Here is a 56,940-nt window from a genome sequence, read left to right as displayed (position 1 = left end):
CGTGCGCCCCATGCGCAGGCGCGAGCGCGATGGCCGACGCCGCGCGCGATGCGCCGTACGCCCGGCGCGCCCACCTGCTGCCAGGTGGGCCCGGATAGGAGCGAAGGAATCGGGGCTGACCAGACCTGCCTCCACCAGTCCCCAGAGGGCCTCGCGAACCTCCTCAGGCGTACCGCTCAGCTGCGGTTGAATATCGGAGATGAGGTAACTGCCGCCGCCCTGTAAAGCCTCCAGCAGCTGGGTCTGCAGCATGGACACGCCAGCCTCCTCCGCAGAAACCTGCGGGGCGAGCTGCGCGGCATAGTCCGCCGGCAGCAGCATGATCCAGGGGTCGTTGGAACCGGCCTTGCCCGCGCCCACGATGAGAACCTCGCCGCTGGCGGTGAGCTCATCGAGCATCGTCGGCGAATAATCCCCTACGCGCGCAGGCAAGATGAGACTCTCCCAAGCCGAGGCCGGCAGGCGCACGCCGGCCAGCTGCTCAATGACGGCGAAGACGCCGTCCACCCCGCGCAGCACAGGGCGCCGGCCCACGGGGGCCACCTGCTGCCAATCCGGGAGGAAGCGCCCGAAGGCTGCAGGCGAGACCGGCTGCGTGGCCGCCCGGGCTGCCGCCAGCGAGCGCGAGCGGATGACCTTGAGAACTTCAGCCGCGCAATACTCCTGCTCCTCCACGCCTTGCCGGTAGTGCCCCGCCAGGATGGAGTCCAGACCGTTGAGCGTCGAGTGCGCCACCGCAGCCGACAGGCCAAAGGCCTCCTGCACATCGCGCGCCACAAAGGGCCCGCGCGTGCGCGCCCAGCGACTGACCAGCTGATCCACGGCATCGGTAATCGTGGCCTGCTGGGCGGGGATACCGGGCGGGACGGGGATGCCCAGGCCGTCGCGAAGCAGCGGCGCATCGAGCGCTTGCGCCACGTGCTCGCGGCCGTTGATGCGCACCCGCATTATGCGCGCACCAAGCGCATCGAGCGCGCTCAATGGCACCGTGGCGTGCGCAGCAAACTCCTCGACCGGGATGGGGCCCAGCACGCGCAAAAGGTCCGCGACCTCCTCCGTCGTGCGTGCCTGACGTTCTGGAGTGGTGCGCTGCAGCTGGGCATGAACCTCGGCGATGATGGAGCCGTCGAGAAGCTCGCGCAGCTCCACCGTGCCCAAAAGCTTCGCCAACAGCGCCGGGTCTAGCGCCAGGGCCGCCGCGCGCTTTTCCGCCAGCGGCGAGTCCCCCTCGTACATGAACGCGCCGGTGTAGTTAAACAGCAGCGAGGACGCAAAGGGCGAAGGCTGCTCCGTGGTGACCTCCGCTATCCGAATGCGGCGGTGCGCCAGCTCCCGCATGACCTCCGTCAGCGCCGGCAGGTCGTAGACATCCTGCACGCACTCGCGCACGGTCTCCAGGATGATGGGGAACGAGGGGTAGTTGCGGGCGACGTCGAGAAGCTGCTCCGCGCGCTGGCGCTGCTGCCACAAGGGCGCGCGCTTGCCCGGGTTACGCCGCGGCAGAAGCAGCGCTCGCGCCGCGCACTCCCGGAAACGAGAAGCAAAGAGCGCGGAGTTTCCCACCTGCTCGGTGACGATGTCGGCGATCTCATCGGCGTCGAAAAGAAACAGCGAAGCATCCGGGTCCGCCTCCCCCTGCGGCAGGCGCAGCACGATGCCATCATCGCCCGCCACGGCCTGCGCATCCATCCCGGTGCGCTCCGCCACGCGCTGTCCCACCGCCAGCGCCCACGCCGCATTCACCGGCCGACCAAACGGGGTGTGCAGCAGCACGCGCCAATCCCCCGGCTCATCCGTGAAGCGCTCTAGCAGCAGCGTCTTCTCATCCGGGATGAGCCCGGTGGCCTCGTTCTGTTCCTGCAGGTAGGCGGAGATATTACGCCGCGCGTTCTCGTCAGCGTCGCGCACGATAGACGCATCCGCGTGCGCCTCACGCCGGAATGCGCCCAGCGCCTTGCCTAACTCATAGGGCCGCCCAGCTTGGTCACCGTTCCAGAAGGGCAAACGCCCCGTATGCCCCGGCGCGGGTGTCACCAGCACCTGGTCGCGCGTGATCTCCTCCACGCGCCAGCTTGTCGCACCGAGGGTGAAGATATCCCCCACCCGGGTTTCATAGACCATTTCCTCATCGAGCTCGCCCACGCGGCGCGGCGCGGAACCGGCCTCACCAGTTCCCACGAGGAAGACGCCGAACATGCCGCGGTCCGGGATGGTGCCGCCGTTGGTCACCGCCACGCGCTGCGCGCCGGGGCGCGGGGTAAGTACGCCCGTCACGCGGTCATAAACCACCCGCGGCTTCAGCTCCGCAAAATCCGTCGAAGGATACACACCACTGACCAAGTCCAGCACGGAGTCGAAGACCTCGCGCGCCAAATCCTTATAGGGCCAGGCGCGGCGCACGGTGTCATACCATTCGTCGGCCTCGAGTCCCTCGCTCGTGCCCGCGCTTGCCGACGCCACCACCGCCGCCACCGTCTGCTGTGCCAAGACATCCAACGGGTTGCGCGGTGCGTGCATCTCCTCGATGAGGCCCTCCTCCATGCGGGCGACGGTGAGTGCTGATTGCACGAGGTCCGCGCGGTGCTTGGGATAGAAGGAGCCGTGAGAGACCGCGCCGACGGAGTGCCCGGCGCGGCCCACGCGCTGCAGTCCGGAGGCCACCGAGGGTGGGGATTCCACCTGCACCACCAGCTCCACCGCTCCCATGTCGATGCCCAACTCCAGGGAGCTCGTGGCCACCACGGCCTTGAGCGTGCCCTCCTTGAGCATCGTCTCCGTCAGCGCGCGCTCATCCTTGGACACCGAACCGTGGTGCGCCCGGGCGATGACGGCAGGTGCCTTCCCGGCAACGTCCACCTGCTTCATCAGCTGGGCCGGGTCGCGCCGGGTGGCTGGGCTTAAGGACTCTGGGTCATGTTCCTGGGCATAGAGCTCGTTGAGGCGGCTAGTGAGCCGCTCGGCGGTGCGACGGGAATTGACAAAGACGAGCGTGGAGCGGTGCGCCATGATTTCGGCGTAGAGCTCTTCCTCGATGAAAGGCCAGATGGATTTCGCCGTGGGCAGGGCGGAGTCGCCTGACCCGCGTTGCACGCGCAACGCGTCTTGAGGGCCTTCGGTGATGCCAAGGGGGTCGTCGACAGTCGCTTCCCCAATGGGGGATCCCTGCTCCGGGGTGGGCAGGTCCGACATGTCCTCGACCGGCACGTGGACGTCGAGCTGCCAGCGCTTCTTCGCGGGCGGGGCGATGATGTCCACGGGACGGTCGCCGCCCAAGAAGTTCGCGACAGCACTCAGCGGCCGCACCGTGGCGGAGAGCCCAATGCGCTGAAACTCCCCGGCGATGAGCGCGAGGCGTTCCAAAGTCAGGGCCAGGTGCACGCCGCGCTTGGTGCCGGCCAGGGCGTGGATCTCATCGATGATGACGGTATCCACGGTCTTCAGAATGCCCGCAGCCTTGGAAGTGAGCATGAGGTAGGCCGATTCCGGCGTGGTGATGAGGATGTCCGGGGGCTTGCGCACTTGACGGGCACGCTCGGCTTGCGGGGTATCGCCGGAGCGGACTCCCACAGTGATATCCGGCACGTCGAGACCTAGGCGCTCAGCGGTGCGGGCAATGCCGTTGAGCGGGGCGCGCAGGTTATTCTCTACATCCACGCCCAGAGCCTTCAGTGGCGAGATATACAGCACTCGCACACCGTCATGAGCTCCCTCGCGGGAGGGCTCAGTACTCAGCGGCAGGGCGGTCTGGCCTTCGCGCTCCACCAAAGAATTCAGCGCCCACAAAAATGCCGCGAGCGTCTTACCGGAACCGGTTGGTGCTACAACCAGTGCGTTCGCGCCGCCGGAAATCGCCTCCCACGCCTGCTCTTGGACCGGGGTGGGGGCAGCAAATACGTCGGCGAACCAGCCAGCAACCTGCGGGCGGAACTTCGCCAGAACGTTTTTGGACATGCCCTACTGTATCGCGCGCGCTAATCTGGTCACTATGACCGTTGAGATTTCTGATTCCCGTCTAACCAACTCCCTCGCCGATGGCTGTGGCGAGATCCTCAAAGGCGTGCGCAACGGTGGCCTGCTGCGCGGCTTGGCGCTGGGTGATGCCGGCGATGAAGCCGCTCAGGAATGGATCGCCCGCGTCCTTGAGCAGCACCGCCCGCAGGATGGCGTCCTGTCGGAAGAGGCTGCCGATGACTTGAGCCGCTTGAAGAAGGAACGCGTCTGGATCATTGACCCGCTCGACGGCACCAAGGAGTTCGCCACCGGCCGCCAGGACTGGGCCGTTCACATCGCGCTGGTCGAAAACGGCACCCCTACCCACGCGGCAGTCGGCATGCCAGACATGGGCGTGACCTTTAAGTCTTCCGACGTGCGCGCGGTGACCGGCCCGCTGTCCAAGAAATTCGTGGTTTCCCGCAACCGCCCGCCGAAGGTGGCGGATTACGTCGCGGAGAAGATGGGCTTTGAGACGGTCGGCGCGGGCTCCGCAGGCGCGAAGGCCATCCACGTGCTGTTGGGTGACTATGACGGTTATATCCACGCCGGCGGTCAGTACGAGTGGGACCAGGCCGCCCCGGTGGGCGTGGCCTTGGCCGCGGGCCTGCACTGCTCGCGCCTGGACGGCTCCCCCATCAAGTTCAACAATGAGGACACCTTCATTCCGGATCTTTTAATCTGCCGCCCCGAGCTAGCAGACGAGATTCTGGAGCACGCCGCCGCCTACGCGGAGGCCAACGGCGGGTACTAGGTTTCTTGTGTGGTGTTCCCCTCCTACGCAGCGCCGCTAAGTCAAAGTCCCAACTCGTCTGCAAGACGAGCAACCATTCGAGCATGAAACTCGTGGTAGTCATTTAGTGTGTCTTTGCCGAGGTAACCGAAAACCTCGGCATTAATCACGCCAATTATCTGTATCCACGCCTCAAGCGCCTTTTCCATGACGTCAGCGGGAAGTTCCACATCAAGCTCATCAGATGCCGCCGCAAGGTCTTGCGAGAGCTGAGAGGAACGCGGTTCTAACTCTTTAACCGAGGTCTCAGTTAACAAAACGGCTAGTCGCCGACTAACTTTTGTACCCGCACCCGTTGTTTCTGAGGCGGGCGCTTCGTATCCAATGATGGGCGTGCCGTAAATAAGCGCCCACCTTTGAGGAAATTTCAAAGCCCACATCCTCATAGCGGCCACAAGGCTCACGAATTTAGCTCGCGTCCCAGTGGCCGCACCCACTCCTTGGGCAACGGCGCCATCGAGCGCTTCAAACGCATCGATAATCAGCATCGTTAATAGGTGGGCCCTGTCGGGCACATAGCGGTAGATACCCGAAGAAACTATCCCCAAATCACGAGCAATTGCACGCAGATTCAAGGCTTCTGGGCCACCTGCATCAAGCTGCTTTCGTCCGAGCTCAACAATGCGCGACATCGTCTCTTCGCGAGCACGCGCTCTTGGTGTCATCGACATATGAAAACTATATCAACACAAAAGAGAGCACTGCTCTTGACGGTAGCCGAGTGCACCTATAGCCTTAGAGAGCACCAGTCACTAATAAGAGTGGAGGACACTCAATGCACTTTCTCATCACCGGCGCGGGCCCCGTTGGCCGTGCACTATCACGTGAACTCGCAAAAAGAGGGCACACATGCACAATCATGACGCGGCGACAGCCCCAATTCGCCACCAGTGAAAACGTTGATTTCAAGAAGGGCGACGCAACATACAGTGACGCCTACCCAGACCAGATCGACGGCATTGCCCACTGCATCCACGCCCCATATGACGCACAAAAGTGGCGCGACCTACTCATTCCAGCTGAAGAAACCGTGCTGAAGGTAGCCACCCAACTAGGCATCCCCGTCGTCTTCCCCGAATCGATGTATGGGTTCGACCAGACTTACGAGGTGATTTCGCCTGATACTCCCCTCACCCGATCTCGCAATGGAAAACCCGGTGTTCGAGCGACCCTAATCGAGAACCGCTTAGCCTCCCCCTCGCGCACTACCTCGGTAATCGCGGCCGATCTGTACGGACCAGATGCCGGCCCCGGATGCGTCTACCATCAGCTCATCATTGGGAAGAAGCGTCCCCTTGCTCTTTTTAACGCACACGCTAAACACTCGGTCACGTATCTTCCAGACTTTGCACGAGCGTTGGCAGACGCACTTTTAGATGATTCGACACCCCCAATAATTTCCACACCTTGCGCTCCCGCTCTGACTCAAGCTGAGTTTGCTCGACGTGCCGGATGCCAACACTCCCCCATCACTATTCACCCATGGATGCTGAAAGTAGCTGGCGTTGCCAGCACGGGCCTCCGAGGACTGAAAGAAATGAGATACCTGTGGGACCGTCCCTCAATTCTTACCGGCGCCACGTCCTCATGGCAGGCGACCCCAACCGACGAGGCTCTAGAGGTTATTTATCAAGCCCAGCTGTCGAAATAACAAATCTCATCACCAGTACCCCTACCGCTCTACCTAAGATTTCTCCAACGTTCTACACTTGGACATCATGAGTGACACTCCCACCGCTTCTTCAGCCCTCACAACACCATATGAGGACCTCCTGCGCCGCGTCCTGGAAGAAGGCGCTCCCAAAGGCGACCGCACTGGTACCGGTACCCTCTCCCTGTTCGGTGCCCAACTTCGTTATAACTTGGCGGAGTCTTTTCCCCTGCTGACCACCAAGAAGGTCTACTTCCACGGCGTGATTGGTGAGCTGCTGTGGTTCTTGCGCGGCGAATCCAACGTGACGTGGCTGCAGGAGAACAAGGTCCGCATCTGGAACGAGTGGGCCGATGAGGACGGTGAGTTGGGCCCTGTCTACGGCGTGCAATGGCGCTCCTGGCCCACGCCGGATGGCCAGCACATCGACCAAATTCAGGCCGCCCTGGACACGCTCAAGAACAACCCGGATTCCCGCCGCAACCTGGTCTCCGCGTGGAATGTCTCTGAGCTGGACAAGATGGCGCTCATGCCCTGCCACCTGCTGTTCCAGCTCTACGTCGCTGACGGTGCACTCTCCATGCAGGTCTACCAACGCTCCGCGGACATGTTCTTGGGCGTTCCTTTCAACTTGGCCTCCTATGCCGCGCTGACCCACATGTTTGCACAGCAAGCAGGCCTGAAGGTGGGCGAGCTCATCTGGACCGGCGGCGATTGCCACATCTACAACGACCACATCGAACAGGTCAAGGAGCAGCTTTCTCGCGAGCCCCGTGCATACCCGCAGCTCAAGCTCCACAAGGTGCAGGACATGTTCTCCTATGACTTCGATGATTTTGAGGTCATCGGCTACGACCCTCACCCCACCATCAAGGCGCAGGTGTCCGTTTAATGCTGGGCGCAATCTGGGCCCAGTCCCTTGACGGCATCATTGGTGACGGCGTGGTCATGCCCTGGCACGTGCCGGAGGATCTCAAGCACTTCAAGGAAGTGACCATGGGCGCGCCCGTCATCATGGGCCGCAAGACATGGGAATCCCTCAACCCCAAGTTCCGCCCGCTGCCGGGCCGGGAGAACATCGTGCTGTCCAGCCGCGAGCCCGACGAGTGGTCTGCGGGCGCCACCGTGGTGGATAGCATCGACGCCGCACTCGAAACCGCGCCCGGCGACGCCTGGATCATCGGCGGTGGCCAACTTTATAGCTCCGCCCTCGACCGCGTGGATACAATCGAGCTCACCCTCATGGGTGTACAAGTCGGCGATGCCTACGGCGCAGATGCCGTACTCGCCCCGAGCGTTCCGGAAGAATTCAGCCTATCTGCCGATAGTGACTGGCTGACCTCCGAATCAGGCCACCTCACCATTCCCGGCCAGCCCCCGAGCGAGCTGCCCATGAAATACCGATTCCTCACCTACGACAGAAAGGCTGCTGCATAATGGCAACTACCCCCGAAACCACTGAGCACGTCACCATCTTCTTCGCTGACTGGTGCCCGTTCTGTGTAAAGCTGATCAAAAACCTGGACCGCACCGAAACCCCATATGAGCTCGTCGATGTCGAAGGTGAGAACACCGACGACATCAACGCCTGGATTGAATCCGTCAACGACGGCAATCGCATCGTTCCAACCGTCCTCTACTCCGACGGCACTCACGCCACCAACCCTTCCGCCAGCGAGGTTCGCGCCAAGTACGCGGAGCTGGCCGGCGAGTAGACCCAAGGCGACGCATTTACCGCCGCCTAAAGCAGGGCTGCTAATCTTACTTAGGTGCGCAACGCACCCCCGCCCCAGTAGCTCAGGGGATAGAGCACGGCTCTCCTAAAGCCGGTGTCGGAAGTTCGAATCTTCTCTGGGGCACGCTGTGAAGTCTCGAGACATCGTTCCGGTCGGTGTCTCGAGATTTTTAGTTGCCCCGACTGGGGTTGAGTTCGTTGTCTTTCTAGTTGTAGTAGATCTTTTCTTCGGTGAGTGTGTAGGCGGCGATTTGTGCCCCAGTGATGGCTATTTTGACGTCGACGTGGTTGTCGATGCAGACCATGGTGATTGGTTCCCCGCCCCATCTGCGTCCGATGTAGAGGCGGCGTAGTTTGCCTCCCCATCGCAGGGTTGTCTTGCCGTTGGTGCCGATTTTGTCGGTACTTAGTCGGTAGTCGTGGTCTGGTTTGATGTCTACTTATCTGCATTCACCCCCATTAAGGGTGAATCTTCAGATCAAAACTTGAAATGTTTTATAAACAGTATTACCTAACTTAGGTAAGCCTTACCTTTCCTGCTGTTCATAAATCGAGGTTTACTATGACCCAACAGTCCTCTACGCCCGCACGGAGTGCAAGCTCATCCAGTGGGTCGACGGCACGTTTAAACACCAGAGATCTCATCAACGCTGGCATCTTTGCTGCACTTTACTTTGTAATCACCTTTGTAAGCGGAATGATTGGATTCGCAGGACCACAATTCATGTTTATTGGATGGTTCATCGCGGCAATCGCAAACGGAATCGTGCTAGCGCTTTATGCCGCCCGCACGCCCAAAATGGGTGCTTTCACCCTCGTCGGTGGTATTAACGGACTAGCATTCATGCTCACCGGACACTACTTCTGGACCCTGCTGGGAAGCATAATTCTAGGGTTTATCGCGGATTTGATTATTACAAAAAGCCACCTCAGTATTGCCAAATCCTTCCCTATTTCCTACAGCGTCTTCTGTGTCTGGATTTCTATGCCTTTTATCCCGCTAATTCTGGATACGGACTCCTACTACGTCGATATCGCAGACCAAATGGGTCAAGAATATGCCGATGCCATGTCGGATATCTTCCAGCCATGGACCATTGGAGTACTGGCCATTTGTGCGCTCATCGTCGGCTTTATCGGAGGAAAGGTCGGAGTTCGCGTCAGCCGCAAACACTTTGAAAGCGCTGGTCTCCTGTGAGCCTGCAAAAACAGGGCGTGCTTCATCGATCTTCGATCGATCCACGGACCGTGCTGCTTTCTGTTCTAGTAATCAATGCGGTAGCTCTCAGCCACGGCCACCTACCGACACTGCTGATTTCTATCGCTTTCAGCTCCATCGCACTAGCTACAGTAAAACCACACTATGGTCTTATTTGCCTGTTCGCTTTTGCATTATCCTATCTAGGGTACTGGGGCCTATTACAGCTTCCTGGCTCCACATTTTTCGCTTTTTCAGCGGCAATTTTTTCGTGGCTAAGCCGTTTTGTCATCAGCATGTCCATCGGCACATTCGGCTTGCTCACTCTCACACCATCCACGTTGACCTCAGCACTGCGGGACCTGCGTTTACCAGGCTGGGCCACCATTCCACCGGCGGTATTCCTGCGCGTTTTGCCGATCATCGTGGCAGAAGCCAAAGCCATCCGCGATGCCATGGTCCTTCGGGGTCTCCAGCCTGGAGTAAAAAGCTGGATCACACAGCCCACACAATCGTCCGCGATGTTGATCATCCCCTTATTAGGTGCCGTCGTCCGCGCTGGTGATGAGCTCGCTGCCTCTGCTCTTGTCCGGGGATTGGGAGGACCCGCACGCCCAACCACCACCGCCGATCTTTCCTTCAAGCTTGTCGATGCAACTGCACTAGCTGGGTTGGGCCTCGTTGTTGCCTCTGTCTGGCTTCCCACGGAGGTCCACTTATGAACGAACGCAGTATCGCAACCAGTGTAGACGCCCACAACGTTTCTTTTACATATCCATTGGGAGCTCGGCCAGGCATTCAAGGTGTATCTGATGTGTCTTTTTCTGTCTCTCCAGGACAGTGTCTACTGATTACCGGTGATTCCGGATCGGGAAAGTCCACGGTACTCAAGTTGATCAACGGACTCATCCCCCATTTCAATCCAGGAGAGCTACTAGGCACCATCACTATTATAAAGGATGACCAGGCTTTTACCCCTGCGGAAGAACCGCTGTCCCGAGCCATCGAGTTCAGCGCCTCAGTATTCCAGAATCCAAGGACACAATTTTTCACTGAAAGCGTCAATGCAGAATTGGCCTTCGGGCTAGAAAACCTTGGTGTAGATCCCAAAGAAATTGAGTCGAGGATTCAATCAGCGGTCGAGCTACTAGGCATTAACGATCTTCGGGGCCGGCGATTCAAAGAATTATCCGGTGGGCAGTTACAAACCATGGCATGCGCATGCGCGCTTGTGTCCCCGGGCAGTCTCGTGCTTCTCGATGAACCCACGTCCAATCTCTCTATGGAAAGCATCGATATTCTTGCACGCGTGCTACACCGCTTGAAGGAATTAGGCACAACGATCATTATCGCTGATCACCGTCTCTTTTTCTTAAAAGATATCGCTGACCAAGTTATTTACTTGACTCAGGGAAAAATAACGCGGAGTTTCCGCGCTCAGGAGTTTTATGCCTTAGACGAACCCGAACGCAAACAATTGGGGCTACGCAGCTTACACCATGTTCCCCTGCCCGCGAGCGTGCCGGTACCACCCACGCTCGAAAACGCCGATCCCCAGCGGAGCGGACTCGAGCTAAGCAACATCTGTTTTTCTTATGGCGCACATGAGGTATTAAACATTGACCACGCATTTTTCCCCAGCGGCGAAGTCACCGCCTTAATCGGGCCCAACGGCGCTGGAAAAACCACCCTCGCCAGGATCATTTGTGGTCTTGCTTCTCCCAAACGCGGCGGTAGTCTCCGTTTGAACAGCAAACGAGTCGGAGCGGCTGCCCGCAGACGTGCCGCGTACATGGTGATGCAAGATGTTGGCCGCCAATTATTCGCAGCCACCACCGAAGAAGAAGTCACGCTCGGACTGGCAAAGAAGAAGCGGGACCACATCGATGTCAATGAGATTCTCCATCGCCTCGATCTGGCAGGAATGGCCCAACGGCATCCGCAGTCTCTGTCCGGTGGGCAACGGCAACGCTTAGCCATAGCTTCAGCCCAAGCCGAGCAAGCAGCGATCTACATCTTCGATGAACCTACCTCTGGCGTGGGCTGGCGCCAACTGCAATCCATCTCTGCGCTACTTCGATCTCTTGCAGCAAGCGGAGCAGTGGTCATCGTCATCACCCATGACCACGAATTCATCCAAGAATCAGTCACCAGAATCATCGATATGACTGACATCAACAAGAATTGAGAAAGAAATGTCTGAACTAAAACAAAGTTCCACAGAATCAAGCGGAACCCACGCACCAGAATCACACGGTGCGTCACCGGAAGAAGAGGCTCGCGCAAAACTAAAAGCCGGCCAGGTCGCTCTAAAAAAACTACTGGCCCCAGTGCAAACAACCATCTACTTCGCACAGTTTCTCGCGCTTATATCCTCGGTACTCGCCGTAGCACCCTACGTCGCGTTGGTGGCACTGGGAAATGCTCTAATCGACGGCAATACTGATGACGTCGCGTCCATTGTGAAATGGCTACTTGCTGCATTTTTGGGCCAGCTATTCTTCTATTTCCTTGCCCTTGCAATCACCCACTTCGCTGATGCAAAGCTGGTGGGGATTAACCGGCGCCGAATTATTACCGCTATTGCGAAAGCACCACTCTCGTGGTTTAGCCAGACTAATTCCGGCAAAGTCCGCAAAGCCGTCGAGGACGATACGTTAACTCTGCACACCCTGACAGCCCATGCTCCTGTAGAGAAGGTCGCCGCGATCTTTACGCCCCTCGCGCTTCTGGTTTATGCCTTTATCTTGGATTGGCGCCTTGGTCTACTTTCTATTGCCACTGTGCCCATTTTCCTAGCAATCCAAGCATATTCAATGAAAGATATGGGCACAAAAACTGCGGAAATGGATAATTATCTGGGTGAGGTCTCTGCGACTGCGGTGGAGTTCTCCGAAGGTATTTCCGTCGTCAAGGCTTTCGGCACCGTTGGCAAAGCCCACGCTCGATATCGCGAAGCTGCCCAAAAATTCGCGGAATTCTATTACGAGTGGGTACGTCCGCTTCTGCGTGTTTCCGCAATCTCAGAGTCTGTGGTGGCGGTTCCTGTCCTCATCCTTATCAATCTAGGAGTGGGTTCCCTGCTGATAGCTGGTGGCTATGTCACGGTCGCTGAAGTCATCGCAACAACGTTAATTGCGCTGGTGCTCCCGGGCACGATTCAAACCGTCGGCCAAATGATGTGGTCTTACCAGCTCGCTGGCAATGCGGCGTTGCGCCTTGATGAAGTCATGACAATTTCCCATGTGAAAGAAGGCCAAAAGAGCCTCGACGCCAATAGTCAAGACATGGAGGTGGAGTTCCATAAGGTCAGCTTTAGCTACGCCCCAGACACACCAGTCCTCCAAGACTTTTCTGCGCAACTAAATGCAGGCACTGTCACGGCATTGATTGGCCCCTCCGGGTCTGGCAAATCCACAGCAGCAACGATGTTGGCGCGTTTCCAGGATCCAGATTCGGGCACAATCACTATCAACAACGTGGATATCCGTGATCTCACTTTCGACAGTTTGTACCGCACTGTGGCTTTCGTCTTACAAGATCCTCACTTACTGCGTATGAGTATTCGGGAAAACATTCGCCTTGCACGCCCAGAAGCCCGCGATGAAGAGATCTGGCAAGCCGCAGAGGCTGCGCACATAGCTGCTGATATTCGCGCTTTACCGGCTGGGCTCGACACCGTTGTTGGTGAGGACACCTCTTTATCCGGTGGACAACAGCAACGCATTTCTATTGCCCGGGCAATCATTACCAATGCCCCAATCTTGATCCTAGATGAAGCTACTGCGGCAACTGATCCTGACTGCGAAGCAGAAATTCAAGCAGCTCTAGCCACACTCGTCAGAGGCAAGACCGTCTTAGTCATCGCCCACAAGCCGGAGTCCATCCAAGGAGCAGACCAAATAATCTGCCTCAAGCCTATGAAGGATAATTCTCATGTCTAATGCCACTACGCCTGTTAGTTCGCGTCTTCGTGATCCGCTACTCACTCGCAGTGTCAAAAAGCTGCAAAGTCCTGTAGGCCATAAGCTCAATAAAAGGTATGCTTGTCTATCGCTTATCGTTGGCGTGCTTGATGGCCTCGCCGTTCTCACGCTCGTGCCACTTACAAAGGCACTCGATGGGGATACGACGATCGCACCATGGATGTGGACGCTTTTGGCAATTGCGCTCGTAGCTTTTGCGCTACGATTTTTCGCAACCATGGCCTCTTACCACACGGCCTTGGATTTCATCCGAGCCGCGCACACGACTGTGGGCGATAAATTAGCAACGCTACCGCTCGGCTGGTTCGTACCGGCTAATACCGGCGGCCTATCTCGCCTCGTTTCAGATCGCTTTATGGTGGCGGCCGAGACCATTGCGCATATTCAAGGAACGATATACCGCGATAGCGCGGCACTTGTCACCTTGTTAGTAGGAGCGTGTTTCTGGAACCCGAAGCTGGGCTTGGTCCTTCTTATCATCGCACCATTGGCGCTCGTGGTGATGCAGTTGGCTGCATGGATTCGTGAGAAAGCATCGAACCGCGCACTGGGGCCGAGTAAAGAGCTCTCCCAGCGCATCGTAGAATTTGCTAACCGTCAACCAGCCCTGCGCGCGGCAGGACAATCACAAGTTTTTGCGCCACTAGAGCAAGCGCTAGAAATCGACCATAAAGCACGAATACGCGAGCTATGGGTATCCACATTAGCTTTGCTACTCAACGGCATAGTAGTGCAGATCTTCATTGTGGCTCTCATTATGGTCTCCGCGGATCTTGCCGTTGAAGGCGCCCTATCGCCACTAGAAACAATTGCGATCATCGGAATCAGCTTGAGGTTTACCCGCACGCTTGAGCAGCTGGGTTCTTCTTTCGTCGGTTTAGATGCCGGCCGTATCGCGCTCACAGAAACTGAGCTCATCACCGATGCCCCCTCCCTACCGGAACCCACTACTCCGCGCCCAGGCGATGGTTCGGGAAGTGTAGAGCTGCGTAATGTCACGTTTGGATACGGCGATAAACCAGTATTGGTAGATATCGCTTTCCATGCTCGACCAGGCACCGTTACCGCCATTGTCGGTCCTTCTGGCTCCGGAAAGACCACAATTGCGCGCCTTATTTCGCGATTCTGGGATGTAGATTCCGGGGCGGTGATGGTTGACGGCGTAGATATCCGCGAGCTTGGAACCGAACAGTTAATGTCCAGACTGTCCATGGTTTTTCAGGATGTCTACCTCTTCGACGACTCGTTAATCGCTAATATCCGCGTTGGTCGTCCCGACGCCTCCGATGAGGAAGTCTTCCGCGCAGCTGATCTTTCAGGCGTGAATTCTATTGCCAACCGCCTAGGGTGGCATACTCCTGTTGGTGAAGGCGGGCGGCTTCTATCCGGTGGTGAACGCCAGCGTGTATCTGTAGCTCGCGCGCTTCTCAAGCAAGCGCCGATTGTACTCTTTGATGAGGCGACCTCCGCGCTCGATGCAGAAAATGAGGCAAACATTCTTGCTGCGATGGACGAGCTACGGGAGCAATCTACTTTTATTGTCATCGCCCATAAGCTGGATACAATCAAATCTGCTGATCAAATCGTAGTCTTGGATGAACACGGGCAAGTCAGCCAGCTAGGCACGCATTCTGAGCTTTCCGATGTCCCCGGTATCTACCGTCACTTCTGGCAGCAACGCAAAGCAGCACGCGGGTGGAGAATCAGTTCGGGACGCGATTAACGCGGGCACCGAGATCGGCGTTGTTTGCGGGGGCACCCTTCTCCGCCGCAGCACGGAGCACCCTAAGTGCACCGACAAAGCTCGAAGCGAAGAATGCAGTAGCGGCTACGAGCGACCACTGCGCGGCGTTGGCCATGCCTTCGCTTAAGGCCCACACCACTGCCCCAGGCGCACGGTGGTTTGCGTTGCGGAGGCTTGCCCGGAGTCATCGACGGGAATATCCCGCAGCATCGTGCCGGTCAGCTGCGCGGAGGCGAACCCTAGGCCCAAGCCGTACAGGGTCAGCGGCGCGGCGATGATCCAACCATTCGTATCCGGCCCCATAAGCAGGACGAGGATAAGGACGCCGACGGCTTCCAAGCCGAGCCCAATGAGCACGGTGCCAGGCGCCCCGTACCGTGCCGCGACGTGGGGGCTGCTGCAACGGAGAAGAATGCACCGATTGCCGTGGCTGCCAGCACCAGGCCAGACAACACCGTGCAGAGGTCCAACGTATTAATCAGGTACAGCAGCAACACGAAGATGATGGCAAACTCGCCGATTGCTACCGCACCAGCGGTGATATTGTCCCACGAGAACGTGGAATAAGAAAACAATTCAAGATACAACAGCACCGAGCGGTGACCCCGCTCGCGGTGCTTTTCCGACCTGATTAACAGCGCGAAGCCCACGGCCGAAACCGTGAGCCCTAGCGGAACCGGTGAAATAGCCGCGTTTTCGAACCAGGTCCAGCCAAAGAAGCTGAATGAGGATTGGGGCTCCCACCAGCCTAGGTCGGGCCCTCGATAATCGCGAATACCAGGACACCCATTCCGTCAGTGCACCACCGGCAAGGGTCCGACCGCTGCCGCACCGGAAATTACCGCGCCCCACACACCAAAGGCTGTTGCGCGGTATTTGCCGCGGAATACGGTTTACCCGTGGAAAGCGTGGAAGGCATGATGAACGCAGCACCGATTGCCTGTACTGCGCGCGCGGAGATCCACGTGGCGGTCGAGGTAGGAAATCCCGCCAATACGCTGCCTGCCACGAATATTGTCAGGCCGGTGAGGAAGGCGCGCTTGCGTCCCCAGGTATCCGCAATCTTGCCCCGTCGCAGAGCAGCTCCGCCAGTAGCACCGCATAGAGGCTGTTGACCCACTGCGCCTGCGTCAGGTTGAGCAGCAGGTCAGTGATGATTGAAGTGTCCCTGTTTTGTCCCGACTGAGTAGATAGGACAAAACCTGGGGCACTTTAACTCCAGAACCGAGAGCCGTTCAGCCTAAACGTGTCATTCTCCGTGAATAGTGGACGAGAATTCACAGTTTTCGCCTGCCATTTACCGTGAATGACATCAAGCACTGACGCTGGGACACGTCAGGCTCAGACGGCCTGAGCCTTTTCGTTGATGCGCGCTACACATTCAGTCGGGTTCTCCAAGGAAACGATGAACCGATCGAAATGCTCGTCTTTAAGCTCGATGACAACGGCATTCTCATAGCCGCTAATGTTCCAGAAATGTCGGCCGCCATCCGCGTGGAAGGTGCCCGCTAGCTTCTGTCCACTGCGCAGCCCCGGCGCACGAAAACCTTTTGGCTCATGCTTCATGCCAGGGTCATGGGTAGCGCCTCGCACATGCTCCCACGGAACCTTGATACTGCCGGTCAACGACCAGAGCTTATCTAGCCCGAGTGGTTCGACGATGAGTTCTGTTTCTGTCAGAGTGAGTTTGTTGTTCATGATGCCTCCCCTTAGTGTTTGCGTCCTTGTGCACGGGCGAGCGCATGCTGCCCTAACGATTCCGGGCCCGTGAAGCACAGTTCATAAGCCCGCTGGATAAGCTCGCGTAAATCCTTACTGACTGGCGCCACCTCAACCAGTGCCACCACCACGAAGTCCTTTGTCGCATCCGATACTCGGCCGCCTTCAGCTTCAGCGCACACCGTTTCAGCTGCTGCACGAAACAGTCCATGCTTCGAGCCATAAAGGTTGTAGAAGCTGGACCGGTTAAGTCCCAGTTGATTCACCACATCATCCACTGAGACTGCAGTGAATCCGTTCGTGCCAAATAACGCGATCGCGCCGGCAAGAACTTCTTTTTCATTGAATTTACGAGGCCGTCCCATAAGTTTCACACTACTCATTCCAGAATGGTTTGTCCATAACTAGATTGCCGTTGGCCACGCAGCGAAGCCGCTTCATCGAAGCAACGTTTCTAACAAATAGTGACCGCCGCGAAATGTAGCAACACAACAGAAAATCCCCCGTCTCACTGTGAGACGGGGGATGGAGGTTAGTGGGCTGAGCTCTCTAGTTCAGGCCCGGAATCTTCGGCAGCTGTGGCTGTGGGATGTTCAGACCGAAGATGCGGTTGATGGTGGGAATGAGGCCGTAGGCAGCACCGCCAAGGACTGCGATGACTGCCAGGATTGGAGCAATAATCTTCGCGCCGCGGCTCGAGCCGGCGAAGAAGGCCGCAGCCATGTCGTCGGCGGAAGGTTCGTTGGTGTGAGTCGGTTCAGTGGGCTTGGTTGGCTCGCTAGGCGTCGTGGTGGAGGTGGTCGGCCCTTCCTCCTTTGCGGCAGGGCGGGCGGTGAGCCACTCGTCGGAGTCCAGAACACCCTGGGTCAGGCGGGTCTCACCGATCCAGCCGTACCACGGGTCCTGCGGCTTGCGGTTATCAAAGCCAGCGCCCATGACCCACTGCAGGTCACGCGGGAGCAAGCCCTCAGCGCCCTTGGCGTTGCGCAGGATGGGAGCGCCATTGATGAACATCTCCACGGTGTCGGAGTCCGGCTTGTTCACCACGGCGATGTGCATCCACTCATCGGTAGGCACTTCGTGGGACCAAACGGTGGAACCTTCGCCTTCCTTGGGCTCCGCCCACCAGCGCAGCTCACGCAGGTTGGAGATGCCGAACATGACGGTGGGGTCGGTGTCATCAGAGCCGTCGACAAGCTCAGCGATGCTGGAGTCACGGGAAAGCGCACTCCCCCAGCCGTGCTCAGAGCCGTTGAAATCCTTCGGAATCTTCACGAAGGACTCGAAGGTGTAGCCCGCGGAGGTATCGACCTTGTTGATCTCAGCGCCTTCCTTGGATCGGAACTCCGCCATCGCAGCCTTGCCGGCTGGGTCGGACCAGTAGAGGGAGCCGGAATCAGAGGACAGCGGGTGGTGATCCTTGGTGTAAGTGATGCGCTCACCCGTGTTGGAAGGACCGCCTTCGCGAACGAGGTCACCGGTACCGTCGGCACCGAAGGCATCCGGGATAACAGCGCCCTCGGTGGCCACGTCGCCGTCGGCAAGTTGCTTGCCGTCCTTGTTCTTGGTCTGGCCTGGGCGCCAGTGGAAGACGGTCTTGTCAGCCTGCACGAAGTCGTTCGGGCCCTCCGGAAGCTGATCCTTCGGGATGGTGTACGGGGTGTAGCCTTCCTTCGCGATGTCGCGGGCCTTCTGGCCAAGGTCTGGGTCATTCTCATCGCCGATGGTCCACTCCGGGGCGAAGTCAGCGAAGCGCTCCTTGAAGTTGAGCGGCACGTGGTAGCTATCGCCCTTGCCGTCGAGGATGAGCTTGTCGAACTGCGTGAGCTCCTTCGCCGGTTTCTGCGCCACCCACGGGGACAGGGCGGTCATCTCCAGTTCATTGCCGGAGAGATCAAACTCGAGCACACCGAGCAGGCCGTTACCGCCTTGGTAGGCCATCTGGTAGTCCTGCAGGATGCCAATGACGTCGTGGCCAGCATCGTTCTTATCCACGCGGTAGCCCGCGCCGTGGTGGTGGCCGCCCATGGTGAGGAAAATCTGGTCGTTCTTCTTGATGAACTTGTTCCACAGGCCCTTGCCGTAGTCCTCGGAGTAGAAGACCTCGCCAGCGCCATCGATGTTGAGCACCTCGTGGCTGGTAAGGATGACCGGCAGATCCGGGTGGGCATCGAGAACGCCCTGCGCCCAGTCCAACGCCGCATCATCCGCGCGCCAGCCCAGCGCCAGGACCAGGTACTTCTGGCCCTCGGCTTCAAAAAAGTGGTACTCGGAATCGTTGTTGACCGCGGTGTGGCGCTCTTTGAAGGTTTCCGGGTTGGCGGTCTTGGCGCGCTCGGCGCTGAAGTGGTCGTTGTACGGGTGCGCTGACTTATCCTCAATCATGTCGTGGTTGCCCGGCAGGATGGAGTAGTTCAGATCGGAGTCATCGAGGACCTTCATGGCCTCATCGGCGACCTTCCACTCCCCCTCAACGTCCGCTTGGTCCACTACGTCACCAAGGTGCGTAGCGAAGTCCATGTTGAGCGCTTCCTGGTTCTTTACCAGCCACTCGACCTGCGTCTTAAAAGGCTCGCTGCCGTAGCGCGCCTGAGCCAGGTTGCCGGTCTCCGGGGTGGAGTAACGGGAATAGAACTGAGTATCCGGCAGCACTCCGATGCTAAAGCGCGAGCCCAAACCTTCTGTTGGTTCGGCGGCGGAGGCGGGGACAACGAGGAACGTACCGGCCACCGAGGCGGTGACCAGGGTGCCGAGCAGGCGGCGAGCAGTCATAGATCTTCCTATCAAAACGAAGTAGTGAGGTTGCTCCATGGTTTAAGCCATGGAGTAACCGACAGAGACAAGGAAAGATTATGGCCCGGAGTTTGCGACCGCGTGACCACAATGTGAATTTCCTTTTAAATGACTACCCGTCATTTAGCTTCCTCATGGCGTTGCGATCCACTTCCGCAGGCTCCTGCCTGCGCTCGTCTGACTTAAGAGGTGTGGTACACCGGCGCCAGTTCGTAGACCGGAGTATCCATCCCCTCATAGCGCGCCTTGAGCTGAAGCGCTAGGTAGCGCGAATAGTGGCGCGATTGGTGCAGGTTGCCGCCGTGGAACCACAGCTGCGGCACCTGGGTGGGCTTCCACATGTTGCGCAGCTCGCCCTCCCACGGGCCGGGATCCTTGGTGGTATCCGAGCCCAAGCCCCAGCACTTGCCCACGGTGTCAGCAACTTCCTTAGAAATCAACTGCTCGGCCCAGCCATTCATGGAGCCGTATCCGGTGGCCAGCACAATGACATCGGCGGGCAATTCGGTACCGTCGGTGAGCACCACGGACTTTTCCTTCACCTCCGCGATGGACACGCCAGACTTCACCGGGATGGAGCCATCAATGACCAGCTCGCTGGCACCGACGTTGATGTAGTAGCCCGAGCCACGGCGTAGGTACTTCAAGTAAAGACCCGAGCCGTCATCGCCAAAGTCGTTCTGGAAGCCGGCCTTCTCCAAACCATCATAAAAGTCTTTATCGGCCTCACGGATGCCGTCGAAGACTTCACGGTGGACGTCGGGAAGCACGGCGTAGGGCCAGGAGGCAAAGAGGAGGTCCGCCTTATCCGTGTCCACACCGGCCTCCACGGCTTCTTCCGAATAGAGCGGGCCGAAGACATCCTTCATGAGGGTGTCCGATTGCACGATGTGCGTGGAGGAACGCTGAATCATGACCGGCCGTGCACCATGCGCGTAGAGGTCCGCGGCGATGTCGTGGGCGGAGTTGTTCGCGCCCAGCACAATGACGTCCTTGCCCTCATCGCCTGCGCCACCCGGGTGTTCCGAGGAGTGCCGGATTTCCCCGGCGAAGTTCTCCTGCCCTTCCAGGTGGGGACGATTCGGCACACCGGACATGCCCGTGGCCAGAACCAGCTGTGTGGGTTCCAGAAGAATCTCTTCCCCGTCCTTGCGAACGGTGACCTTCCACGTGCCGCTGGACTCATCGAAGGAGGCCTTCACGCACTCGCTATTGGTCCAGTAATCCAAGTCCATGATGCCCACGTAGTGCTCGAGCCAATCCCCCATTTTGTCTTTCGGGGTGAACACCGGCCAGTCATCTGGGAAGGGGAGGTACGGCAGGTGGTCGTACCACACGGGATCGTGCAGGCACAGCGAGTGGTAGCGGCCGCGCCACTGGTCGCCGGGGCGGCCCGCCTTATCGACAATGAGTGTGGGAACACCTTGGCGCTTCAGGCGCGCCCCGAGCGCGATACCGCCCTGGCCACCACCGATAATGAGGACGTAGGGCTGTTCCGTATGCCCCAGTGCCGCACGGCGCTCCTCCCGCAGGTCCGCCCAGTTCTTGGCGTCCTTGACCACCTTGTGCTCCGTGCCCAGCGGGCGGCGGCGCCCCTTAGGCTCCGGGAAATCCTTGAGCTCGCGCGCGGAGGTGAGGAAGGTCCAGGCCTTAGCGTCGCGCAGGCGCGCGACGGCGGTGACATAGAAGTTCGCAGACTCACACGTGAAGTGGACCCGCGTTACGCCATTGCCTTCATCCTCGACCTCCGTTATCTCCGGGTTATCGAGCGCAGCGTCAGTGCCGGCAATCATCGCGGCGATGGCTTCCGAACCTTCGGCGGTGTGCAGGTTCCACGTCACCGCGGCAAGATCCCGCCAGAAGCCCCCGGACTCGAAAACCTTCTCCACGTCTTCCACGCCAGGCTCCTCTTGGCGCGTGAGGGCGACGAGCTTGTCTAGCCAGTCACGAGCATCCACGGTTTCCATAGCCACCACTCCTTTGGGTCGAAAAATTGTTTGCACCACTATTACCCACTGGAGGAGACCCAGGTCACAGGCCCGCCCCCATCAGATAACTTTGCAAATTGACCTAGCTGACCTTTCCGCCGCTCACTGCGACGCAGTTAAGGCTTGCAAATCTCGGCCCCCTCCCCCGCTACCCGGCTCCCCCACCGTCACTAGGATGACGCTATGAGCAACATCACCAAGAAATACTCCGTCGACGTCACCCGCATCGATACAGGCTACTACCGCGCCACGAATGCCGAAGGTATCAGCCTCGAGTTCGGCCGCGCTGAGGGACTACTCAGCCCAGTTGAGTTGCTGCTCGCCGCCGTGGCGGGCTGCTCGGCCGTGGACATCGACGTGGTCACCTCGCGCCGCACAGAGCCGGAGGTTTTCGACGTCCACGTTGAAGGCACCCGCGTCGACGAAGACGGGGCCTCGCGACTGAGCGACGTCGACGTGGAATTCGCCCTCCGCTTCCCCGATACCGACGCTGGCCGCCAGGCCCAGTCCATGGTGGAGCGCCTCGTGCGCATCTCTCAGGAGAAGGACTGCACCGTCTCCCGCACGGTGGAAAATCCCACTAACGTCACGTTCCACACGACAGAGCCCTAAGGAACTTCGGGCAAGGAGGATTGTCGTCGCGCCCAGCAAATGCCACCCCTGGTGCAATTTTTAACCATTGTGACTAAAGTGATTCCAGATACTTTCTTCTTCACCGCGTCCCTAGGAGAATTCACACCATGTCCTTGTCCCGTCGTTCCCTGTTCAAGGCCGGTGCTCTCACGCTGGCCGCCGGTGCCATCGGTAGCCAGGCGCCCGCTGCTCTCGCCGTGGGCCCAGCTTTGGGCACCATCATCGACTTCTCTGCCGGTGTTCCTTCCGCCCGCGCCATCAAGGCAGCCGGCCACCTCGGCGCCATCCGCTACGTATCCCAGCGCCGTCCGGGCGCAGAATGGATGAAGGGCAAACCCGTCACCCTGGCAGAAACCAAGGCCAATGCTGCGGCGGGGCTGAAGACCGCTTCCATCTACCAGTTTGGCCGCGCGGACACTGCGGACTGGCTCAACGGTGCCGCGGGCGCTGCCGTCCACGCACCGCAGGCCATCGCCATCCACAAGGCTGCGGGCGGGCCGACCGGGCGCCCCATCTACATTGCCATCGATGACAACCCCACCCGCGCCCAGTACGAGAACCAGATCCGCCCCTACCTCAAGGCCTTCTCCGCAGCGCTGAGCGCCGCGGGCTACCAGACTGGCGTGTATGGCAACTACAACGTCATCGACTGGTGTGTTGCCGACCGCATCGGCGAATTCTATTGGATGCACGATTGGGGCTCTGGTGGAAAGCTCCACCCGCGCACCACCATCCACCAGAAGGCCAAGAATCAAGCCACTATCGACGGCGTAACGTGCGATATCAACACCGTTTATGCCAACGACTGGGGCCAGTGGACCCCGGGCGATGGTGCGGTGGAGCCGCCAAAGGTCAAGGACATCCCGGCAGTGCCTGACGACATCCCGCTGCCCAATGTTTCCCTGCCGGATCCCACCGGGCGCGGCTCCAGCATCAGCGCCGATGGCATCAACATCGCTGGTTCTTCCATCAGCAATGACCAGGTGCGCGGCGCGGTGGATATCCTCAACACCGTGCGCAAATCCATGGGCTAATCAGCACGCGGCGGCGCTGGTCTCTACCGCGCCGCCGATGTCTTCGCCGCCGAAGAAGACGGCTTGGAGGACGACGTGGTCGATGACGCCGGCGCCGATGACTCTGTCGACGACGCTGGTTTTGGGGCGCTGGAGGGGGCAGCGGTAGACGTCGTCAAGCGCGTGGTGCTAGCGCCGGGATGGGCCAGCGCCTCTTTGTTCAAGTTGTTTCCCTTCACGAGGTTCTTACCCGTGATTTCCTTGCGCACGTAGGACGTAAGCTCCTCGGCAGAGCCCTCGATGGAGGCAGCCACAACAAAGTTCTCCCCAAAAGACACCGAAGAGTGTCGGTCCTTACTGTCCGACCAGCCCCATTTTGATCCCACGACGTCACTGAGCTTCGCGGTGCCATAGTTTTGCTGGTAGCCATCGGCTGAGACGGCATCGGCGTGAGACATCGCCACCAAAACTGGGTGCGTCGGATCATCTTCCAAGAGCTGAACGATGAAGCGCACCACGTCATAGGTGGAGGTCATCGAGTGACCCCAATCCTCCCCCGCTGACGTAGAGTCCAGCCCATATTCCTTGGCGATTGCATCGATGGACCGCGGGTACTTCTCAAAGAGCTTCCCGGCGCTCTCATCCGAAGAATCAGCAATCATGTCCAACGCTAGGTACTTGTCTTCGAAGGAACCGTGCTCCAGCACGTAGGCGGCGATGTAGAGCTTGATCAGGCTGAGCGCATAGCGCGGCTGGTGCTCGGTGGGCGAGCCCATGTGCATGCCTGTCTCAATGCGGTAGTACGTGATTGACTTCTCGTCATCCCCCTTAAGGAATTGCCCCACGGTGTCCCCTACCGCCGCGAGCTGTGGATCGCCCTTCTTATGCGCGATGGGGCCGGGAGCGGCCGTGCTGGTGCGCGTTGGGCGCCCCACCGTGGAGTCTTCTTCATTCGCAGGCGAGCACGCGACAAGGGCCATAGCACCGAGCACGCACGCCAGAAGGGCGGCACCAGCACGCGCTGGTACCGCCCTATAACGAGGCTGCGGGTAAAACACGAGGTTAGAGTCTACCCGCTACCGTCTGGAATGTAGTGCTTGAGGTGGCGCTTAGTGGTCCACCGGAGCCTCCACTCCCACACCGGTCAGGGAGCGAACCTCCATCTCGGCAGACAGCTCTTCCAGATCGTCCGGCGGGGTCATGATGGAGACGATCCAGCCGGCGAAGAAGGCCAGCGGGATGGTCACGAGACCCGGGGAGGACAGCGGGAAGATGGACCAGTCGGCGTTCGGGAACATCGAGGTCGGGGTACCGGAGACCGCCGGGGACAGGAAGATGAGCACCAGGCAGGAGATAACGCCGGTGTACATCGATGCCACAGCACCTGCGGTGTTGAAACGACGCCAGTACAGGGAGTACAGGATGGTCGGCAGGTTAGCGGATGCCGCCACGGCGAAGGCCAGGGAGACCAGGAAGGCGACGTTCTGGGTCATGGCCAGAATGCCCAGGATGATGGCGACGATACCGAGGACAACCACGGTGATCTGGGAAACGCGGACCTGCTCAGCCTCGGTGGACTCGCCGTTGCGGATAACGGAGTGGTAGACGTCGTGTGCAATGGAAGCCGAAGCGGTGATGGCCAGGCCAGCAACAACGGCCAGCACGGTAGCGAAGGCCACGGCGGAGATGACCGCCATGAAGATGGAACCACCGATTTCGAGGGCGAGCAGCGGTGCTGCTGCGTTGGCACCACCCGGTGCGGCGAGGATGCGGTCCGGGCCAACGAGGGCGGCAGCGCCGTAGCCCAGAACCAGGGTCATGAGGTAGAAGGCACCGATGATGACGATGGCCCAGGTAACGGAGCGGCGAGCCTCGGTCGCGGTCGGCACCGTGTAGAAGCGCATGAGCACGTGCGGCAGGCCACCAACACCCAGCACGAGGGCAATACCCAGGGAGATGAAGTCAAGCTTGGTGGTGAGGTTCTTGCCGTACTTCAGACCCGGCTCCATAATCTGGGTAGCCTCATAGCCGCCTTCCTTGATAGCAGCGGAGCTGGCGTGCATATCAATGGCCTGGGTAAAGAGCGTGCTGAAGCCACCCTTCAGCATGACGAAGGTCAGGATGCACATGATAACCACGCCGGTGACCAGAAGCACGGCCTTGATCATCTGCACGTAGGTCGTACCCTTCATGCCGCCAACGAGGACGTAGACGATCATGAGGATGCCCACAATGCCGACAACAACGGCCTGCCACTTGAACTCGTGAATGTCCAACAGCACGGCAACCAGGGAGCCGGCGCCTGCCATCTGGGCAATGAGGTAGAACAGCGACACGAACAGGGTCGAAATCGCGGCCGCCACGCGCACCGGGCGCTGCTTGAGGCGGAAGGACAGCACGTCGGCCATGGTGAAGCGCCCGACGTTACGCATCGGCTCCGCGACGAGCATCAGGGCGACGAGCCAGGCAACGAAGAAGCCGACCGAGTAAAGGAAGCCATCGTAGCCGTTGAGGGCGACAGCACCGACGATGCCCAAGAAGGACGCGGCGGAGAGGTAGTCACCGGAAATAGCTAGGCCGTTCTGGCGGCCAGAGAAGCTACCACCACCGGTGTAGAAGTCAGAGGCTTCCTTGGTGGACTTACCGGCACGCAGCACCACGTACATGGTGACGACAAGGAAGGCGGCGAAGACCGCAATGTTCAAAATCGGATTGCCAGCGGAGGATTCCGCTTGGGCCAAGATAATGGTCTGCATGGTTTAGCCCTCCAGTTCCTGGCGAATAGCCGCCGCCTGCGGCTCGATGTTCTTGTTGGCGTAATTGACGTAGATGTACGTAATGATGAAGGTGGTCAGGAACTGAGCCAAGCCGAAGATAAGGCCGACGTTCCAACCGCCGCCAAGCTCGATGGCCATGAAGTCGGGCGCAAAAACTGCGGCCAGCACGTAGAGGACGTACCACAGAAAGAACGCCACTGTCATGGGGAAGGTGAACTTGCGGTATGTGCCGCGCAGCTTCGCAAACTGCGAGCTATCGCGCATCTCGACGAACTCTTGCGGCGTCGGTTCGCGGCGCGAGTCAATCGAAGCAGGTGCGTCAGTCATGTCGCTCTCCTTACAAGGGAATCTTTTCTCCACAAACCGCGGTGAGAGACTAACTACAGTGTCTTCAGTCACGTTTTGCCTTGCCCAGTAAGTTACCTAACCTCTCTTGCAAGGTTGTAAATCCTGCCAAGAAAAGTTAATAACGCACACTTTTATTACCCCCTACCCCCGCGATGACATGGGATTTCTATCGCATTGCCAACACCCCCACAGGAAACTCCAAACAGTGAATCTAATTTAGCAAAGCGAAACTTCGCAGCCATTGTGCAGATCTTCGGCCCCCTGCGGCATCCCTTAGAGCACCCTCACCCCCTTGCACGCCCACTGCCAGAAAGCACAACAAAACCCGCCTTTCCCCGCTCCTCCTCTACCCTATTTATCCCTATTTATAAGGAATAAGAAGAATATGGTGAAGGAGAAACAAAGCGTGGAAGGCGGGTTCTATCGCTCGCGCTGGGACTGTGCCCGGCTATTTAAGCGCCAGGGAACTCACGCGGATCCTTAAACATGCGGCCGAAACCTTCCTGACCGTCGAGCGCATCGAGTGCGGCAACATCCTCTGGTGCAAGCTCCACCTCCGCGGCCGCGAAGTTCTCCGCTAGGCGCTCTCGGCGGCTGGACTTCGGGATGACGGAAATGCCCTTGCTCAACAGGTACGCCAGCACAGCCTGGCCCGGGGTGATGTCGTGCTTCTCAGCGACGGCGATGACCTCGGGATTATTGAGGATCACACCGCGCGCCAGCGGGGACCACGCCTCCGTCACGATGCCGTGGTTGTCGTGGAACTGACGCAGCTCCGGCTGAGTAAAGCCCGGGTGCAACTCCACCTGGTTGAGGACCGGAACGATACCCGTCTCATCGATCAGAGTCTGCAGGGTCTCCTCGTAGAAGTTAGCCACGCCAATCGACGCGATCTGCCCCATGCCCTGCATGCGGGCAATCTCCTCGAAGGTCTCCACGTACAGCCCGCCCTGCGGCCAAGGCCAGTGGATGAGGTAGAGGTCGAGGTAATCCAGCTGCAGCTTATCCAGGGATGTACGGAAGGCCCGGCCTACCTTGTCTTTACCGTGGTGATCGTGCCAGACCTTGCTGGTAATAAAGAGCTCATCGCGGGTGACGTCACCGACTTTCATGGCATCATGCAACGCCTGGCCCAGCTCTTCTTCGTTCTCGTAGAGGGTGGCGGTGTCGAAATGGCGGTAGCCCAGCTCGATTGCTTCACGCACGGCGCGGACGAGATCCTCCCCGCGCAGCTTGTAGGTTCCAAGCCCCAGCAGGGGCATCTCGCGGTCATCATTGAACGTGGTTTGTGGGACACTCATGGCTTCCATTGTGCCGCACTCCCGCGCGCTGTGGGGGAAGATTCTCGTATCACCGACCGCATGGGCAGCCCTTAACGCGCGAAACGCCCTGACCGGCCGCGCAGAAGGCGCGGCCGGTCAGGGCGGTCAGGGCGTCGACAGCCCAAAGAAAAGAGGCACTACCTTCCATTCCTTTAGGCTTTGGATTTAGGCACGAATGAGGTCGATAACGAAGGTCAGCGTGCGGCCGGACAGCGGGTGTGCACCACCGGCGGGGCCATAGGCCTTCTCCGGCGGGATGACCAGCTTGCGGCGGCCGCCCACCTTCATACCCGGGATGCCCTCTTGCCAGCCGGCGATGAGGCCGGTCAGCGGGAACTCGATCGACTGACCGCGGCCCCACGAAGAGTCGAACTCCTGGTTCGTCTCATAGTCGACACCTACGTAGTGGACCTCAACGAAGCCGCCCGGCTGGGCTTCGGCGCCGTCACCCACCACGATGTCTTCGATGACAAGGTCCTGGGGAGCTGGCTCCGTTGCCGGCTCAATTACGGGCTTTTCCATTGGGGGTTATCCTCCTTGGACTGTTTTCTTCTTTGCTGGCCGCATACACGTGGGCCGAGCCACAACACTCCCCAGTATAAGGGGAGGTGTGGGGCTCGGCCCTAGAAATGCAGCGTATGGGCTATTGTTTAGCGCTCGCTGCGCGGGGTGACCTTGCGCAGGGTCTCACCGGTGTAGATCTGGCGCGGGCGGTTGATCTTGGTGTTGAGCTCAAGCTGCTCGCGGTACTGAGCAATCCAGCCCGGCAGGCGGCCAATGGCGAAGAGGACGGTGAAGAAGTCCGTCGGGAAGCCCATGGCGCGGTAGATGAGGCCGGTGTAGAAGTCCACGTTCGGGTAGAGCTTGCGGGAGACGAAGTAGTCGTCGTTCAGCGCAATCTCCTCGAGCTTCATGGCCAGGTCCAGCATCGGGTCCCCACCGAGGTGTTCGATGATCTCGTGGGCGGTGTCCTTGACGATTGCCGCGCGCGGGTCGTAGTTCTTGTACACGCGGTGGCCGAAGCCCATGAGGCGAACGCCCTTTTCCTTGTTCTTCACGCGGTTCATGAAGTCGGTGGCATCGCCGTCGTGGTTGTTCTGGATATCCTCGAGCATCTCCAGAACGGCCTGGTTAGCACCGCCGTGCAGCGGGCCGGACAGGGCGTTGATACCACCGGCGATGGCGACGAACAGGTTGGCCTGCGCGGAGCCAATCATGCGAACGGTGGAGGTGGAGCAGTTCTGCTCGTGGTCGGCGTGCAGGATAAGGAGCTTATCCAGAGCCTTGGCCACGATCGGGTCAACCTCGTACTCCTCAGTCGGGTAACCGAACATCATGCGCAGGAAGTTCTCGCGCGCGTTCAGCTTGTTATCCGGGTACATGTAGGGCTTGCCCTGAGATGCACGGTAAGCATAAGCGGCCAGCATCGGCACCTTGGCCAGCAGGCGGACGGTTGCCTTATCGAGCTGCTCCTCATCCAGCGGGTTGAGCTGGTCCTGGTAGTAAGCGGAGAGAATGTTAACGGAAGAGGCAAGAACGGCCATCGGGTGCGCGTCGCGCGGGAAGATATTGAAGGCGGCCTTGAAGTCCTCATCCAGCAGGGTGTGGTGACGGATATCGGTGTTGAACTTCGACAGCTCGTCTTCATTAGGCAGGTGTCCCTTAATCAACAGGTAGGACACCTCGTTAAAGGTGGCATTCTCAGCGAGATCCGCGATGTCGTAGCCACGGTGGCGGAGGATGCCTTCCTCACCGTTAATAAAGGTGATCTTGGACTCGGTGGAACCAGTAGCCGCATAACCCGGGTCGAAGGTGACGAGGCCGGTCTCGTTACGGAGCTTGCCGATATCGAAGCCGGAGTCACCCTCCGTGGACTGCTTAATGTCCATCTCGTACTCGCCGCCGGGGTACTGCAGTACAACCTTGTTGTTTTCAGATGCCACGTGTTTTCCTTTCCTCAATGTTCAACGCCGGCCAAGGCCGGCGCAACAAGACTAAACCTCTTCACACTTTAGCAAAACTTGTGACTCTGCCAACATTGGCAATCCTGGCAAAGTATCTAGTGCGCGAACGAAACTAGGCTACACTGCCCACATGAGCAACTCAGAACTCGTCCTGCCAGCAGATCTCCTCCCTACCGACGGCCGTTTTGGCTGCGGGCCGTCCAAGGTCCGCCCCGCCCAAATTGAGGCAATCACCGCCGGTGCCGACACCATCATTGGAACTTCGCACCGCAAGCCAGCCGTCAAGAACCTCGTCGGCTCCATCCGTGAGGGACTCTCCGAGTTGTTCGCACTGCCAGAGGGCTATGAAATTGTCCTCTCCCTCGGCGGTGCTACCGCTTTCTGGGACGCCGCAACCTTCGGTCTCATCGAAAAGAAGTCCGCGCACTTAAGCTTCGGCGAATTCTCCTCTAAATTTGCTAAAGCAGCATCCGCCGCCCCGTGGCTCGACGCCCCGCTCGTCACCGAAGCAGAGGTTGGCACCGCCCCAGACCCGAAGGCTGCCGACGCCGAAGGCGCCGACATCATCGCCTGGGCCCACAACGAAACCTCCACCGGCGCTATGGTTCCGGTCAGCCGCCCCAACCCCGATAACGCAGAGCAGCTCGTCGTCATCGACGCCACCTCAGGCGCCGGCGGCCTGCCGGTCAACATGTCTGATGCCGATGTCTACTACTTCTCACCCCAGAAGTGCTTTGCTTCCGACGGCGGCCTGTGGCTGGCTGCTATGTCCCCGGCGGCGCTGGAGCGCATCGAGAAGATCAACTCCTCCGATCGCTTCATCCCGGCCTTCCTGAACCTGCAGACCGCCGTGGACAACTCCCGCAAGAACCAGACCTACAACACTCCGGCCGTCGCCACGCTGCTCATGCTGGAGGACCAGGTGAAGTGGATGAACGCCAACGGCGGTCTCGACGGCATGGTCAAGCGCACCACGGAGAACTCCTCCATCTTGTACGACTGGGCCGAGTCACGCCCGGAGGCGACCCCCTTCGTGGCCGAGCCTTCCGAGCGCTCCTTGGTGGTCGGCACCATCGATTTCGAGGACTCTGTCGACGCCGCCGCAGTGGCCGCAACACTTCGCGCCAACGGCATTCTCGACGTCGAGCCTTACCGCAAGCTCGGCCGCAACCAGCTGCGCGTGGGCCTGTTCCCGGCGATCGACTCCGCGGATGTCACCAAGCTCACCAAGGCTATCGATTACGTTCTGGACAATCGTTAGTCTTCGCCCCTAACTTGGTACGCCGCATCACACCATTTATTGCAGCCATTTGTTGCGGCATACAACATGCCCCGCGCTCTTGCCAGAGTTCGGGACATGTTCTGGGTAAAGTGGACTTCATCACATGTCCGCTACCAGGCTAAGGAGCGCCCACCATGCGCGAGATTTTCCTCGCACCCAGCGACTCAACTGACACCTCGCTCGTCCTCCGGGCCGAGGATGGTGAGGAGTTCTTCCTCGAGGTCACCGACGAGCTTCGCGAGCTTCTCGCTCCCGCCGATTCTGCTGATTCCACCGAGCCCGCTTCCGAGAACGAGGGGGCGGAGCAGGACGCAGAAGACACCGACGAGGAGGCAAGCGACTCCTCCCCCGTCTCCGCACAGCAAGACCATTCCACCGGGCTGCGCACCGTTATGCCTACCTCTGGTGGCTCGCCTTCTTCCCCGCAGAGCCAGCCCGCACCGCAGGCACAGGAAATCCGCCTGCGCCCCAATGAGATTCAGGCCCGCATTCGTGCTGGTGCTTCCGCTGCGGAGATCGCCGAGGAGCTCGAGGTTCCAGAATCCCGCATCGAACCTTTCGCGCACCCGGTGCTGCTGGAGCGGGCGCGCATCGCGGACGTCGCCAAGCAGGCCCACCCCATCCGCGAAGATGGCCCAGCCAAGCTCACGCTGTGGGAGATCCTGGCCACCGCCTTTGCCGCGCGCGGACACTCCCTGTCGGAGGCGACGTGGGATGCCTACCGTCACCAAGGCGAGCCGTGGATCTTGCGCATCACGTGGAAGACTGGGCTGTCCGCCAACGAGGCGGAGTGGACCTTTAAGCAGACCATGTCCTCCCCGGCCACGGTGGAGGCACGCAACTCTGTGGCCGCAGACCTCACCGACCCGGACTTCGTGCAACCTGTACGTTCGCTGACCTCCGTGGGCCGCGGCGAGCGCTACGACGAAGCCATCGACGGGCGGGAGTACGCCGAGGGCCGCGAGGTCAACGAAGCCGCACGCGCCGGCACCCCTGGCGTGACGGAGCTGTCCTCCTACACCGGCGGCGATGATGCCAATAACGAGGCAGACGCCGGCGCGTACGCCGAGCCTTCCGTTCTTCCCTCCCCGCACGGTGGGGAGCACCCCGCTGAGAGCGCAGCCGATGCGGACACGGCCTCTTCTAACGAGGAGGCCACACAGCAGTCCGATGAGAAGGACACCGGGGTTGACGAGGACTTCCTCCAGAACCCGGATCCGGAACCTAAGCCCACCAAGCGCCGCCGCAAGGCCGTCACCCCGCACTGGGAGGATGTGTTGCTCGGCGTTCGTTCCTCCACTAAGCGCCCCCGCGAGTAGCCTGCCGTGGATACGCAAAGCGCCGTTCTCACTCTGTGGTACGTCACCGCCGCCGACCCCGCCGAGGTCCTCCGCGGCGAGCCTAAGGCCGACCGCGGCTTCGGCCGCAAGTTCCTCGCTCAGCTCAACCCCGCACTGCCGGTGACTCCCATTGGGCAATTCCCCCTTAACCGTTCCGCCGAGCCCGGCGCGAGCGAGTTCTATGTGGGCGGCTATCCCGGTGTGACCGTGGTGCAAACCATCATCCACGACGATCAGCTGACTCTCTCCCAGCTGTCCCGGACCTTGCGCGAGGCCGTGCCCGCCACGGAAATCTACGCCTTCGCCTCCAATCCGGAGACTGGCTATGCCGGGTTCGCCCACTGGACGGGCAACCGCCTGCGCCGGTCGCTGTGCGGGACGCGTTTTAACCTCTACGAGGACCATGGTCTGCCCGAAACCTTCGAGGCCCCTTTCTGGGCTGGGGAGATGGATGAGCCGGTGGGTGGGATTTCCCTTCCCTTTGAGCCGCTCAATATCACCGAGGCTGCCCAGGAATTCTGGTTGGGCATCGAAGTAGGTAAGGACGGCCCCGACGTGGACGTCGTAGGCTATGCCACCGACGGGCGCCCCGAGCCCAAGGTCGACACTCCCCCGCCGCGCCGCAGCGTGGCCGAGGTAGCCACCACCTCAGTGTCGAAGCTGGGGCTCAATGACTATGACGACTACGAAGAGTACGACCTCGAGCCGGAATCCACCGGTGAGGAGATCATCCGCACGGCCAAGCACCTCGGCGGCTTGGTGCGGCGCTACGCAGTATCGACCTCGCGGAACCTCTGGGAGCGCTGGCGCTCGTAGAAGGCGATGGCCGCCGACGTCGCCACATTAAGGGAATCCGTGCCCTCCGCCATGGGAATGCGGGCGCGCACGTCGGTCGCACGCATGGCGTGCTCGGTCAATCCTGGCCCCTCCGCACCGACCAGCAGCGCTACCTTGTCCGCGCCCTCTAACGCATCAGCAATGTGCACGGCATCCGGATGCGGGGTCAGCGACACCAGCCGGAAGCCCTGCTCGCGCAGCTTCTCCAGCCCGCGCTGCCAGGTGGTAAAACCACCGTCGAAACGCGCCCAGGGCAAGCGCAGAACGTGCCCCATGGACACGCGCACCGAGCGGCGGTACAGCGGATCCGCGGCACCGGAGCCTAAGAGGATGCCGTCGACATCCATGCCAGCGGCATTGCGGAAGAGCGAGCCGATGTTTTCATGATCCCCCACGCCCTCCATGATGGCCAGGGTGCGCGCGCCCTCAAGGACCTCGCCCACGGTCCAGGCCTCCGCGCGGTCGGCCGCTGCAACCAACCCGCGGTGCATATCGAAACCAGTGACCTCCCCCAGCGTAGCCCGAGTGACCTGATAGACGGGAATATCCCCAACATCGTGGTTCGCCAGGAACGTGTCTAGCTTCCCCTCAAAACCAATGATGCAACGAACCGGAAAGCGGGAGGCAAGCAAGCGCTCCACGCACAGTGGGCCCTCACCAAAGACGAAACCCTCGCCGGACTTATCCGCGTGCTTGAGATCGCGGATATCGTCCAGGCGAGGGTCTGTGGGGTCATCGATGACAAAACGCATGGCCCCAGTCTAGGCGCAGGGCCAGCTGCTCCCCTTAGGCGGGCTATGCCAACAGCGAGCTGATGGGATCCATAGCGAAGTAAACCACGAAGAGAGCAGCCACGAGCCACATGATCCAGTGCACCTTCTTGGCCTTACCGGCAAAGGTGGCCATCAGTGCATAGGCGATGAAGCCCACGCCGATACCGTTGGCGATGGAGTAGGTGAAAGGCATGACCACGATGGTCAGGAAGGCCGGGATAGCCTCCTCCATGCGGTTCCACTCGATGTCCTTGAGCTGCGCCGCCATCATCACACCGACGATGACGAGCACAGGAGCGGCGGCCTCAATGGGCACGATCTCGTAGAGCGGGGTGAGGAACATGGCCAGCAGGAAGATGACACCGGTGACAACATTGGCTAGGCCGGTACGGGCGCCGTCACCGATACCGGCCGCCGAGTCCGCGAACACGGTATTGGAGGACACCGAACCGGCACCACCAGCAACGGCACCGAAGCCTTCGACCACCAGGGCAGTCTTCATTTCCGGCAGGTTGCCCTTCTCATCCACGAGGTTGGCCTGCTTGCCCAGGCCGTTCATGGTGCCCATGGCATCGAAGAAGTTGGTGAGCAGCAGCGTGAAGATGAGCAGCACGGTGGAGACCACGCCCAGCTTGGTGAAGGCACTAATCGGATCGACCTGGCCCACAATCGACAGGTCCGGCAGCCCGCCCAGGGAGCTGGGCACCTCCGGGGTGGCCATGCCCCAGTCCTCGGAACCGGTAAAGGCCTGAATGATCATGGCGATGATGGTGGTGATGACGATGCCGATGAACAGGCCGCCACGCACCTGGCGGATGACGAAGAAGCTGCACAGAATCAGGCCCACGACGAAGACGAAGGCAGGCCAGGTCGCAATCGAGCCGTTCACGCCTAGGCTCACCGGGACGGTGGTCATCGCGGCATCCGGCACGCGGGTGACGAAGTGCCCGTCCACGAAACCGATGAGGGCGATGAACATGCCGATACCGACGCCCATCGCGGCCTTCATGGACGCGGGGATAGCGTCGAAGACGGCCTGGCGGAAGCCGGAGATGGCCAGCAGGACGATGATGAAACCTTCGATGACAACCAGGCCCATGGCCTCGCGCCATTCCAAGCCGTTGAGGGAGACCATGGTCACGGCCACGAAGGTGTTCATGCCCAAGCCCGCGGCCATGGCGAACGGGTAGCGAGCAATCATGCCGAAGGCGATGGTCATGACACCGGCCACCAGCGCGGTGGCGGCAGCGACTTGCGGGATTCCGAGGGTGGTTCCGGCCGAGTCAGCGGAGGTACCCAGGATGAGAGGGTTGAGGAGAATGATGTAGGCCATCGCGAAGAACGAGACCACGCCGGCGCGGACCTCGGTTCCAATGGTGGATCCGCGTTCGGTGATTTTGAAATAGCGATCGATAGCTGCGTTCATCGTGAGTGAGCGCCCCTTCTATCTAGAGAAATGAAGTTTTACCTGCTAAGGGTGCTCCATCGGGGCACTAAAACGCAAAACCCGCACGCTGCATCGCTGCTGCGCGCGGGGCGAAAACCGCTCTCTTTAATAGATAGGGCTCTCATCATCGAAGGGCCTCTCCTGCTCCGCTCCCTCCTCACGGACGCTCGTGCCGGAATGCGCGCCGCACCCGTAGGTGGCGTGCACCACTTTTCCATCCGCCGAGTATTCATTGGCACAGACGCCGAAATTGGGCAGCAGCTGGAGGTAAAAAGCACAGGTTTTGCACTGCAGTTGGGCCTGCGCCGCCATCTCCGTATTCGGCCCATACTTCTTGCGCCAACGCTCCTTGGCCTCCTTGAGGCCAGCCTCGGAGAGCTTCCCGCCGTCCAGTCTGTCGTCGTCAGGCGCCGGCGGCATGAGGTCTCCCGGGCCCAAGTCACCCGGGCGCAGGCGCTCGGAATAGGGCACCCACTCCGGGGCTTGGAGGGCCTGGCCGCCGGGGACGAGCGCAACCTCGTTCACGGTCGGCGTGCGGGAACCTTCAGCGCAGGCGACGACGGCATGCCACTCCCATCCCGGGTATCCCGGAACGTGGGCCTCAAAACGGTGGGTGGCCACGTTGCGGCCCACACCCGCAACGCCCCGGTGCTTACCGACGTCCCCCTCTCCTACCTCCTCCACGGCCCGGCGCGCCAGGTCGACAGCCGTCGAATCGAGAAGCGGGGAATGCATCTTTTTCTTGCGAGTCACCCTCCCATTATTAATCACACGCCCGAGCATCGTGCACAATGACTGTCATGGCCTTCCCACACTTCCCCCGCGCCGCCCGCGCGCTCGCCACGGCTTTATCTGCCGCTGTACTGCTCGCACCGCTGGCCTCCTGTTCCTCCCAAGCTGTAGACGAGCGCGCATCCTCATCGACGGCGACAGCGGCGGGTAGCGATGGGACGTCGCCAAGCGCACGCTCCCCAGAGCGCCTCGGCGTCACCGTCCTGGACACCGCACCCTTGCCAGCGGACACCTTTACCCAGGGCCTCGAGGTCGACGCTGACGGACACCTGCTCATCGGCACCGGGCTGAAGGGCGAATCGCGCCTTATGCGCGTCCAGCCGGGCGAGCTAGCCCCGCTGAAAGAGGTCGCGCTCGAAGACTCGTTCTTCGGCGAGGGCATCACGCAGACCGAGACCGGTATCTGGCAGCTGACGTGGAAGTCCGGCACAGCCTTCCTGCGAGATGCCGAGACCTTCAACGAACTCGACCGCGCAACCTATGACGGCGAAGGCTGGGGCCTGTGCAACGCTGGCTCTGAGCTCATCATGTCCGATGGCTCCGCCACACTGCGCCACCTGGACCCACAGACTTTTGAGGAGCTCGGCCCGCGCACCGAGGTCACTCTCAACGGTTCGCCGGTGGATAACCTCAACGAACTAGAGTGCGTCGATGGCGCAGTCTATGCCAACGTGTGGATGAGCGAGGACATCCTGCGCATCGACCCCGCAACCGGCGAGGTCACCGCGGTGATTGACACCGCGAACCTCAACCATGTCCCGTCTGCCGATCCCAACGCCGTCCTCAACGGCATCGCCCATATCCCGGGCACCGACGAGTTCTGGATCACCGGCAAGCTCTGGGATGAGCTGTACAGGGTGCGCTTCGAGTAGGATTCTCACCCATGGCTACCGTGAAGCAAGCAAGGAAGAAGTCACTGCTGCAGTTTCTGGCGCTCATTATCGCCGTGGCGGTGATCGTCGTGGCGGTGGTGATGTTTCAGAAGTGGTGGAATGACCGCCCGGGCCCCGACCCGCAGGACGTCACCATCACGGCCACGGTGGGTGATGAAACGATGGAGGTTGCGCCCTATAGCGTCTGCGAGCCCGGCGCCGACTGCGAGGAGGGCGAGGTTCCCAACCTCACGGTGGGGCCCGATGACACCCTGAAGCTGGAGATCCCCGAAGCCATCTATAACCACGAGTGGTCGGTTCTCTCCATTTACGATGACCCAGCCGCCAACGACAGCACTGCGCACGGCGCCAACGAAACCACCTCGCTCGAAATCCCCGGCTCCGTCGCGCCGATTGAGGCTTCCACCGGCGAGCGCCCGCAGCTGATGGTCGTGGAAATCTCCACCCTCATGATTGGCCACGATGCCAATGGTGAAGAGACCCCGATGCACACGGTGTGGTCACTATCCACCATGACCGACGAAGAGCTCAAGGAATCCAAGGCCACCGGTGACGCCGAATCTCCAGCAGAGGCTCCTGAGGAGAAGTAGCCGCGCCGCGGCGCGCGATGTAGCGCGCGCCGCTACAATCGACAAAGTGCCCGACCTGCCAAATTTACGGCTGATCATTGCAAAATCAGCTGTACTTTTGGCAGGTCGGGCACTTTTCAGTCATCGGCCTAAGAATGTAGGCCCCTAGCTATCCAGATCCTTTGCAATAGCACGCAGAATCTCCGCCACCTGGCGACCAGTCTTGCGCTCCGGGTAGCGACCCTGGCTGAGCACCGGCTGCACTTGGGTTTCGAGGAGCGTCATGACGTCGGAAAGCATGCTCGACAGCTCCTCCGGCTTGCGGGCCGGGGTGCGGCGGCGCGGAGCATCAAGGACCTTCACGCGCAGCGCCTGCGGGCCACGGCGACCAGCGGCGAAATCGAACTCGATGCGCTGGCCCTGGTACAGCTCATCAACGCCCTTGGGCAGCACGTTACGGCCAACATAGACGTCTTCATCGCCGGGATTGCTGACAAAGCCGAAGCCCTTGTCCGCGTCATACCACTTCACTTTGCCGATAGGCATGGTTCTTCACTCACTTTCTTTCCGTCTCTCCTCTACCAAAGCTTAGGCCGTATCACCTGCCTGCCGATAGGCACCGGCATACCGGGATAAGGAGGCGCGGCGAAGCGTGGTTGTGACTTAAGCTGCCGCGCGGAGGAACTATCCGTGGAACTTATAAAGAGATACATCTTAACCTCCACGCACCCCACCAAAGAAACCAAGAATAGGTATCGCCTCAACCACCACACCCGTTACAGGTGTGACATAGCTAACACACCCGTCACGAACAGGGGAAACGTAGGGGAATCCCCGCTTCCGTTATCGTTTTGAGCCATTTAACGTGACTGATTCGTTATAAACCGCTACTCTTTCCCACAGGCACTTCGGCCGCCGGTCGTGGAAGTCTCGCCCCAGACACAGTCCGGGCTTCCACACGGCGGCCATACATGATGTGCATGAACGTGAACATCAATTGCAAAACTACATGCCGGACTGGGCATCATCTGGGCGCGAGAAAGCAAGAACAACCTAGAGAAGGAATACTTTAATGGGACGCCACTCCGCTAAGAACAAGTCCATCGCCACCAAGTTTGCCGCTTCCACCGTTGCCGTGGGCGCTGCCGCAGCCATCATGGCTCCGAACGCTGCCGCTGCACCGGATTCCGATTGGGACCGCCTCGCACAGTGCGAGTCCGGCGGCAACTGGGCCATCAACACCGGCAACGGCTACCACGGCGGTCTGCAGTTCAGCGCTCAGACCTGGCAGGCCTTCGGCGGCGGCGAGTTCGCTCCGACCGCTAACCTGGCTACCCGCGAGCAGCAGATCGCTGTCGCTGAGCGCACCCTGGCACAGCAGGGCTGGGGCGCATGGCCGGCTTGCTCCGCTAGCCTGGGCCTGAACTCCGCACCGACCCCGCGCGACGTGAACGCTACCCCGGCACCGGCCGCTACTCAGGTAAAGGAAGAGACCGCGCCGCAGGCACCGGCTGAGGCACCGAAGGCTGTCCAGGAAGCTGCCGAGGAGCCCACCGACGAGCTGGCTGTCGACGCCCTCTACACCCTCATCGAGGACACCGCTACCCAGTACGGCCTGACCGTCCCGGCTTCCTTCACCGAGCAGTACAAGGCCAACCGCCACGACTTCAACGCCTTCTACTCCGCTAACCGCCACGTCATCGACCCGGTGGCACAGGTTTTGGCTGCACGCTAAGCAGCGCGCCGCGCCGTGCAAGCACGGCACACAGATAGAGGGGCCGCTTCAACAGGAAGTGAACAGACCCCCTCCGTTTACTCGTTCCAAGGACGGAATCACCCCCTACAAGGGGGTCAGTTTTCTTTGAAGCGGGCGCCAAATGGCGCCCGCTTCTTGTATTACCCCGTTTGGAATAGACCCCAGCTAATCCGGCCCTTCCTCGAGCAAAGTTACCTAGCTAAGGCATATCAATTCAGCGAAGTTTCTTAGACTCCTGATACAGAATAAGAAGCTACTTTGGTGGCCAATTTTCTATATTTTCCAGCGAGAGAAAAAGATTTCCACCGCACTTTTAGAGTCACACCTAGTCCGTTCATGCACCGCAAAATTGGCAAACAATGAAAGTCAGAACCCCATATTATTGGGATTTGAACCCTCAATAGAGTTCCTTAAGCAGCGAAAGAAATACATCGACTTTCGCCCGCTCTTCTCCCCCTTTCAAAGTGACCGCTACGATAGGCAGCGCCTCAAAATCATTCGAAAGCTGCTTTTGAACATAAGCATTCCCGTCATGCGAAAAGCTGTGTTCCGAATATTGAGTCAATAAAGAATACCCCAGGCCGCGGGCTACCATGCCTCGAATAACTTCATTGCTTCCGGTCCGAAACCAAACTTTTGGCTTTAACTTGACTTTCTCGAACAAGGACAGAAAATACTGTGCTGCTGGCTTCAATTCGAAAAGGATAAATCGGTCCTCGACCAACTGCTCCAACCAAACAGAAGGGGAACCTGCCAGAGGGTGTTCAGAAGGCAGTAAGGCATACGGTTTAACCGCCGTTAGCTGAGTAATCGTTCCAACTTCATTCAGCCCCTGCTCAAAACTATAATCGTAAATCACGATGACATCGAAGTTTCCGCGCCGCAGGCCATCGATTAGCTTGGAACGATCTCCGGTCTCAAAGGATAACCGCAATTCTGGATACTTCGATTCCAAAAGTTCTACAAGAGGAGGAACTAGACGCGGCGCGATTGTTGAATAGCAGCCGAGACGAATAGACCCCGAGATCTCCTGCCCCAAGTGGCGTGCAACATTTTGGATTTCACTGACAACACCGAGTGCAGCCTTTGCATGTCTCAGAATTACGAGACCATCCGCACTTAAAGACAACCCACGAGGATGACGTATAAACAAAGAGACATTAAGGCTTGACTCTAGCTCTCCGATTGCGCTCGAAATCGCCGATTGTGAGACAAATAGTTTTGAAGCAGCCGCAGTCACACTGCCAGTTTCAGCGACGGCGTCAAAGTACTCGAGCTGTCGAAAGGAAATACCCAACGAATACCTTTCTTCCAACGCCATAATTGCAGGGTGCGTAAATGCTGTCACCCTGCAATCGTGGCAATCTTCTACCCGAAGTATAATCGCACCCGCCTAGGGGGCGAGATGCATTATTGACAGTTTATTCCCCTAGAAGAGCCTCTTTTTTATTCCTCTTTGCGCCAGCCAGGTCCGATTCGTGTAAGAGGTCACTACCCTTCGTCTCTGGAATTGTAAGCAGAGTAATCACGCCAATTATCGCGACCACAATTAGCGTGTATGCCGGAATCATGTCGTTGCCAGTGACATCGATGAGCCACGTATTCAGGTACGGAAGGGTGCCGGCAAAGAATGCTCCCGCAATTGAATAAGCCATCGATAGCCCTGATTGCCGGGTACGTGTTGGGAAAAGCTCGGATACAGTTGCCGAATGGGTACCAAGAATAAGCGCAAGAGATGCCGCAAGCCCAAAGGTAGCGATAAACCCTGCCAGCGCAGTCCCCTGCTTCATAAGCAAGAACATTGGGAACGCCAATACAATAAGCAATGCTGCAGCGGTGAACATTACCGGTTTTCGTCCGATTTTGTCGGACCAAATTCCAGCTAGTGGAATCATAGCCGCGGCAACAATCGAAGCGACCGCAGACAAAATGGAAGCCACACCAGGTTCAATGCCTGCAACTGTCTCTTGGTAAGTGATGAGATAAACCATGACCACATAGAACGTACAGTTCATGAAAATCTCTATACCAATTGTTTGAAAAAACTGCTTGGAGTTTTTCTGAAATACCTCTTTCAGAGGAGCCTCAGGAACAATATCCTCCTCTTGCAGGGTTTGAAATTCTGGCGTGTCTTCAATTTTCAGTCTGATCCAAAGGCCCACTGCTGCGAGGGGGACAGTCAGCAAGAATGGAACTCGCCATCCCCAAGCCATAATTGCTTCATCGGAAAGCGTCAAGTGCATTCCGGCCACCACAATAGAAGCCAAAAGGAATCCCATAACAGAGCCAAATTCAATCCACGAGGTTCCAAAACCACGCTTTTCGCGCGGCGAGTATTCAGAAAGGAACGATGCGGCAGAACCGAATTCTCCTCCAGCCGCGATACCTTGAATCACCCGGGCGACAATCAACAAGATCGGAGCCCAAATACCGATAGTTTCATGGGATGGAATCAGTCCGATCATGAGGGTTCCCACAGCCATCGTAATGATGACAAATGAGAGGGTTTTCTTTCGCCCGACCGTGTCGCCAATATGGCCAAAAATCACGGAGCCAAGAGGCCGAACGAAGAAAGCAACCGCGAAGACCGCAAATACAGAGAGAAGGCTGGCCGTTTCATTGTCGGAGGGAAAAAATACGTGGGAAATCGTAGTCGCCAGATAGGCATAAACAGCCCAGTCGAACCAGTGGACGAGGACACCGATTGCACCGGCAATGGTGTTGCGCCGTAGCTCTTGAGGTGACGCAGCTTTTCTTTGATCTATTGAGTTCGTCATTGTCCAATCCTTTGCGTGAGCCTACCGCCAGATTCATATTGGACACCACAATTGAAACTCTGAGTGACAAGACGCCAGCCATACTTTCAACGTGATGCACCTTACACTGGCGCGTATTGCGGATCACAGTATGGTAACTCCGACGTTTAGTCTATCGGTATTTTTTGATACCCCCTTCACTTTTCCTAATACACCTTCGCCAAATAGCCCTAGAGGCTCACTGGACCACTTAGCCCTCCGAACTCTTAGTAGTGCAACTATCGACGCTCCTGCAGCAACAATCGCACGGTGTCAACAAACAATTCCGCCCTCAGCGACAGATTTTCCCCCCTTCGCTTAATTACCCCTACCCGAAGCCCTTCCCCCGCCCCAACTATCGGCACACGATTCAAATGCAGCCCTTCGTTGGTCAGGTCATGCACCGGCGACTGATTAAGCACGGAATACCCATACCCCCTTGCAACCATAGATCTAACAATCTCAAAGCTTTCGAATCTATAACTCACCAGCGGTTCAACCCCCGCTTCACGAAACGCGGACAAGAAATAGTTCGACGATTTCCCCAAGTCCAATAGCACTAGAGGATCAGACTCCAACGAAGGCAGTTCCACTTTTTCCGCCTGAGCAAAGCGGTGGCCATCCCCAAAAACTGCATAAAGGGGCGCAGTGCCCATTGGGATAAATTCAATCTCTCGGCCATAATCGAAGTCATATGCAAGCGCAGCCTCAATTTTCCGCTGTGACAATGCTTCCTCCAACTGGTCCGCATCACACTCCCGAATATCAACATCCACCCCTGGATGGCTCGCATGAATCCCTTCTACGATATCCGGAATCCAAAACTGCGCGAGAGTCGTAAAGCATCCAGCCGTCAACCGTCCTCCCAAAGTGCCCGTCCGCACACTATCAACCGCGTCCTTAACCCCCGTTAGGACCCTTAGGCAATGCGGATAGAAAATTCGCCCCTGATCCGTAAGGGCAACTCCCTTTGAACGACGTCGCACCAGAAGCTGACTTCCAACAGCCTGCTCAAGCTGCGAGATAGCCATTGACACAGCGGACGGAGCTACAAAAAGCTCATCTGCAGCTGCACTCATCGACCTCAGCTCAGCCACCCGCACGAAGTAACGCATTTGCGTCAGCGTTATCGCCGATTCAGTCTTTGCCACTATCTGCTCCTTCACCCATCAAATACCCAAAACAGCACTCCCCATCGCAAAAGTACAGGTCATGCCTATCATCAGAATAATTGATGAACTTTGTACGTAGAAGGTACTTGCTTAACCCGCTCCTCCACAACAGACTATTGATATCTGGATCACACTTTCCGAACAGTGTGCTGCACTTTACCTTTATGACCGTGGTCCAGCCTCAGTATTCCTACAGTTGGAGTTTTGTATGCCTCACATCAAAAAGGAAGTCGTCATTATCGGCGCTGGCCAAGCTGGCATTGCAACTAGCGAACATCTTCGCTCCCACGGGATCGACCACATCGTCCTTGAGCGTGACAAAATCGCTTCTCGCTGGCGCTCGGAACGATGGGATTCTCTCGTTGCAAATGGCCCCGCTTGGCACGATCGTTTCCCAGGGTTGAAGTTCGAGGGAGACCAAGAACGCTTCGTCCCTAAAGAAGAAGTCGCTGACTACATGGTGAAGTACACCGAGCTTTTCGACCTACCGGTCAAGGAGGGAGTAACCGTCACCAAAGTGACTCGTAAGGATGGCGGTCACGGATTCATTGTGGAGACTTCCGAGGACACCTATGACTGTGACTTTGTCGTTGCTGCCACTGGAGCATTTCAGGTCCCCGTAATCCCTGCCGTAGTCCCACAAGAAGAAATCTTCCAAATCCACTCATCCGACTACCACAACCCAGGGGATCTTCCCGAAGGCGGGGTACTCGTTGTTGGTGCTGGGTCTTCCGGCGTTCAGATTGCAGACGAGCTCCGCGACGCGGGCCGGGAGGTCTACCTTGCCGTAGGTCCTCATGATCGCCCTCCACGACGGTATCGAAACCGCGATTTTGTCTACTGGCTCGGTGTCTTAGATAAGTGGGATATGGCAACACCAGCGGAAGGCGCTGAACATGTCACCATCTCAGTTACTGGCGCTAAGGGCGGTCACACCGTGGATTTCCGAGATCTCGCGGCTAAAGGAATCACGCTCGTAGGGCGCGCTGGACCATATGAGAACGGTCGCATGAAGTTTGCTGCAGACCTCGCACGCAATATCCATGAGGGAGACGAAAACTATCTTTCCCTCCTTCGGGAGGCAGACGCATTCATTGAACAGAACGGGCTAGATCTCCCTGAAGAACCCGAGGCCCACATTTTGGGCCCGGATCCTGAATGCGTAGCAAATCCGCTACAGGAACTCGAGCTAAAGGCCAATGGGGTGAATAGCATCCTTTGGGCCACCGGATATGGGCGCGATTACAACTGGCTGAACGTAGAAAACGCCGTCGATAGCCAAGGTACTCCGATTCACAACCGTGGAGTCTCCTCTGCGCACGGTGTTTACTTCGTCGGACTGCCGTGGCAGTCACGTCGTGGCTCGTCATTTATTTGGGGCTGCTGGCATGACGCTAAGTTCGTCGCAGATCAAATCAACATTCAGCGCAACTACCGCGATTACCGCCACCCCGAAGACTGAGTCCCTCACTTTCATCATCCCAACTACAGAAAGGCTTCACCATGAAGTTCACGCGAATCCGTCCTTTCAACACGAAGGACACTTACCCAGAACAAAATCTCTCCAATGATCTGTGCCAAGCAGTGGTCGCTAACAACATTGTCTTCCTCCGTGGCCAGATTGGCCAGGATCTAGACACTCGCGAATCTGTCGGCATCGGTGACGTCGAGGCACAGGCCGAAAAGGCAATGGCAAACATCGACATGCTTATGAAAGAAGCAGGCGGAAGTCTCGAGAACATCGTAAAGGTCACCGTCTACCTGACAGACATTCGCTACCGCGAAGCCGTTTACAACGTAATGGGTAGGTGGCTTAAGGGCGTGTACCCCGTTTCTACAGGACTTGTAGTTGATGCATTGGCTCGCCCGGAATGGCTCGTCGAAATTGATGCGACAGCCGTTCTAGATAACAACTAGATTTCGATAACCATTCTGAGCCCTGCGGGGGCGACGACGCTTCTCACCGCCCTCCGGCTCCTCAATCATTGGAAGGCTTATGACTTTTTCAATTATTGCTCGCGACAGCTCAGGCGCCATTGGCCAAGCTGTTTCGTCCTCTTCACCGGCCGTCGCTGCTCGCTGCCTTAATCTTCGTAGCGGGATCGGTGCGGTGTCTTCCCAAAACATCACCGACCCACGGTTCGGTCCGGCGATTTTGGGGCGACTCGAAAATGGCAGTACAGCTCAAGAGGCGTTTGACTGGCTCAAGGAGAATGACTCCACGCTGGATTACCGGCAAATCACAATTCTTCCGGCGAAGGGTCCAGGTTTCTCTCACTCTGGAGTCCACACGCTCGGTACGCACAACCAGGTTGTTGGCGATAACTGCGTAATCGCCGGAAATATGCTCGCGTCGGAAAAGGTTATCGACGAGATGCTTAACCGATTTGAAAGCACTAGCGGTGAACTTGAGTATCGTTTGCTTGAAACGATGATCGCTGGGCTGGAGGCCGGCGGTGAAGCTGGCCCAGTTCAGTCTGCTGGTTTAGGCGTCGTTCGTGACGCTGGGTGGATAGAAACTGACCTGCGGGTGGACTGGTCTGATGCGCCGATTAATGAACTTGAGAAGCTACTCGAAATTTGGATGCCCCAACGCGATGACTACGTGACACGCGGAAAATCACCGCACACCGCTCCTTCCTATGGGGTGCCTGGCGATGAATAAGTATAAAGAGAAGGCGCGCGAAGCTGTCCACGAGGAATTGAATTCACTCATCGAGCTTTCTGAATGGCTCCATGAAAATCCCGAGATCGCTTGGGAGGAGGTTGAGTCATCTAAACGATGTGCAAACTTCCTACGTTCACGCGGCTTTGATGTTGAAGATAATTACGTAGGAATCTCTACATCATTTCATGCAGTGAAAGGCTCGGGTTCTAAGCGAATTGGGATCATGGCGGAATACGACGCACTGCCAGGTATTGGGCATGCCTGCGGCCATAATCTGATTGCTGCAATGTCTCTCGGGGCTGGTATCGCTCTTTCCGAGGTCGCGGAAGAACTGGATCTCTCAGTAGAGATTTTCGGAACTCCAGCAGAAGAAGGAAAGGGCGGGAAGGTTGAGATGCTAGACCGCGGCGCTTTCGATGGGCTGCACTTTGCAATGATGTCGCACCCCGCCCCCGTTGATGTCGTAAGGGCTAAGCCATTCGCCGTTCTGCATTGGGAAGTAAATTTCACTGGCCATGCGTCACATGCGGCTTCCTACCCCACCCAAGGTGTCAACGCTGCCGATGCTTTCACAATCTCAGAAGTTGCCATTGGTTTACTGCGGCAGCAGCTACCCCCAACTGTGCGTGTGCACGGGATTGTCACTAAAGGTGGTGATGCTCCAAACGCTATTCCTCACCGCACACAAGGGCGCTGGTACGTACGAGCGTCAACGATGGAGGAACTGGAGGCTACATCTCAAAAGGTTATTAACTGTTTCAAAGCTGGGGCTCTTGCTACCGGCTGCGAAGTCTCCATCATCGATGAGTCGAAACCATATTCCGACTTCGTTACGGATGAAGCGGGCCTTGAGTACTACGAGAAAAACGCCCTTCTTCTTGGCCGCGACTTACGCACAGATGGGCCTGAAACATTAATGAGTCAAGCCTCAACTGATTTTGCTAACGTCTCCCATATAACTAGGGCGATACACCCTTATATCGGTGTGGGTTCTTATCCTGTTTTGAACCACCAAGAGGCTTTCGCCGATGCATGCGTAGGCGAAGTCGCTAACCAAACGCTTTCGGATGGCGCCATCGCTCTTGCTTGGACGGGAATTGATGTCGCCCTGGATTGGCTGGAGGAGCATTCCGACTGATTGCATTTCCAAAGCGAACGCTATGGAGAAGAACCCTTCTCAATCAGTTTGGGTTCTTCACCTAGCTCGTGACCGGTCACAGACCAACAGCACCAGGCCAACAACGATCCACAGACCCAACGACCACCACGCATGGCCAAAGCCCTGCCCGTCGAAGAAGGACAGCGAACGGACCAGATGCCCCGTCGCACCGATGGGCATCCACTGCCCCAACGTCGACCACCCGGCAGGCAGCAGCCACGGTCCGGTTGCCAGCCCCGACAGCGGGTTCGCCAAGAAGATAGTCAGCACAGCGCCGATTCCGATACCAGCCGCACCCATCAGACCCGCGAGACCAGCGGTCACCACCGACGTTGCCAGAATGTCCGCCGCGATAGCCATCCACTCGGCAGCGAAGCTGCCACCGAGGGTTCCATAGACGGAGTGCAGCATCCACGTGGCAACGAGCGCGCCTAGTAGCGCAATGCCGACAAGCACCCCTAGCTTGGCCCACTTCTTTCCGCGGAATGCAAAGGTGGCAATAACAGCGGAAATAATCCCGCCAAAGGCCAGCGGCAGGCCCAGCAGTGCGATACCGCTCGCCTGCGGGTCCTCCGCAGTCGTCGGCGCAAGCTCCTGCTTCTCCACGGACATTCCTTGTGCTTCAAGCTGGCCAGCGAGGCCATCAATCATCGTCACGTAGGGAGCACCATTTCCCGCAGCGGTGAACGCACTCGCGCCCTGCGGGGAGATGACCAGTCCACCAACAGCTTCACGCTGCAACACCGCGTCGCGCACCTCGGCCTCGCTGTGCTTCACGACGATCTCCGGGGCCTCATCCCCCGCCGCACTCTCAATCTTCTGCGAGATGCCTTCGAGCATGGGCTCCGGCGCCGAAATGGCAACCGGAACGCCAGCCGGACCCGACGCAAAGGTGGGCGCCAAAAACGCCCACAGCATAAGGCCGATGACGACGGGGATCCCCACAATGGCAACTATCGATTTCACAGCAACCGATGGCTGCTTTCCTTCCTGACTTTTCACCGCTGACACTTCTAACCTCCAAACGGAACAGGGTGTTTCACTTACAAAGTGGAGCATAGTGTTCCGTTTGATATGATGCAAGCTGTGAGACAAGATGCAGCAGAAAACAAGCAGGCCATCGTCGCAGCAGCCAGGCAGCTGCTCATCAGCGAGGGACCGGGCGCGTCCATGCGCTCCATCGCCAAGAAGGCCGGCGTGGGCGTTGCCACGGTCTCACGCCACTTCCCCGAACGGCTCTCCCTCATCGATGCCGTCACCGGCGCGGAGGTAGCACACATCAAAGAAGAGGTGGACAGCCACCTACAAGGTTTCGACGAGGATCCCGAAGGCACCTGGCGCGATATTATTCATCGGATCGCCAGCCTTAACTTCGCCGCGGTTGTTCAAGCAGCGGCAGCCGAGGTGAATACTGCCTCATTCTCAGACAATGACGTGCAGAAGGTCGCCGCTCAACGCACAGCTGAACTGAAGTCGATCTACCAACCGATTATCGAACCCGCGCGACAAGCGGGCCTCTGCCCCGAGTCCCTCACCCCGCTCGAACTCCACATCGATATCGGTCTCATCACCCGCCCGGCGCCCGGAGCACTGGCAAACATCGAACGTCTTTCAGAAATTCAAACCCGACTCATCGATACCCTGCTCGACGGCTTTAAAACCCAAGCCCGTGCCGACTAACGCCGGAACAAAAGCATTCAGCGCAAACACGTATAGCCCCACCGAGGAGAACATTCTCGGAGGGGCTGAAAGCAAGCCGGTCGGGCTCAACGCATCCGCTAAGTGAAGCGCAGTTTTCTGCGCGCCTACTTAGCGGTTGATGCGGGTGTACGGGTGAACGTAGTTGAGCTTTTCTGCCGGCATCGGCAGAATCAGGTCGTCACCGTACGGGCTGGAAGCACCAGCAAAAGGTGCAGTAAGTTCAGTAATAGCGTGCTCGCGGGGGCTGTTCTTCGGCCAAGCCGGGGATACGAAGCCTTTGTTCTCGTTCGACATGCTCCTTATTATTCCAAACCCCGCGGCAAAAAGTAACTTATTCACCCAACGAGGGCCCCATACCTCCCCCGCCTACTAACTACTAAGCTTGATCGCCATTATGACCACCCCCTCCAACCGCGCCCGCGTCACTGAGAGCTACCGCGACTGGCTCAGCCAGTTGCCCGATGAGGACCTACGCGCCCTACTGAGCAACCGCAGCGATGTTCTCTCCCCCGCACCGAAGGACTTCGACGCGCTGGCCTCGCGTCTGACACTTCCGATGCACGTCGCGGATGCCTTAGCAGCAAGCAATGCCGAGCAGCTAGCTGCCTTGGAGGACATCGCCCACCGCGGCGGCGAGGTCAACATGGTGGAAGACACCAACCCTGAAGTAACACGGCAGCTCAAGGAGCGCGGCCTCGTCTTCGGCGATGCCCCGCAGGTGCGCATCGTCACCACCGTCATGGGCTCGCTTCCCACCGGTTGGTCGCTGCGCAACCAAGTCGAGTTCAATGAAAAGGACCTAGCCACGCTTGCTCCCGAAGAGCGCCGAGTCCTCGATGCCCTAAGAAAAAGCGACGGCATGGGCTATACCACCGACACCGAGCCAGACATCAACTCCGAGGATCCCGCCAAGCGCCTGCTGGCCAAAGGTTTCCTGGAGCGCATCAACGCACACTCGGTGCGCCTGCCGCACTCGCTTGCCCGCCTGCTGGCCGGTGACACCACCCCGCCCATTCCCACCACCCCCTCGGGGCGCGCCGGAACTCCGGAGCCGGATACCAAGGCGGACGACGCCGGTGCCGCAGCTGGCCTGGAAGCCGTGCGCGGCATGGAGCGGCTCATCGAGTTGCTTGGAAGCCATCCGGTAGCGCTGCTCAAGGATTCTTCGGTCGGCGTTCGCCCCCTCAACCAGCTGGCCAAGGATCTCGCTCTGGAGAAGGAGGAGGTCGCGCGACTCATCTGCTTGGGCCACCACGCTAGGCTTCTCCACCGCGGCGAGCCGGATGGCATGGAGGGCCACTTCCTCGCGCCCACCACTGGCTCCCAAGACTGGCTCGAGGCCGATCTCGGGGAGAAGTGGCGCATTCTTCTCGACGCCTGGCGCACCTCCCCCTGGGCTAGTTGGAGCGACGCTCGGGTCCTCGCAGACGACAGTATTGTGCGCCGCCTGCCGCGCTTTCGAGCCTTCGTCCTCGGCGTCTATGCGCACTCCGCAGTCGCGCTGGACGACGAGGAGTTCTGGGAGGACCTACGCTTTCGCTCCCCGCTCTTTGCTAGCCACACGCGCACGCTGACCATCGAGAAGCTGCGCGCCGAAGCCGAATGGATCGGCGCCATAGCTTTGGGCAGGGCCACCCGCGTGCTGGGAGATTCCACCGCGGCCACCAACCTCGTTCCTGAGACGGTCAGCGAGTTCATCATCCAGCAGGACCTCACCGTCCTCGTGCCCGGCCCCCTTGAGCCAGACGCACACCGCACCCTCGCATCCCTGGCGGACCTCGAATCCCCGGGCCTAGCCAGCGTGTACCGCATCAGTGAGTCCACCATCCGCCGCGGCATGGACCAGGGCCTCACCGCCCAGGAAATGACCGACTTCTTGGAAAAGCATTCCCCGACGGGCGTGCCGCAGGCGTTGGAGTTTGCCATCGGGGACGTCGCCAAGCGCCATGGCACCCTCCGCAGTGGTCCTGCGCTCTCCTACCTGCGCAGCGAGGACCCCGCACTCTTGGAGCTCGCCGTTGCCTCAGTCCCCGGCCTGCGCCTGCTCGCGCCCACCGTGGCTGTCTCGCAGCTGCGCGTGGGCGAGCTGCTGGAGAAGCTGCGCGCCAAGGGCCTATCCCCCACCCCGGAGGATGAATCCGGCGCTTCCCTTACCGTCGCCCCCGAGCCTTACCTTTTGCCCACGCCTCGTACGAAGCCCCGCAAGCGCGCGCCCGCCTCGGTGGATGACGCTGTGCAGGCCTTGCGGACATCAGCGCAGAATCCCAGCGCGCAGAAGGAAGAGGAGCCGGATCCCCTCACACTCGCACGCGCTGCCGCGCGCTTCCACGCCGATATCGTGATTTCCTATGCCGATAAGAGCGGCGATATCCGCACCGTGACCGTGACACCACTCTCCGTTGAGGGCGGCTACATTGATGCCCTAGGCTCAGCGGGCAAACCCGTGCGCTTCCCAGTTCACCGCATTTCCTCCGTCCGCTTTGCCGACAGGGATTAAATCTTTCCCTGACGCCCAGAGTAGAAAGGCCTCATCATGCCCGGACCACTCATCGTCCAATCGGACAAGACCGTCCTCCTCGAGGTGGATCACCCGCAAGCCAACGAGGCACGCGCAGCCCTCGCGCCTTTTGCCGAGCTGGAGCGCGCGCCCGAGCACATTCACACCTACCGCATCACCCCACTAGCCCTGTGGAATGCCCGCGCCGCCGGGCACGATGCCGAGCAAGTCGTCGACGTTCTGGAGAACTACTCCCGCTTCCCGGTGCCGCAGGCGCTGCTGATCGACGTCGCCGAGACCATGTCGCGCTACGGCCGCGTGCGCCTGCTGGCCCACCCAGCCCACGGTCTCATCCTCGAATCGGACGAGCCCGTCATCCTAGAGGAGCTCACGCGCACCAAGAAAGTCAGCGAGCTTCTGGGCCCGCGCATTGACGACAACACCATCGCCGTACCGCCATCCGCACGCGGGCGGCTCAAACAAGAGCTGCTCAAAGCCAGCTGGCCCGCCGATGACCGCGCCGGCTACGTCGACGGCGAATCCCACCCCATCGCGCTGAGCACGGAGGAGGTGGACTGGGAGCTTCGGGATTATCAGCAGTATGCCGCCGAATCCTTCTGGTCCGGTGGCTCCGGCATCGTGGTCCTGCCCTGTGGCGCGGGCAAAACCATCGTGGGTGCTGCCGCCATGGCCAAAGCACAGGCCACCACGCTCATCCTGGTGACCAACACCGTGGCCGGGCGCCAATGGCGCGATGAACTATTGCGCCGCACCAGCCTGATGCCGGAGGAAATTGGTGAGTACTCGGGTGAGAAGAAAGAGATCAAGCCCATCACCATCGCCACCTACCAAGTGGTCACGCGCAAGACCAAGGGCGAATACCGCGCGCTCGAGCTCTTCGATTCCCACGACTGGGGCCTTATCATCTACGACGAAGTCCACCTCTTGCCCGCTCCAGTTTTCCGTATGACCTCCGACCTGCAATCGCGCCGCCGCTTGGGGCTGACCGCCACGCTCATCCGCGAGGACGGCCGCGAGGGCGATGTCTTTTCGCTCATCGGCCCCAAGCGTTATGACGCACCGTGGAAAGAACTGGAATCCGCCGGCTATATCGCCACCGCGGACTGCGTCGAGGTGCGCGTAGACATGACGCAGGAGGAGCGCCTGCTCTATGCCACCGCACAAGCGCGGGAGAGGTACAGGATTGCGGCGTCGGCAAGCGCGAAGCTGCGGGCCGTCGACAAGCTGCTGAAAAAGCATGCAGGCCAGCAGGCTCTGATCATCGGCGCCTACGTGGACCAGCTGGAGGAGCTCGGTGAGCACCTCAACGCACCGGTCATTGACGGCAAGACTTCCACCGCCAAACGTGAGAAGCTTTTCCAGCAATTCCGCGAGGGCGAGCTTCCCACCCTGGTGGTGTCCAAGGTGGCGAACTTCTCCATCGACCTGCCCGAGGCCGCCCTGGCCATCCAGGTCTCCGGCACCTTCGGCTCACGCCAGGAGGAAGCCCAGCGCCTAGGCCGCCTGCTGCGCCCGAAGAAGGACGGGCAGGAGGCCACCTTCTACACTCTGGTGGCGCGCGAGTCGATCGACGCGGAATACGCGATGCACCGCCAGCGCTTTTTGGCCGAGCAAGGTTATGCCTACCGGCTGGTGGACGAAGTAGACTTGTGAGCTGATGAAGATTTTCAAGTTTGAAGTCAACGAAGACTTTGCCAAGAAGAACAACGAGCTCCTCCGCGATTCCTCGCGCCTGCGCAACTCTGGCCTCGTCATGGGCCTCGTGCTTATTCTCGGCGCGATTGCCGTCTATTTCGGAATCGACCCCGTCTGGCGCATCACTCTGGCGGTAGGCATGGCGCTCTTCGGCATCTTTTGCGCCGTCATCGGTGTCTTGGCTTCGAGCAAGGTTGGCTCGGCCCAGAAGCTCTACGACTCCTATCCGCTAGCCCCCGCGGTCGTCGCGGAGGTCAACGAGCGCGACATGGTCCTCATGGCTTTGGTAAATACCAACGTTGACCCGAAGGCACCGCCGCGGTGGGGCGCGTGCCTGCGCACGGTCACCAGTATCCCGGGTATCAAGCGCACCGTGGGCACCAAGGTCCCGGTGGCCGCGGTCTCCGGCCAGCGCAGCTCAAGCGATAAAGACCACTGGCAGCAGATCACTCCCATGCCGATTGCCTGGGGCACCCCGGATGCGGAGACCGTGACGATTGCCCGCAAGTCCATTCCGGAGGATCAGTGGCAGCGCCTCGAGCGCGCACGCAAGCGTCTGACCGATGTGAAGGCTACAAAATACGATCTACTGGTGCTCTAAATGACTGTTGAGAGACTACAAGAATTTGGCGAGACCATCTTCGCCACCATGACCGCCCTTGCGGTGGAGAATGACGCGGTGAACCTGGGCCAGGGTTTCCCCGATAGCGATGGCCCACAGCGCATGCTGGAGATTGCCCAGGAGAACATCGCCGGCGGCAACAACCAGTACGCTCCCCTGCGCGGGGTCCCAGAGCTGCTCAGCGCCATCGCAGAGACCTACTCCGTGCCGCAGGATCACGTCGTGGTCACTGCCGGTGCTACCGAGGCCATCACCGCCACCGTCCTAGGCCTCGTGGAACCCGGCCAGGAGGTCATCGTCCTCGAGCCTTACTACGACGCCTACATCGCCGCCATCGCGCTTGCCGACGCCACCCGCGTCCCCGTCCCCTTGAAAGAATCCGGCAACAGCTGGGACATCGACGTCGATGCCGTGCGCGCAGCCATCAAGGACAAGACCGCCATGGTCATCATCAACACCCCGCACAACCCGACCGGCTCGGTCTTTTCCCGCGAAGCACTCACCGAGCTCGCCGAGCTCTGCGTGGAGGAGGACCTCCTCGTATTAGCTGACGAGGTCTACGAAAACCTCACCTTCGGCACCGCCAAGCACGTCAGCATCGCCTCCCTGCCGGGAATGGCTGAGCGCACCGTCACGGTGTCATCTGCCGCCAAGTCTTTCAACTGCACTGGGTGGAAGACCGGCTGGGCCATCGCGGAGCCTAAGCTTCTCGACGGCGTCATCAAAGCCAAGCAATTCACCACCTTCGTCTCCACCACGCCCTTCCAGCCGGCCGTGGCCCATGCCCTGCGCTATGAACAGGAATGGCTGGACGGCATGGTGTCTGAGCTTGCAGAGTGCCGCAGCATCCTTGTGGAGGGCCTCAAGCAGCTTGGCTTCCACGTGCATGACACCGGCGGCACCTACTACGTGGTTGCCGATATCTCCTCTACCGGTTTACACGGCATCGATTTCTGCATGCAGCTGCCCGAAACAAAGGGCGTAGCCGCCATCCCGCTGGCCGCCTTCACGGACAACCCGGAACCGTGGCAGCACAAGGTGCGCTTTGCCTTCTGCAAGCGCCCCGAGGTCATCCGCGAGGCCGTGCGGCGTCTAACTGCAGAGTCCTAAGAATTCAGGCTCCTGCACATGCCCACCACACCAAAGTCCTATTCCGAGCTGACTGATCAGATCCAGCGCCAACTCGACTCGATCGTCGACATGGCCATTCAGGTAGATCGCTCAGGCGTGACACACGTTCCCCTTCGTAGTCGCTGGACCGTTGCGGGGCTTCTGAACCATCAGCGGTACGTCATCCGGTTTTGGATCGCAAATGTTGTGGTAGGCGCTGATCTTCCGGTCCCGTGGACCGATGACTCTCCACATGCAGACTGGAACGCGGATCCCGAGGTCACGGTCGAGACCTTCGTCGATGCCCTTCGACAGGAGTGGGAAGATGCCTTGTCTTTGCTTGCAACGTATCCACCGGGAGAGCCTGCATCCCAAGCTGACGAGGACGGCAGGCACCCCACTGTCGACTGGGTGTTGTCCCACCTACTGGCCGAAGTATCCAGGCACGCCGGACACATGGATGCGGTTTGCGAGATACTCGAGCTTTCACCCGTCGATTAACATCCACACGCCGGTGACTGGCACAGTGCCTCCGCGCTGACATGGGTTGGAGGACTTCCTGAGAATGAAGGGGTATGCTGCACTTCCAGCCCCAGTACCGTCCTAGTCTTTAGGAGAACCGGGTTCTACAATCAGCGCGAGTCCCGAAGCAAGGTCTGCCAACAACTGCTTCGACGAGTCCACAGGAGCATTGAGGTAGTCAATCGTCAGCCCGTTGACCAGCGCAGTGACAAGGCGAGCACCTTGCTCAGGAGACAGTCCTCGGGCCAGCTTTCCGAAACGTTGCGCTGCTTCGAGACCTTCAGACACGCGCGCCCGAAACTTCGTCACCTCGGCGTCGTATAAGTCAGCCAGCCATTCGCGCGTCGAGGCAGCAGCTCCCACTATGACCCACACAGCGGAATCCTCGCGCTGGACAGGTCCAATTGGCAAGAGTTCAGCCAGGCGACCGTGGAACGCCGCGTGAAAATCCGTCGCATCGGTTTGAGTAAGGGCCCGCGACTCCTGGCGCTGCAACGACCTGACAAAAGCTTTCGCGATGATGTCGTCCCGTTTACCCATCTGGTACTGGACAGTCCCAGGCGCGACGCCAGCCTCAGTGGCGACGTTGCGCACGCTCAGGGCATCGAGACCCTGGCTGACCATCACTCGAATGGCAGCATCAGCGATCACTGCGGCGGTGCCGGTGATGGGTGTGTTGCGATCAACGGACATGGAGCTCCAATCTTGCGTAGCTCAGATGCGATGAGCCATTCATAAGTGTAGTTGCACTCGCGCATTGCGCCTCGTACAATCGTACCAAGCCCGCTATTAATACAAACGTACGACGCTGGATTGAGGCCTCTTGCGAATCTAAGGTCAAACTCCCGCAAACACCCGACTACTGGAGAATTCCATGTCAGACTTCCTTCCCCTTGCTGGCCTTGCACTCGTAGATAGTTTGAGTGCAGGAACCCTTGTCATTCCTATTGCACTGATTGTTATCTGGCGACGAGTACGTTTAGGCCTATTGGGCACCTATCTCGCTACGATCGCCACGGCCTACTGCGGCCTTGGTATTGCGCTTCTATTAGGGTTCGATGCGGCAGTATCGAGACTTTCTGGCGTAAGCGAGACTGATTGGTTCCAGTGGGTGACGCTTGTTCTGGGCGCGGGGCTTTTCATCTTCGGTGTGTTCTCGCCAAACCCCAAAAAGCCCGCGGCCACGCAGACCACCAACGGCGAGGTGTCGAAGAGTCGGGCTTCTCGCCTTGCACGGGGCGCGTCACTGAGTGCGACCGGCATGGTGGGGCTTGCGCTAGGTGCTGCCGTCGTCGAGGCTGCGACTATGTTGCCTTACCTGGGCGCAATGGGAATTATCCAGTCTATGTCTTTCGGGTTTAGCGGCAAGGTCGCGCTTATTGCGGGTTACTGCATCATCATGGTCCTACCGGCAACTCTTATGGCTGCCATTGCAGGCGCAGCGGGGCCGGCTATTTTTCCCCGTCTGGAGCGCGCCATCCGTCGGCTGGAGTATGAAGCGAAAGTGACGTTGCTGTGGATCGCGGCAATTGTGGGAGTCCACATGGCGGCATCGAGTGCACAAGGGCTCGGATTGATCGGTTGAGTGCCAAGTTGAACGTTGAGCGATAGCGCCGATTGAAGAGCCCCTTCCTG

The 56,940-nt window shown here is 59.1% G+C and carries 53 protein-coding genes, 1 tRNA gene and 1 pseudogene (1 of these 55 only partly in view); 30 read left to right on the top strand and 25 right to left on the bottom strand.

Going from position 1 to position 56,940, the window contains the following annotated elements; genetic code table 11:
- Nucleotides 1-3,951, bottom strand: the 5' portion of a protein-coding gene (locus QKE52_RS08750) for an ATP-dependent helicase (RefSeq protein WP_347948582.1). 975 nt of this gene lie to the left of the window's left edge; the window shows 3,951 of its 4,926 coding nt (coding positions 1-3,951); its start codon is at nucleotides 3,949-3,951; its stop codon lies off the left edge, out of view.
- A gap of 34 nt (nucleotides 3,952-3,985) precedes the next feature.
- Between QKE52_RS08750 and QKE52_RS08745 the strand changes: the two genes are divergently transcribed.
- Nucleotides 3,986-4,744 carry a 3'(2'),5'-bisphosphate nucleotidase CysQ gene (locus tag QKE52_RS08745; RefSeq protein ID WP_180963859.1) on the top strand — a complete coding sequence of 253 codons (759 nt, stop codon included), beginning with the start codon at nucleotides 3,986-3,988 and terminating at the stop codon, nucleotides 4,742-4,744.
- 41 nt (nucleotides 4,745-4,785) lie between these two features.
- On the opposite strand, the gene QKE52_RS08740 is transcribed toward QKE52_RS08745, so the two are convergent.
- Nucleotides 4,786-5,454, bottom strand: a complete 669-nt coding sequence (locus QKE52_RS08740) for a TetR/AcrR family transcriptional regulator (RefSeq protein WP_049155183.1) — start codon at nucleotides 5,452-5,454, stop codon at nucleotides 4,786-4,788.
- 104 nt (nucleotides 5,455-5,558) lie between these two features.
- Here QKE52_RS08740 and QKE52_RS08735 point away from each other — a divergent pair, with 104 nt between their 5' ends.
- From QKE52_RS08735 to QKE52_RS08715, 5 genes are all read left to right on the top strand, one after another.
- A complete protein-coding gene (locus QKE52_RS08735; RefSeq protein ID WP_049155185.1) occupies nucleotides 5,559-6,434 on the top strand; it encodes an NAD-dependent epimerase/dehydratase family protein in 876 nt (291 codons plus the stop codon).
- 67 nt (nucleotides 6,435-6,501) lie between these two features.
- Nucleotides 6,502-7,326, top strand: coding sequence for a thymidylate synthase (locus QKE52_RS08730; protein WP_102233738.1), 825 nt, complete (start codon nucleotides 6,502-6,504; stop codon nucleotides 7,324-7,326).
- Complete coding sequence (locus QKE52_RS08725) at nucleotides 7,326-7,871, top strand: dihydrofolate reductase (RefSeq protein WP_049155189.1); 546 nt, start codon at nucleotides 7,326-7,328, stop codon at nucleotides 7,869-7,871. The genes QKE52_RS08730 and QKE52_RS08725 overlap by 1 nt, the downstream gene beginning before the upstream one ends.
- Nucleotides 7,871-8,149 carry a glutaredoxin domain-containing protein gene (locus tag QKE52_RS08720; RefSeq protein ID WP_049155191.1) on the top strand — a complete coding sequence of 93 codons (279 nt, stop codon included), beginning with the start codon at nucleotides 7,871-7,873 and terminating at the stop codon, nucleotides 8,147-8,149. Before QKE52_RS08725 ends, QKE52_RS08720 begins: the two co-directional genes overlap by 1 nt.
- 71 nt (nucleotides 8,150-8,220) lie before the next feature.
- Nucleotides 8,221-8,293: transfer RNA gene (locus QKE52_RS08715), tRNA-Arg, on the top strand.
- An 82-nt stretch (nucleotides 8,294-8,375) separates the two neighbouring features.
- On the opposite strand, the pseudogene QKE52_RS08710 reads toward QKE52_RS08715, so the two are convergent.
- Nucleotides 8,376-8,591: pseudogene (locus QKE52_RS08710) on the bottom strand (IS481 family transposase); the annotation flags it as partial.
- Nucleotides 8,592-8,731: 140 nt separating this feature from the next.
- Here QKE52_RS08710 and QKE52_RS08705 point away from each other — a divergent pair.
- From QKE52_RS08705 to QKE52_RS08685, 5 genes are read left to right on the top strand one after another with little or no spacing between them, the layout of a single operon-like run.
- Entirely contained in the window at nucleotides 8,732-9,367 is a 636-nt protein-coding gene (locus QKE52_RS08705; RefSeq protein ID WP_049155193.1) for an MptD family putative ECF transporter S component, read from the top strand.
- Nucleotides 9,364-10,089: an energy-coupling factor transporter transmembrane component T gene (locus QKE52_RS08700; RefSeq protein ID WP_010187692.1), complete on the top strand. Its 726-nt coding sequence runs from the start codon at nucleotides 9,364-9,366 to the stop codon at nucleotides 10,087-10,089. Before QKE52_RS08705 ends, QKE52_RS08700 begins: the two co-directional genes overlap by 4 nt.
- Nucleotides 10,086-11,555 (top strand): ABC transporter ATP-binding protein, encoded by a 1,470-nt coding sequence (locus QKE52_RS08695; protein ID WP_070517049.1) that lies wholly within the window; start codon nucleotides 10,086-10,088, stop codon nucleotides 11,553-11,555. Before QKE52_RS08700 ends, QKE52_RS08695 begins: the two co-directional genes overlap by 4 nt.
- 7 nt (nucleotides 11,556-11,562) lie before the next feature.
- Entirely contained in the window at nucleotides 11,563-13,311 is a 1,749-nt protein-coding gene (locus QKE52_RS08690; protein WP_012714929.1) for an ABC transporter ATP-binding protein, read from the top strand.
- Nucleotides 13,304-15,076, top strand: coding sequence for an ABC transporter ATP-binding protein (locus QKE52_RS08685; RefSeq protein WP_347948581.1), 1,773 nt, complete (start codon nucleotides 13,304-13,306; stop codon nucleotides 15,074-15,076). The genes QKE52_RS08690 and QKE52_RS08685 overlap by 8 nt, the downstream gene beginning before the upstream one ends.
- A 144-nt stretch (nucleotides 15,077-15,220) precedes the next feature.
- On the opposite strand, the gene QKE52_RS08680 is transcribed toward QKE52_RS08685, so the two are convergent.
- The 6 genes from QKE52_RS08680 to QKE52_RS08655 all read right to left on the bottom strand — a co-directional run bounded on the left by QKE52_RS08680 (nucleotide 15,221) and on the right by QKE52_RS08655 (nucleotide 21,576).
- Nucleotides 15,221-15,454, bottom strand: a complete 234-nt coding sequence (locus QKE52_RS08680) for a hypothetical protein (protein WP_070517043.1) — start codon at nucleotides 15,452-15,454, stop codon at nucleotides 15,221-15,223.
- A gap of 481 nt (nucleotides 15,455-15,935) precedes the next feature.
- Entirely contained in the window at nucleotides 15,936-16,217 is a 282-nt protein-coding gene (locus QKE52_RS08675; protein WP_118779515.1) for an MFS transporter, read from the bottom strand.
- A gap of 221 nt (nucleotides 16,218-16,438) precedes the next feature.
- A complete protein-coding gene (locus tag QKE52_RS08670) occupies nucleotides 16,439-16,795 on the bottom strand; it encodes a hypothetical protein (RefSeq protein WP_070517041.1) in 357 nt (118 codons plus the stop codon).
- Nucleotides 16,796-16,806: 11 nt separating this feature from the next.
- Nucleotides 16,807-17,199 carry a TetR/AcrR family transcriptional regulator gene (locus tag QKE52_RS08665; RefSeq protein ID WP_083295486.1) on the bottom strand — a complete coding sequence of 131 codons (393 nt, stop codon included), beginning with the start codon at nucleotides 17,197-17,199 and terminating at the stop codon, nucleotides 16,807-16,809.
- Nucleotides 17,200-17,365: 166 nt separating this feature from the next.
- Nucleotides 17,366-19,588, bottom strand: coding sequence for a LamG-like jellyroll fold domain-containing protein (locus QKE52_RS08660; RefSeq protein WP_347948579.1), 2,223 nt, complete (start codon nucleotides 19,586-19,588; stop codon nucleotides 17,366-17,368).
- Nucleotides 19,589-19,791: 203 nt separating this feature from the next.
- A complete protein-coding gene (locus QKE52_RS08655) occupies nucleotides 19,792-21,576 on the bottom strand; it encodes an NAD(P)/FAD-dependent oxidoreductase (RefSeq protein ID WP_347948578.1) in 1,785 nt (594 codons plus the stop codon).
- 204 nt (nucleotides 21,577-21,780) lie between these two features.
- Here QKE52_RS08655 and QKE52_RS08650 point away from each other — a divergent pair, with 204 nt between their 5' ends.
- A complete protein-coding gene (locus QKE52_RS08650; protein ID WP_347948577.1) occupies nucleotides 21,781-22,209 on the top strand; it encodes an OsmC family protein in 429 nt (142 codons plus the stop codon).
- 128 nt (nucleotides 22,210-22,337) lie between these two features.
- The gene (locus QKE52_RS08645; protein WP_347948576.1) at nucleotides 22,338-23,264 is read left to right on the top strand and encodes a DUF1906 domain-containing protein; all 927 of its coding nucleotides are present in this window, start codon (nucleotides 22,338-22,340) and stop codon (nucleotides 23,262-23,264) included.
- Between the two features lie 23 nt (nucleotides 23,265-23,287).
- Here the strand turns inward: QKE52_RS08645 and QKE52_RS08640 are convergent, their stop codons facing one another.
- From QKE52_RS08640 to QKE52_RS08615, 6 genes are all read right to left on the bottom strand, one after another.
- Nucleotides 23,288-24,301, bottom strand: a complete 1,014-nt coding sequence (locus QKE52_RS08640) for a hypothetical protein (RefSeq protein WP_347948575.1) — start codon at nucleotides 24,299-24,301, stop codon at nucleotides 23,288-23,290.
- Nucleotides 24,302-24,352: 51 nt separating this feature from the next.
- Nucleotides 24,353-25,999: a cation acetate symporter gene (locus tag QKE52_RS08635; protein WP_347948574.1), complete on the bottom strand. Its 1,647-nt coding sequence runs from the start codon at nucleotides 25,997-25,999 to the stop codon at nucleotides 24,353-24,355.
- A 3-nt stretch (nucleotides 26,000-26,002) separates the two neighbouring features.
- Nucleotides 26,003-26,347: a DUF485 domain-containing protein gene (locus tag QKE52_RS08630; protein ID WP_046647301.1), complete on the bottom strand. Its 345-nt coding sequence runs from the start codon at nucleotides 26,345-26,347 to the stop codon at nucleotides 26,003-26,005.
- A gap of 473 nt (nucleotides 26,348-26,820) precedes the next feature.
- Nucleotides 26,821-27,678, bottom strand: a complete 858-nt coding sequence (locus QKE52_RS08625; RefSeq protein ID WP_347948573.1) for an aldo/keto reductase — start codon at nucleotides 27,676-27,678, stop codon at nucleotides 26,821-26,823.
- Between the two features lie 177 nt (nucleotides 27,679-27,855).
- Complete coding sequence (locus tag QKE52_RS08620; RefSeq protein ID WP_010187736.1) at nucleotides 27,856-28,212, bottom strand: FKBP-type peptidyl-prolyl cis-trans isomerase; 357 nt, start codon at nucleotides 28,210-28,212, stop codon at nucleotides 27,856-27,858.
- Between the two features lie 128 nt (nucleotides 28,213-28,340).
- The gene (locus QKE52_RS08615) at nucleotides 28,341-29,633 is read right to left on the bottom strand and encodes a citrate synthase (RefSeq protein ID WP_082254410.1); all 1,293 of its coding nucleotides are present in this window, start codon (nucleotides 29,631-29,633) and stop codon (nucleotides 28,341-28,343) included.
- Nucleotides 29,634-29,784: 151 nt separating this feature from the next.
- On the opposite strand from QKE52_RS08615, the gene serC reads away from it, so the two are divergent.
- The 3 genes from serC (at nucleotide 29,785) to QKE52_RS08600 (ending at nucleotide 33,092) form a co-directional block, all read left to right on the top strand.
- Nucleotides 29,785-30,915, top strand: a complete 1,131-nt coding sequence (gene serC, locus QKE52_RS08610; RefSeq protein ID WP_071406786.1) for a phosphoserine transaminase — start codon at nucleotides 29,785-29,787, stop codon at nucleotides 30,913-30,915.
- Nucleotides 30,916-31,070: 155 nt separating this feature from the next.
- Nucleotides 31,071-32,255 carry a septation protein SepH gene (sepH, locus tag QKE52_RS08605; protein WP_102233732.1) on the top strand — a complete coding sequence of 395 codons (1,185 nt, stop codon included), beginning with the start codon at nucleotides 31,071-31,073 and terminating at the stop codon, nucleotides 32,253-32,255.
- A 6-nt stretch (nucleotides 32,256-32,261) separates the two neighbouring features.
- Nucleotides 32,262-33,092 carry a hypothetical protein gene (locus QKE52_RS08600; protein WP_347948571.1) on the top strand — a complete coding sequence of 277 codons (831 nt, stop codon included), beginning with the start codon at nucleotides 32,262-32,264 and terminating at the stop codon, nucleotides 33,090-33,092.
- Here the strand turns inward: QKE52_RS08600 and QKE52_RS08595 are convergent.
- From QKE52_RS08595 to QKE52_RS08585, 3 genes are all read right to left on the bottom strand, one after another.
- Nucleotides 33,044-33,865 (bottom strand): RNA methyltransferase, encoded by an 822-nt coding sequence (locus QKE52_RS08595; protein ID WP_347948570.1) that lies wholly within the window; start codon nucleotides 33,863-33,865, stop codon nucleotides 33,044-33,046. The two genes, QKE52_RS08600 and QKE52_RS08595, sit on opposite strands and share 49 nt — an antisense overlap.
- A gap of 43 nt (nucleotides 33,866-33,908) precedes the next feature.
- Nucleotides 33,909-35,312 (bottom strand): NCS2 family permease, encoded by a 1,404-nt coding sequence (locus QKE52_RS08590; RefSeq protein WP_070517021.1) that lies wholly within the window; start codon nucleotides 35,310-35,312, stop codon nucleotides 33,909-33,911.
- A gap of 126 nt (nucleotides 35,313-35,438) precedes the next feature.
- Nucleotides 35,439-36,116 carry a DUF3027 domain-containing protein gene (locus tag QKE52_RS08585; protein ID WP_070517019.1) on the bottom strand — a complete coding sequence of 226 codons (678 nt, stop codon included), beginning with the start codon at nucleotides 36,114-36,116 and terminating at the stop codon, nucleotides 35,439-35,441.
- A gap of 8 nt (nucleotides 36,117-36,124) precedes the next feature.
- Between QKE52_RS08585 and QKE52_RS08580 the strand changes: the two genes are divergently transcribed.
- Nucleotides 36,125-36,997 carry a glutaminyl-peptide cyclotransferase gene (locus tag QKE52_RS08580; RefSeq protein WP_070517017.1) on the top strand — a complete coding sequence of 291 codons (873 nt, stop codon included), beginning with the start codon at nucleotides 36,125-36,127 and terminating at the stop codon, nucleotides 36,995-36,997.
- 11 nt (nucleotides 36,998-37,008) lie between these two features.
- Complete coding sequence (locus QKE52_RS08575) at nucleotides 37,009-37,608, top strand: DUF2771 domain-containing protein (RefSeq protein WP_070545055.1); 600 nt, start codon at nucleotides 37,009-37,011, stop codon at nucleotides 37,606-37,608.
- A 144-nt stretch (nucleotides 37,609-37,752) separates the two neighbouring features.
- On the opposite strand, the gene QKE52_RS08570 is transcribed toward QKE52_RS08575, so the two are convergent.
- Nucleotides 37,753-38,133: a cold shock domain-containing protein gene (locus tag QKE52_RS08570; RefSeq protein WP_070517013.1), complete on the bottom strand. Its 381-nt coding sequence runs from the start codon at nucleotides 38,131-38,133 to the stop codon at nucleotides 37,753-37,755.
- 526 nt (nucleotides 38,134-38,659) lie between these two features.
- Here QKE52_RS08570 and QKE52_RS08565 point away from each other — a divergent pair.
- The gene (locus QKE52_RS08565; RefSeq protein ID WP_070517010.1) at nucleotides 38,660-39,322 is read left to right on the top strand and encodes a resuscitation-promoting factor Rpf1 domain-containing protein; all 663 of its coding nucleotides are present in this window, start codon (nucleotides 38,660-38,662) and stop codon (nucleotides 39,320-39,322) included.
- 418 nt (nucleotides 39,323-39,740) lie between these two features.
- On the opposite strand, the gene QKE52_RS08560 is transcribed toward QKE52_RS08565, so the two are convergent.
- The 3 genes from QKE52_RS08560 to QKE52_RS08550 form a co-directional block, all read right to left on the bottom strand.
- Nucleotides 39,741-40,664 (bottom strand): LysR family transcriptional regulator, encoded by a 924-nt coding sequence (locus tag QKE52_RS08560; RefSeq protein WP_083318710.1) that lies wholly within the window; start codon nucleotides 40,662-40,664, stop codon nucleotides 39,741-39,743.
- 100 nt (nucleotides 40,665-40,764) lie between these two features.
- Entirely contained in the window at nucleotides 40,765-42,120 is a 1,356-nt protein-coding gene (locus tag QKE52_RS08555) for an MFS transporter (RefSeq protein WP_070679517.1), read from the bottom strand.
- 257 nt (nucleotides 42,121-42,377) lie between these two features.
- Nucleotides 42,378-43,289: a LysR family transcriptional regulator gene (locus QKE52_RS08550; protein ID WP_070679520.1), complete on the bottom strand. Its 912-nt coding sequence runs from the start codon at nucleotides 43,287-43,289 to the stop codon at nucleotides 42,378-42,380.
- 229 nt (nucleotides 43,290-43,518) lie between these two features.
- Between QKE52_RS08550 and QKE52_RS08545 the strand changes: the two genes are divergently transcribed.
- The 4 genes from QKE52_RS08545 (at nucleotide 43,519) to QKE52_RS08530 (ending at nucleotide 47,116) form a co-directional block, all read left to right on the top strand.
- Nucleotides 43,519-44,772 carry an NAD(P)/FAD-dependent oxidoreductase gene (locus tag QKE52_RS08545; protein ID WP_070679522.1) on the top strand — a complete coding sequence of 418 codons (1,254 nt, stop codon included), beginning with the start codon at nucleotides 43,519-43,521 and terminating at the stop codon, nucleotides 44,770-44,772.
- A 41-nt stretch (nucleotides 44,773-44,813) separates the two neighbouring features.
- Nucleotides 44,814-45,227, top strand: a complete 414-nt coding sequence (locus tag QKE52_RS08540) for a RidA family protein (RefSeq protein WP_070679525.1) — start codon at nucleotides 44,814-44,816, stop codon at nucleotides 45,225-45,227.
- 79 nt (nucleotides 45,228-45,306) lie between these two features.
- Entirely contained in the window at nucleotides 45,307-45,975 is a 669-nt protein-coding gene (locus tag QKE52_RS08535; protein WP_070679528.1) for a DUF1028 domain-containing protein, read from the top strand.
- Complete coding sequence (locus QKE52_RS08530) at nucleotides 45,968-47,116, top strand: M20 family metallopeptidase (protein ID WP_144013393.1); 1,149 nt, start codon at nucleotides 45,968-45,970, stop codon at nucleotides 47,114-47,116. The genes QKE52_RS08535 and QKE52_RS08530 overlap by 8 nt, the downstream gene beginning before the upstream one ends.
- 57 nt (nucleotides 47,117-47,173) lie before the next feature.
- Here QKE52_RS08530 and QKE52_RS08525 read toward each other — a convergent pair whose 3' ends face one another.
- On the bottom strand, nucleotides 47,174-48,103 hold the full coding sequence (locus tag QKE52_RS08525) for an ABC transporter permease (RefSeq protein ID WP_347948569.1): 930 nt from the start codon (nucleotides 48,101-48,103) through the stop codon (nucleotides 47,174-47,176).
- A gap of 111 nt (nucleotides 48,104-48,214) precedes the next feature.
- Here QKE52_RS08525 and QKE52_RS08520 point away from each other — a divergent pair, with 111 nt between their 5' ends.
- On the top strand, nucleotides 48,215-48,817 hold the full coding sequence (locus QKE52_RS08520) for a TetR/AcrR family transcriptional regulator (protein WP_305137953.1): 603 nt from the start codon (nucleotides 48,215-48,217) through the stop codon (nucleotides 48,815-48,817).
- A 129-nt stretch (nucleotides 48,818-48,946) separates the two neighbouring features.
- On the opposite strand, the gene QKE52_RS08515 is transcribed toward QKE52_RS08520, so the two are convergent.
- On the bottom strand, nucleotides 48,947-49,132 hold the full coding sequence (locus tag QKE52_RS08515) for a hypothetical protein (protein WP_010187772.1): 186 nt from the start codon (nucleotides 49,130-49,132) through the stop codon (nucleotides 48,947-48,949).
- A 100-nt stretch (nucleotides 49,133-49,232) separates the two neighbouring features.
- Here QKE52_RS08515 and QKE52_RS08510 point away from each other — a divergent pair, with 100 nt between their 5' ends.
- The 5 genes from QKE52_RS08510 to QKE52_RS08490 are packed head-to-tail and all read left to right on the top strand — an operon-like array spanning nucleotide 49,233 to nucleotide 55,284.
- Entirely contained in the window at nucleotides 49,233-51,335 is a 2,103-nt protein-coding gene (locus QKE52_RS08510) for a helicase-associated domain-containing protein (RefSeq protein ID WP_347948568.1), read from the top strand.
- Nucleotides 51,336-51,371: 36 nt separating this feature from the next.
- Nucleotides 51,372-53,009, top strand: a complete 1,638-nt coding sequence (locus QKE52_RS08505) for a DNA repair helicase XPB (RefSeq protein ID WP_347948567.1) — start codon at nucleotides 51,372-51,374, stop codon at nucleotides 53,007-53,009.
- Nucleotides 53,010-53,013: 4 nt separating this feature from the next.
- The gene (locus QKE52_RS08500) at nucleotides 53,014-53,652 is read left to right on the top strand and encodes a DUF3239 domain-containing protein (protein WP_347948566.1); all 639 of its coding nucleotides are present in this window, start codon (nucleotides 53,014-53,016) and stop codon (nucleotides 53,650-53,652) included.
- A complete protein-coding gene (locus tag QKE52_RS08495; RefSeq protein WP_347948565.1) occupies nucleotides 53,653-54,783 on the top strand; it encodes a pyridoxal phosphate-dependent aminotransferase in 1,131 nt (376 codons plus the stop codon). It abuts the gene before it with no gap.
- Between the two features lie 18 nt (nucleotides 54,784-54,801).
- Nucleotides 54,802-55,284 (top strand): DUF664 domain-containing protein, encoded by a 483-nt coding sequence (locus QKE52_RS08490; protein ID WP_347948563.1) that lies wholly within the window; start codon nucleotides 54,802-54,804, stop codon nucleotides 55,282-55,284.
- 102 nt (nucleotides 55,285-55,386) lie between these two features.
- Here the strand turns inward: QKE52_RS08490 and QKE52_RS08485 are convergent, their stop codons facing one another.
- A complete protein-coding gene (locus QKE52_RS08485; RefSeq protein ID WP_347948562.1) occupies nucleotides 55,387-55,998 on the bottom strand; it encodes a TetR family transcriptional regulator C-terminal domain-containing protein in 612 nt (203 codons plus the stop codon).
- A gap of 181 nt (nucleotides 55,999-56,179) precedes the next feature.
- Between QKE52_RS08485 and QKE52_RS08480 the strand changes: the two genes are divergently transcribed.
- The gene (locus QKE52_RS08480; protein ID WP_347948561.1) at nucleotides 56,180-56,890 is read left to right on the top strand and encodes a GAP family protein; all 711 of its coding nucleotides are present in this window, start codon (nucleotides 56,180-56,182) and stop codon (nucleotides 56,888-56,890) included.
- The last annotated feature ends 50 nt before the right edge of the window (nucleotides 56,891-56,940 follow it).

Source organism: Corynebacterium sp. c25Ua_47, assembly GCF_039907205.1.
Lineage (GTDB): Bacteria > Actinomycetota > Actinomycetes > Mycobacteriales > Mycobacteriaceae > Corynebacterium > Corynebacterium hiratae.
Note: the sequence above shows the minus strand (reverse complement) of the source record. Positions and strands in the feature narration are given on the sequence as shown.

Coding starts and splice junctions, on each gene's coding strand:
- QKE52_RS08745 (WP_180963859.1), top strand. CDS start 3,986: ATGACCGTTGAGATTTCTGATTCCCGTCTAACCAACTCCCTCGCCGAT.
- QKE52_RS08740 (WP_049155183.1), bottom strand. CDS start 5,454: ATGTCGATGACACCAAGAGCGCGTGCTCGCGAAGAGACGATGTCGCGC.
- QKE52_RS08735 (WP_049155185.1), top strand. CDS start 5,559: ATGCACTTTCTCATCACCGGCGCGGGCCCCGTTGGCCGTGCACTATCA.
- QKE52_RS08730 (WP_102233738.1), top strand. CDS start 6,502: ATGAGTGACACTCCCACCGCTTCTTCAGCCCTCACAACACCATATGAG.
- QKE52_RS08725 (WP_049155189.1), top strand. CDS start 7,326: ATGCTGGGCGCAATCTGGGCCCAGTCCCTTGACGGCATCATTGGTGAC.
- QKE52_RS08720 (WP_049155191.1), top strand. CDS start 7,871: ATGGCAACTACCCCCGAAACCACTGAGCACGTCACCATCTTCTTCGCT.
- QKE52_RS08705 (WP_049155193.1), top strand. CDS start 8,732: ATGACCCAACAGTCCTCTACGCCCGCACGGAGTGCAAGCTCATCCAGT.
- QKE52_RS08695 (WP_070517049.1), top strand. CDS start 10,086: ATGAACGAACGCAGTATCGCAACCAGTGTAGACGCCCACAACGTTTCT.
- QKE52_RS08690 (WP_012714929.1), top strand. CDS start 11,563: ATGTCTGAACTAAAACAAAGTTCCACAGAATCAAGCGGAACCCACGCA.
- QKE52_RS08685 (WP_347948581.1), top strand. CDS start 13,304: ATGTCTAATGCCACTACGCCTGTTAGTTCGCGTCTTCGTGATCCGCTA.
- QKE52_RS08670 (WP_070517041.1), bottom strand. CDS start 16,795: ATGAACAACAAACTCACTCTGACAGAAACAGAACTCATCGTCGAACCA.
- QKE52_RS08665 (WP_083295486.1), bottom strand. CDS start 17,199: ATGAGTAGTGTGAAACTTATGGGACGGCCTCGTAAATTCAATGAAAAA.
- QKE52_RS08660 (WP_347948579.1), bottom strand. CDS start 19,588: ATGACTGCTCGCCGCCTGCTCGGCACCCTGGTCACCGCCTCGGTGGCC.
- QKE52_RS08655 (WP_347948578.1), bottom strand. CDS start 21,576: ATGGAAACCGTGGATGCTCGTGACTGGCTAGACAAGCTCGTCGCCCTC.
- QKE52_RS08650 (WP_347948577.1), top strand. CDS start 21,781: ATGAGCAACATCACCAAGAAATACTCCGTCGACGTCACCCGCATCGAT.
- QKE52_RS08645 (WP_347948576.1), top strand. CDS start 22,338: ATGTCCTTGTCCCGTCGTTCCCTGTTCAAGGCCGGTGCTCTCACGCTG.
- QKE52_RS08635 (WP_347948574.1), bottom strand. CDS start 25,999: ATGCAGACCATTATCTTGGCCCAAGCGGAATCCTCCGCTGGCAATCCG.
- QKE52_RS08630 (WP_046647301.1), bottom strand. CDS start 26,347: ATGACTGACGCACCTGCTTCGATTGACTCGCGCCGCGAACCGACGCCG.
- QKE52_RS08625 (WP_347948573.1), bottom strand. CDS start 27,678: ATGGAAGCCATGAGTGTCCCACAAACCACGTTCAATGATGACCGCGAG.
- QKE52_RS08620 (WP_010187736.1), bottom strand. CDS start 28,212: ATGGAAAAGCCCGTAATTGAGCCGGCAACGGAGCCAGCTCCCCAGGAC.
- serC (WP_071406786.1), top strand. CDS start 29,785: ATGAGCAACTCAGAACTCGTCCTGCCAGCAGATCTCCTCCCTACCGAC.
- sepH (WP_102233732.1), top strand. CDS start 31,071: ATGCGCGAGATTTTCCTCGCACCCAGCGACTCAACTGACACCTCGCTC.
- QKE52_RS08595 (WP_347948570.1), bottom strand. CDS start 33,865: ATGCGTTTTGTCATCGATGACCCCACAGACCCTCGCCTGGACGATATC.
- QKE52_RS08590 (WP_070517021.1), bottom strand. CDS start 35,312: ATGAACGCAGCTATCGATCGCTATTTCAAAATCACCGAACGCGGATCC.
- QKE52_RS08585 (WP_070517019.1), bottom strand. CDS start 36,116: ATGCTCGGGCGTGTGATTAATAATGGGAGGGTGACTCGCAAGAAAAAG.
- QKE52_RS08580 (WP_070517017.1), top strand. CDS start 36,125: ATGACTGTCATGGCCTTCCCACACTTCCCCCGCGCCGCCCGCGCGCTC.
- QKE52_RS08575 (WP_070545055.1), top strand. CDS start 37,009: ATGGCTACCGTGAAGCAAGCAAGGAAGAAGTCACTGCTGCAGTTTCTG.
- QKE52_RS08570 (WP_070517013.1), bottom strand. CDS start 38,133: ATGCCTATCGGCAAAGTGAAGTGGTATGACGCGGACAAGGGCTTCGGC.
- QKE52_RS08565 (WP_070517010.1), top strand. CDS start 38,660: ATGGGACGCCACTCCGCTAAGAACAAGTCCATCGCCACCAAGTTTGCC.
- QKE52_RS08560 (WP_083318710.1), bottom strand. CDS start 40,664: ATGGCGTTGGAAGAAAGGTATTCGTTGGGTATTTCCTTTCGACAGCTC.
- QKE52_RS08555 (WP_070679517.1), bottom strand. CDS start 42,120: ATGACGAACTCAATAGATCAAAGAAAAGCTGCGTCACCTCAAGAGCTA.
- QKE52_RS08545 (WP_070679522.1), top strand. CDS start 43,519: ATGCCTCACATCAAAAAGGAAGTCGTCATTATCGGCGCTGGCCAAGCT.
- QKE52_RS08540 (WP_070679525.1), top strand. CDS start 44,814: ATGAAGTTCACGCGAATCCGTCCTTTCAACACGAAGGACACTTACCCA.
- QKE52_RS08535 (WP_070679528.1), top strand. CDS start 45,307: ATGACTTTTTCAATTATTGCTCGCGACAGCTCAGGCGCCATTGGCCAA.
- QKE52_RS08530 (WP_144013393.1), top strand. CDS start 45,968: ATGAATAAGTATAAAGAGAAGGCGCGCGAAGCTGTCCACGAGGAATTG.
- QKE52_RS08520 (WP_305137953.1), top strand. CDS start 48,215: ATGCAAGCTGTGAGACAAGATGCAGCAGAAAACAAGCAGGCCATCGTC.
- QKE52_RS08515 (WP_010187772.1), bottom strand. CDS start 49,132: ATGTCGAACGAGAACAAAGGCTTCGTATCCCCGGCTTGGCCGAAGAAC.
- QKE52_RS08510 (WP_347948568.1), top strand. CDS start 49,233: ATGACCACCCCCTCCAACCGCGCCCGCGTCACTGAGAGCTACCGCGAC.
- QKE52_RS08505 (WP_347948567.1), top strand. CDS start 51,372: ATGCCCGGACCACTCATCGTCCAATCGGACAAGACCGTCCTCCTCGAG.
- QKE52_RS08500 (WP_347948566.1), top strand. CDS start 53,014: ATGAAGATTTTCAAGTTTGAAGTCAACGAAGACTTTGCCAAGAAGAAC.
- QKE52_RS08495 (WP_347948565.1), top strand. CDS start 53,653: ATGACTGTTGAGAGACTACAAGAATTTGGCGAGACCATCTTCGCCACC.
- QKE52_RS08490 (WP_347948563.1), top strand. CDS start 54,802: ATGCCCACCACACCAAAGTCCTATTCCGAGCTGACTGATCAGATCCAG.
- QKE52_RS08485 (WP_347948562.1), bottom strand. CDS start 55,998: ATGTCCGTTGATCGCAACACACCCATCACCGGCACCGCCGCAGTGATC.
- QKE52_RS08480 (WP_347948561.1), top strand. CDS start 56,180: ATGTCAGACTTCCTTCCCCTTGCTGGCCTTGCACTCGTAGATAGTTTG.